This is a genomic window from Egbenema bharatensis FJBBOT/2019 (assembly GCF_048077055.1).
GTDB lineage: Bacteria > Cyanobacteriota > Cyanobacteriia > Elainellales > Elainellaceae > Egbenema > Egbenema bharatensis.
Window position 1 is genome coordinate 6299264 of record NZ_CP182236.1, and the last position, 57671, is coordinate 6356934.

The following is a 57671-nucleotide window of genomic DNA, read 5'->3' on the forward strand; positions in this document are numbered from 1 at the left end:
TTGTTAGTGGTTGGGTCAATCCTCATTCAGAAAATCTTCTCGAAAAGCAGGAATTCAAATGAAAGGCACAGCGATTAAAGATCTCAAACTAATCAAAGTCATCGATGGAGACACGATCAAAATACTGCTAAACAACGAGCAAGAATCGATTCGATTTACCTGTTTAGACACCGAAGAAAGCCAGCAGGGAGGCGATAAACCGATCACTAACGCAGGCATTCTGGCATCGAAATGGGCCAAGCAGTATTTCGGTGCCGACGATCAGGGGATTCCCAACGGGGATGTGCGCGTTGATCTGGAATTTGATACCAATGACCCTGTTCAGGTTTGCCTGAACAAACACCGAGATAATTATGGACGATTGCTCTGCTATGTCTATAAAGCAGGCGAGGCAGAAAATTCCAATCTGCGAATTGTGCAGGAAGGTTGGAGTCCCTACTTTGTGAAATACGGTCGATCGCGCCTGTATCATCGGCAGTTTGCTACCGCAGAGGCAGAAGCTCAAGCCAAAGGATGGGGCATCTGGAATCCTAAAACCAATGCAGGCGGCAATCGGCGGGATTATACGACCCTGATTCCCTGGTGGCATTTGCGGGACAGTGTTGTGCAGGACTATCGCTACTTGGGGATTCAAGCGGGGGTGCTGTCAGTGCGGCTGGATTACAGTCATCTGGTGGAGGCAGCTAAAACGGGCAATGCCGTTACCGTGTTCTGCGATCTGCAAACGGGCATCAATCAGTGGACTGGAAATGGTGCCCTGATTTATGCAGGGTCAATCTTTCAAAAGTTTAACCTGTGGATTCCAGACAAGGGTTCGGCTGCCGCCCAAAGCATCCTGCGTTTGATTGAAACTCGCTATGCTAAATCCGGACGGGGATACGTGTATGTGTCTGGAATCACCAGCCTTTATCCCAATAAACCGGATGGCAAGCCCCAACTGGTGCTGACAGAAGCACAACAACTCTCCGACTTCCCTCCAGGAGATTAGGTGAACCAAGTCAGCACTCAATCACCTCAACTCGCTGCCTATTCTCCAAAGGATTCAACAATACGCTGAACATAGTCCAGTTCAGCAATGGCGTACAGAATATCCCGCCAGCGAGGATGGTGAGTATCACCGATACAGAGATACTGCTCGCAGGAGCAACCAATCCGTCCAGGGGAGGTTTGATAACACTGAAGGTTGGGGTCGATCGCCTGCACCTCTGCCAGAGCAGCTTGAGTGAGCGGAATACAAAACTCGTAACGAACAGAGCGCAGACTGTCAGGCGAGCCGATCAATCCGGCGGGCGAAATATTTGACCAATCAAATTCAATTTTTTCGTTTGGTAAAGATTGAGCCATTGCTGGAATTACGCCATTGCCTAGAGAACCAATTACAACCAAAATCGAAACAAGAGAAAACCAAAAAATTTTAGATTGATTGAAATTAATGTGAAGCATTGACAAGTATGTTTAAAGGAAAAATTCACACTCAAATTGTACATTAATCCTGATCAAGTCTTGTCAGACCCAGATCATTACGAAGGAGGAGAATTGGATGAACTCAAAACGTTTTGTTGTAACCGTGATCGCACCTGATCCAACGTCAATGAGACGACTGGCTGGTTACGGATTAGATTTATTCCGGCATAGCACAAGGGCGATCGAAAAAACTGAGATTGTTCTGAACCGTGCGGTTGGCGCACCGGCAAGCGCAACTGCTCTGGAAGCTTATGCACCAACGGATCAACGGCAGGAAACACGAGAATTGACCATCGATGGATTTCTGACCCTGGATGCGATCGTCCAACTGGTTGAGGAGGGTTACAGCGTCCTCATTCAAGAACCGATGGCTCAACAACCACCCACTTCGATCGAAGGGATGGAATTTCAAGACTGGCTGAAGGGAATTGAGGAGGATTAGTATGGCACCTGCACCCATTGGTTATTTGTCCGTAAAGGGCATTAGTGATGCATTGCAATACCTGAGATCCACCTATCCTGCCATCTGCTATTCAACAGCCGCTCTGAATGCCTCGATCGAAGGTCGTGCAATTAATGCGATTCGGATTGCGGGCGGGCAAAGGAGCGATCGACGGGGAATATTGCTGATTGCAGGCGTTCATGCCCGCGAACTGATCAACCCTGATCTGCTGATTCGTTTTGCCCTCCGGCTTTGCTATGCCTACACCCATAACAAGGATCTCATCTTTAAATTGCCTGAGGGTTCTGGCAAAACCTACTCAGCCAGTTTAGTCAAGGCACTGGTGGAAAATCTGGATTTGTTTATCCTGCCTCTGGTCAACCCCGATGGGCGTGCCTGGGTGCAAGATCCAGCGGGAGATTTCATGTGGCGCAAAAACCGTCGCGTCAATCCGGGTTCTTCCTGTAAAGGGGTCGATATCAACCGAAATTTTGATTTCCTCTGGTCGAGTGGCATCGGTACATCCAGTAATCCCTGTTCAGATATCTATAAAGGCAGTGCCCCCTTCTCAGAACCGGAAACCCAAAATGTTCGCAGGTTATTAGACACCTATCCCAACATTGGATATTTTGTGGATATTCACTCAGCTTCTGAACTGATTCTGTATCCCTGGGGCGATGATGATAACCAGACCACCGATCCCAACATGAACTTCCGCAATCCAGCATACAACGGCAAGCGGGGAAATCCAGGCGTTGATCCGCCCAATAAGCAATATCGAGAATATATTCCGAAGGCAGATCTGGATTGGTTCATTGCTACGGGAAATCGGATGCGCGATGCGATCGCAACGGTACGGGGACGAACTTACACCGTGCAACAAAGTGTAGGATTATATCCTACGACGGCAACCACAGATGATTATGCCTACTCGCGCCATTTTGTAGATGCTACTAAACGCAAGGTGCGGGGGGTGACCCTGGAAACCGAACGGATGACCAGTTCTCTTTCAGAGTGGGGTTATGGGTTCCAGCCGCCCTACGCTGAAGCTTTGAAAGTCATGGAAGAAGTTTCGGCTGCGCTGATGGAGTACTGTATTGCCAGTCTGTGTGCGACAGAAACCATCACCAGTGGGATTGCTCGCGGGGCAGAACTGGCTCAGATGCGAGCTTTTCGAGATCAGCAGTTGGCTCAATCTCCCCTGGGTCAACAATGGCTTGGACTGTTCAACAACTATGCTGGAGAGTTAAATACTCTGATGGTGCAGAATGATGCGCTTCGCGTTCAAATGGCGCAAATGCTACTCCGGCTCAACCAGGTGACTCGTATGGATCAAGAACCCACACTGCGCGTGTTTGAACCTGAACTGATTCACGACTTGAATCAATTACTGCAAACGATCGCCACTCAGGGCAGTCCAGAAATGCAACAGCAGATAGAAGCCCTGCGTCAGGCAATTCTCCCCCTGCAGGGGCAACCTGTACCTCAGGGATTAGAACTGTCTGCTCAGCCTGCGGTGCTGTCTTAGAACCGATCTGAAAACTCCACCAGGGGATTTATAGCGGTCTGCACTTGCATAAGCCACACAAAATCTGTAAGGGCAGTTCGTGAACTGCCCTTACGGTGGCTTACTCATCTGGAAATGGCTGTAAGTTCCAAAAACTCTAGTCAGTTTTCGGATAGGTACTTAAAAGAATCTAAATCAACCTACTACCCGGAGAAACCAATGACTCAAGTGATTAACGACAATCTCCAGATCATCGGAGATACTTACTTAAAAGCCGAGAATTTTGTTTCATTGCACTACGGAAATCGGGGGAAGTTAGGACAAACTCCCAACTTCAATCCAGACAACAATAATAATGGCTTGTGGCTGGAAGCCAGTACGGATGGTTCCGAATCGGGCGGTATTTTTTGTAATGGCAATACGATCGTTTTATGGAGTCCGGGCGACAATGATACCTTACGAGTTTATGACGAAGACAACTTTGGGTCGTCGAATCTTGTGCCTCGGTTTGTGATTAATAATGTGGGAAATGTCGGAATTGGTACTGCCACACCGCAAGCAAAGCTAGATGTCAATGGCGATATCAAAGTAAAAGATTGGACACTGTCTGTTCCAGATTATGTGTTTGAATCTGATTATGAACTCCGCAATCTCAATAATCTACGGAACTACATCGATCGCTACAAACATCTGCCGGAAGTGCCCTCTGCCCAAGCAATTCACGAAGAAGGGGTGAACCTGGGCGAGTTCTGTATGTCGCTGCTGAAGAAGATTGAAGAACTTTCCCTGTACGTGCTGCAACAACATGACATCATCCAGGCGCAAGACAAACGCCTTGCCAAACTGGAACAGTCCACGGATCCATAGTGGGGAGGATGCCATGTTTAGAATCAAGAAAGGCAACCAGGATGTCATCACCATCAGTGATGCGGGGGATGTGTCCTTTGCGGGATATTACCAGGAAGGTGCGCTGCGCCCTTCACAACCTGGAGAACTGCGGTTGACCAAGGGGGGCTCAAAGCTCGTTACCGTTTCTGCTGGCGGGCAGCGATCGACGCAGTTGGAGAAACGGCTGTTTGAAAAGGCTTTATTCCCCCTGCAAGGACTTCAGTTTAAGCATCCATCACTGGGCGTACAGGCAGAACTGCATCCGGACGGTGATTTGTACATCAAGGGCAAGGTTACGAATACTTTAACGAATCCGGCTATCCCAGGGCCGTTTACCGTTTCTCAAGTTGTTTATGCGGCACCGGGTTTGAGCTATTCCGGCAATCCAATTCTGACACAGTACAAGGTTTTCCAATCTCCGACACCAGGATATCAAACTCGCACCATCAATCTCTCCGACTTTGCGAACTTACCCACGGTTCCTGCCTGGCCCTTTAATGTCACTAATGTTCCCATCAACGGGTTACTACGCATTCCCCAGGGGACGGGCCCCTTTCCCCTCTGTCTGATTGTTCATGGCAACCATGTGCCCCTGGAGAACTCGACACCAGGGTACATTTATTTGTTAGATCTATTAGCCTCCCACGGCATCATTGCAGGCAGTATCGATTGCAATTTTCTGAACGGGTTTAACTTTGGTGAGAATGATGGCCGAGCGATCGTCCATTTGGAACATATCAAACAGTTTCGCATCTGGAATCAGCAAACAGGTCATCCCTTATTCGGTAAGGTGGATCTGTCCAACGTGATGATTGCGGGTCATTCACGGGGGGAGAGGGGGTAGGTCATGCCAGCTATTTCAATACATTAAATTCAGTCGTGCCTAACCTGGGCGATCCGGCCGTGCCGCTGGACGGTTCGCGGGGATTGGGTCCGTATCACTTTAATCTTAAGGCTGTTGTGGCGATCGCACCCACCGAAAATCAATACCAACCCGTCGGTGGTCGAGTGGTCGTCAAAGATAACTACATCATCTTGCATGGAAGCCGGGACGGGGATGTGTCCGATTTCCAGGGCTACCAAACCTATGACCGGGCCCATCCCATTGATCTGGGCAATCCCACCCAGGAGGCAAAAGGCTTCAAGTCTCTACTCTGGATCTATGGCGCGAATCACAACTTCTTTAACTCCATTTGGGGGCAAGACGATAATCCTTTTGTCTCCCGAGTTGAACAAGAAAATATCGCCAAAGTTTACTTCTCGGCGATTGCCCAAGGAATATTGTTAAGACGATCGCAATACCTGAACCTGCTCAAGGATTTTCAACTGAGCCAGCAACGGGGATGGATTCCTAATCCTATCCGCCTGGTGAATCAATATCAGGATTATCAGCGCCTCTTCATTGCCCATTACGAAGAAGACAGCGTTTTGACCACTCCTTCACCCCCGGTTGTGGGTAGCATTGATCTGTCCAACATCACGGTTCAGGAATTGAGCTTTAACCAGGGTGCCAATAAAAATCTCTACCAGCAAACCAGGGGCTTAAAAGTAGATTGGGATGCATCTGGAAGGCGATATATGATCAACATCAATCCGGGAGGTTTGGCGATCGGCAAGTTTCACGTGCTAGCACTGCGTACAGGACAGTCCAATGATGCCAAAAATCTGGTTGATCAATTGCAAAACTTCACCCTGATGGTGAGTGATGGCATCCGTTCCCATTCTGTAAAAGCGGACAGCATTGCACCTTTGTTGTATCCAGCGGACATCAATTTTCCTAGCGGAATTCGACGATCGGTGATGCAAACTTTGCGAATACCTCTTCGTCTTTTTGCCGAACAGGGAATAGACGTGCGGAATATCCGTCAGATTATCTTTCTCTTTGACGAGCCGATCGTGGGAACAACCACCTATCGCGGTTCGCTATATTTCGATGAAATTCAACTTAGCCATTGATTCAGGAGGATATCCATGACTCTTGAAATTGTGTTGTCCAATGTTCAGTTGCAGCCTGCCCGTCCTGAGGCGGCGGATCTACGACGAATCGAACATTATGCAGCCGCAAGAGGGACTGATGTGGAGGAGGTTTCATATATTGTGAAACTGTATATCGAAACGCCTCCCGTTCAAAATAGCCTGGGAGTTGAACTGTTTGTTGGAGAACAGCAGATTCGCCAATATTCGCAATTCGCCAACGGCATTTACTTCAAGGTAAATGATCCACAACTGCTAGCAGCTTTACAAGGCGAAGAGGTGCGTTTCCGTAGACCTGGTGCAGATGAGTTTATCAATACGGGAGTTCGGGTACCAGCAGAGGCAGCGATCGAGCGTAGTTTGAGAATGGGGGATACCACTCAACTTCCTACTCAAGAAGAAGTTTTGCGAGAATAAACAGCGTCGTCATGATCCGATGTACGGATATCGTATTACTTCCGCAGTTGGGTGTGAGGAGAACAGATTCTAAGCACATCTCGGTAAGGGGCACAGCAGTGCGCCCCCACAGGCAATCTATCTAACATGCAAACGATTTGAATCAATATAAATACTTACCAGGAGAAAACAACGATGACACACGATTTAAAGTCTTTTGATCCCGATCTTTTACTGCAAGAACTTCGGCCCGGGAAAGCCAAGAGGTAGACGAAAAGGACGCAGAAACGATCTTCAGCGAGGGACGAGTTGCATCTGCCAAGATGGGACTGGATGGACGAATCGAAACCGTTCCAGAACTGGCATCTTTTGATACGAAGGATATTGTTGAGGCTTTGCGGTTCCAACAGAAAGTGATTTATGGGGTGGATAACCGCCAGGAAATCTATCAACTGTCTGACCCAGCCCTTCTGACAGATGCCGACAGCGTGGTTGCTCTGGTGATGAATACAAGCATTACTGACAATGGTAATGGTACGTCTACCCTGAACGGTTCTCAATTTTCCACAAAGTACCAGCTCTGTTCTAGTGAACCCTTTGGTAATCAGCCTGTTGTTGCTTTTTGCACGGGATTTTTGGTTGATCCTAGCATTATTGCGACTGCTGCCCACTGTGTTCAGGACAGCAATCTGTCATCGGTGCGGTTTGTGTTTGGGTTTGAAATGGAAAATGCGACAACAGCTGAAACAAAAATTCCAAACAGCGAAATCTATCGAGGCATTCGTATCCTGGGACGGCAGATTGGCATTGAGGGAACTGATTGGGCTTTAGTACAGCTCGATCGCCCAGTCCTGAACCATCGCTATGTTCGCGTTCGTCGAACCGGAAAAATTGCAGATAATAGCAGAGTGCACGTCATCGGACACCCCTGTGGCATTCCCAAGAAGTGTGCTGGCGATGCCGTTGTTCGTAGCAATTCCCAATCTCGCTACTTTGTTGCTAATTTGGATACCTACGGAGGTAACTCTGGTTCTCCCGTATTCAATAGTGTGACCCATGAGGTTGAAGGAATTCTGGTACGCGGTGAAACTGACTTTGTCCGAAGTGGATCCTGCTATGTGTCCAATGTTTGTCCTGCCAACGGCTGCCAGGGTGAAGATTGTACGCGAACTACAGAGTTTGATGAATTGGTGCCACGCAATCGGCAAGACTGCATTCCGTTCAATCCTGAGCGTGCCCGCATGATTCAAGTGCGCCGACGCTGGAAGATTGAGGTAGACGGAATGTGGTTACTGGATTTTGGCACTTTGAAAAATGAGGCAGAACGCGCGCTAAAAATTATTCAGCACTATGGTATGAATAGTCAGTGTTTTGTCGGTCGTCCTCATCCTTCAATGGAGTTCTACCTGGTCAAGGGGATGGCTCCCCAGGGGACATTCCCCGGTGAAGATGCAATTCCCTTTAACCCCCAAAACCTCCAGGTTCAACGGATACAGGGACGGTGGAAAATTGTTGAGGGTAGCCACTGGCTCATGGACTTTGACCAGTTGGAAGATGAAGCGAGACAAGCTCTGAGTTATATTCTGCGGTATGGGTTCCGCTATATTTGCTTTGTAGGACGACCCGATCCGTCTATGACTTACTTCCGCAAGTGAGTGTTCTATCAGGAGTGCAGAGGTGGAATTCTATGGGTAACGCAACGCTCTCGGCTCAGGAACTGGCAAAGCTCTCTAAAACCTTACCAGAGGTTTTACGCCGTATGGATTCTGTCGAGAAACTGGAAGCCTGGTTTCGATCGCAACCCTACGTTGCCGCTGTCGATTCCCCTGATTATCTGATCAAAACTGCACCACCCCGCAAGGAACTGTTCGTACAGTTCAAAATGAATGATGGCTCAAGAGTCATGAGGGCGATCGTAGTTACTCTGTACCCTGATCAAACCTTTAGTCTGGCAGATATCTACGAACCCTGAGCTTCAGTCAATCTGCTGAGAGCCTCGTTTTCTCGTAGGGTGGGCAGTGTCCGCCAGGCATAATTCAGGCTATTTAACTAATGAGCTTTCGCGTAGGTTGGGTTGAACATAGAAAAACCCAATGGTTAGAAGAAACCTGCTTTGGGTTTCATTCCTCAAACCAACCTACGATTTTTCAAGTGCATTACCTATAGAGAATCCAATGGTTACAAAGATCAAGGTTTTCCTATCTGAGCTAAAAGAAACCATCAACGGAATCAACAGTTTTTTGCTGCGAGGTGGTTTTTCAGATATCGTTGGTCAATCTATAAACTGGTTATCAACGCAGTTTGTAAATCTGATATGGAAAGTGAATATCCGCCGTAATGTATTGCTCTTTATATTGGCAGCACTCATCGTTCGCTATGCCATTGGAAATTTCCAGATTAACCAACTAGTCCAAGGACAAATCAGCACGATTTTCCATTTATTGACAAATGGCACTTTTTGGAATGTTCTTCTCTATTGTATAATCGCCGTTTTTGTTTTTCTAACCATCAAACATCTAATACACCTTAAAGAAATCAGGCTATTCTTTTTTGCTGTGCTTGGCTTCTTAGTTTTGAAGTTTTGGGCTCAAGTTATTCAAAATGTTGCTCAAGTTATCCAAAATGTTAATGAATTAACACGAAATACACATGATATATTGAGTGCTTTTTTCAATTTTCCAGTACGCATTTCCACCACAATCAACTTTGTCAATATTCTTCAACTCATTGCCATCATTTTACTTGGGACACTTTTATATCTCTTCTTCCGCTGGTTATCCAGTTCCGGTGGAATTGGAATTGTACCTTTTGATGATTCAAGTTTAGGTACAAATGAAGAAGCCAAGCTGAACGGTAGGACGATCGCCGATCTTCTTGCAGTTGAGCTGCATCGAATTTATCACATCCATAACTTTATTGAAGACGGAAAATTGAATCTAGTGCAGACCAGTTCTTCACTGTTAAGGGTTTGTAGAGAAGATTTGAATCTTCGTTTATTTAGGGGAGAGCATTTAGCCAAATCATTAATGCAAGTCGGCACAATTCCTATTACGGATAAAGCTGCTCTACAGGTTGGTTCAATATTGATTGCCATTCAGCAATTGTGGCCGTCTGGTTCTTCCCAGGTTATCACGGGCAGTATACACAAATATCAGTCGGGAAATGATTTACGACTGCAAATAGCAGCACGTTATGAGCAATCCAACCATCATACAGACATCCATGCCTATGAAGTCGGCCAGGATTCTGCTAACGTCGAAGTGTCCGAAATGGTGAAAAACCTTGCCTACCGTATCGCATTAGATTTATCATCAAGCCCGATTTTGACAAGTAATTGGGAGGCATTTAAGTGGCTGACTGAAGGCATGTCTCACTACTATCGCTATGAAAGAACCCAATCTTTAGAGGAGTTGAATACTGCTTTTGATTATTGTAAAAGAGCAAAAGCAAAAGATAAAAACTATCGAAAGGTTGGTGACTTATTAGCATTAATTAGCTTTTCCTATTTAAATCGAGATCTCAATGACCGTGCCAAGCAAGCAATTGATGAGGCAATGGCAATTCATCCAGCTAGCCCCTATATTCAAGCGACGTACGGAAATATGTATTATCTTTTAGGACAGTACGACGAGGCGTTTTATCATTACAATTACGCAAAAGAGCTTAATCCAAGCCGTCCAGAAATCTATCTTCGCATTGGCTGCACCTACCTTGTAGCTCCTCCACCCTACAGGAACTACGGTAAGGCTCGCTCCAACCTTTGGTGTACGCTTAACCTTGAATTAGACAATGTTGCGGCTCAAAGTGCATTGGCCTGGCTTGATTTTTTGTGCCACTTGAAGGAATTGGAAGAGGGACAATACGAAAAGTCTGAGATCAGCTTAGAGAAAGCATTTAACAAAATAAACCGCATTCCCCAAGACAAGAAAACATACATTGACTATAGCAATTTAGCTATTTTTTACTTGTACCGGGGATGTGAGAAAAAAGCTTTAGATAACTGGTGGAAAGCCCTACAACTATGCCCTTCCCTTGCGTCTAGTCTTTCAATCTACGATAAACTTCACTACATTTTTTACAAAATATTGTCCTCCCTGGAATTTGAACAAGAAATCGTTGATTTGCAGAGAATTATGATGGACAGTGAATTTTGCTATCGGAGAATCATTGAGGATCTATTACTGGATGCAAAAATCATTTTAAGAAAATGCCTCGGTTTTGAACCTGGTGAAGGATCTGAAAGAGTAATTTTCAGTTTACATGGTACTTTGTTGGATTTCCAAATCTCTGAAAGGAACAATGTATCTGAAACCCACGAGAAATGGACGATCGCCATGAAGGAATTTATTGCTGTGTTGGAGTACTACCTGCCAACAACTGCTGCTTGAACTAAAAGTCTGATTGCCTGACAGAACTTTCCCCTTATCCCTAAATCCCTTCCCCTACAGGAGGAGAAGGGATTTTCTGCCAGAATGCACGGTATCGAATCAATCCGAATCAGCTAGCGATCGCCTACACTCCTTCTGGCTAGACGACAACAATATTGCCCTGGAGCGCAGCCAAGGAAGGCCTGTTCGCCAGGTTAACCAAGACCTGGGCAGCAGGATCAAAGAGTCCACCATTAGGATCAAAGTAGAGGTTGCCACTGCCGGCAAAGTACCTGAAGCCTGCCAACGCTCCAAGATTAGTAAACTCACCAACAAGGCGGTTGACTGGCAGTACCCCATTGGGTAAATCGAAGACTCCGGCAATGCTGGGATTGAAGCCGCTATTCCTGATTTGGATCGTGTCCTGCAAGACCCCCATGACATCAAAGTCGGTGATCACATCTTGTCTATCGCTAAAGTCATCGAAGCGGAAGATATCTCTATCATCCAGGCTACCACTCGTCAGGCGATCGTTACCGCCGCCGCCGACAATCAGGTCATTGCCTGCACCACCATTCAGAGTATCGTTACCACTGTGCCCCATCAGGGTATCATTGCCCGCTTCACCGTAGTAGGTTTCGTTGCCGGTGTACCCGTAGATGTAGTCATTGCCGTTGCCACCATAGAAGGTGTCATTGCCAAGAGAAATGATGTTGACGTAATCGTTGCCATCCCCCAGGTATAGGACATCATTGCCTGCACCGCCATCCATTGTGTCATTGCCACCTAATCCCCTAAGAATGTCATTGCCTCCCTCACCGTTGAGTTGGTTAGCAGTGTTATTGCCAGTAATGACATCGGCAAAAGAGGAACCTACAGCATTTTCAATATTAGCCAGCGTGTCTTCAAGAGCAGGTGGAATGCCACTGAAAACAGCCGCAGTCTGTCCACTAGCCAGGTTAATTGTAAAGCCGCGGAAAGTACCAAAACCACTGGTGCGAGTTTCTCCACTATAGGTAACGGTGTCGATTCCATTCCCACCATCAATCGAATCAAACCCTGGGCCACCGTTTAGAAGGTCATCCCCATCGTGCCCCAGCAGAGTATCATTACCCGCTTCACCGTAGTAGGTTTCATTGCCGGTGTACCCGTAGATGTAGTCATTGCCGTTGCCACCATAGAAGGTGTCATTGCCAAGAGAAATGATGTTGACGTAGTCGTTGCCATCCCCCAGGTACAGGACATCATTGCCTGCACCGCCATCCATCGTGTCATTACCACCATAGCCATAGAGGAAGTTGTTTGCAGCGTTACCAGTGATGACGTTGTTGAGGTCGTTACCATTTCCGTAGATAGCAGATCCCGTAAGAGTCAAATTCTCCACGTTGGCAGGTAACCATTTGTAGTTGGTACTGACGGAGCTATAAACTAAGTCAATTCCTGCACCTGCATTTTCTACCACTCGATCGGCGGTTGTATTGACATAGTAGGTGTCGTTACCCAACCCACCGTACATCGTATCGATTCCTGCACCACCATCCAAGATGTCATTGCCTCTACCTCCGTACAGGCGATCGTTACCACCATAACCGTAGAGCCTGTCATGATCGAATGGGTTCATATCACCAGTGAGCGGATAGCCAAATATCCAGTCACCACTTGCCGTTCCGTAAAGGGTATTCGGTAAAGTTGTTCCACGAATAACAGCCATTTTTTCAACCTCTCTTTGTTAAAATATTCATTGATTTGATTGCTTTTCATCGGCTGAAAAGACATAACAGAGAACTGACCGGGTTTTGTAAAAACCCTGGTGATTTCAACTATTGAGAATGGATAAATACTCTCAAGAGCTAGGTTGTTTCAGGAGGGCGCAACGCTCTGCATTCCCAAAACAAGTTCGATCTTTAAAGGAGTTGAGAACTGCTTTTTCAGAAATTCTTCAAGAATCGTATAATCTGAAATCGAAAATGCTGGTATCGGTTTGATTTCTAGTAAAAATAATAGGATGAGCTGATTCCTAAGCTTCGTCTGTTGGCTTCGATCGCTGGCTGCTTCAAATAATGCTGCTTTCCCCAAATGCCTGAAGTGATGGGATCAAAGATGGGGATAGATATTAAACCAGACAAGAGCTGTAAATCATGCGCTATTTTTCTTAAATCAACTCCTGTTTATATTATCACTCCTCTTCTGAAAACTGAGATCTGGAAAATACAAAAATACAGCTATTTTCACCTCTCTTTACTCAAACTGCTTTCACCTTTTACGCAGTAGTTTTGAGCCAAAAGGATAGCTCAGGTTTTCCGTCCATGTTTTCCTAGAGTACGCCAACGATTTATCCTCAGCAACACCTCCAGCTAATTTCTGCAACATTAGAGATATCCCAGGAGAATTGTTTCAATACTGTTATATTCCTATACGCGAATCATCGTATTGTGCTTCAAGGTTATTTTGAGGAAAATAAAGGTAAGAGTAGAGTAGTTTAAAAAGCTAAGAAGCTTTTGAAAACTGGTGTGAGGTGAAAGATCGTCAAATTGAGTTAGCTTTTTTCAAATCAGTTTTTGAGCAATTCTACTTGACTAATTATTATTTGATGAGCAGCCAGACGAGTGGGAGGTAGCATCATGAAAACCAGTGAAGTTCAACCCATTAATGATCCCAGAGATATTACCTTACGCCAATTTTTTAACAACTTATCGAGAATGAGAATTAGAGCCTTACTCTCGCTCACAGGCATTTTTTTAGTATACTCTTTTGCCCTCTTTCGGTTAGGGTGTGAGTTACAGAATGGGAGAACCGCAATAGCACTCAGCAGACCATTCGATATGTATCTTAACTTCAGTCAAAGTAGTACGGAATCGACAGGAGGCAGCACAGAGGTAGACCTGAAGAAGATTTACTTGGTGCCGGGAGACTATATCACCGAAGAAGATCAATTTTACTTGCAAATCAGACGAATGGATGAACACCGAAATATAGTATCTATGGGTAACATTGTCGCCCAAAAAGGCAAGGTAATCGATCTTCCCAGGGTTTCTGGTTTCTTTGCCACCTCTGCGGCTTATGCACAACCAGGTTTTAACTGGTATGGCCATGATGAGAATTATCAATTTCGTGAAGAATACGTCGATCGGTTCACGATTAGGAGATACTATGACGACGGTTGGGTTTTAGAATACAATGTTGACGAGCAAGGTCATTCTATCCCATCCAGTTTTCGATGGATTGCGATGGGTAACTGAGAGCGTTTCATTTTTGTGCAGTTCTTCTGCCGATCGTTCGCTACACTTCATTACTGTTTGTCCCATTTTCCTGATTTTCGAGAGAGGATAGAGGTAGCGTTAAACTGCCAGGAGCATTCGTTCCTATGAATTCACAACGCCTTCAATCCTATCTTCAGCTAATCCAAAAATTGCTGGCTTGCCCTTCTGGAGAAGAATGGATTTTGCTACGCCAAAATGAATCGCTGGTGACACCTGAACTGGTTCAGGTAATGGAACAGGTCGCAATCCAATTGGCGAATCAGGGCAACGTTAAGGAAGCTAAATTTCTGCACAATTTGGCGGGGCAAATTCATCATTTGTTTGTGGCGCAAACAATACCGCGATCGGAGACTAACGATCAAACTCAGATATACCTGAAACTGATTCAAGCCCTCCTGGAGTGTCCTAAAGGCTCCGAGGATGAGTTATTGGCAGCGAACCAGGAGTTAATTGGCCCTGGCTTAGTCCAAACGATGCAGCAGGTTGCCGCGCAAATGGTTGCAAATGGCAATGAAGAAGCGGCCCACTATTTGCAGCATTGGGCGACCGAACTCAATCAGTTCTGGTTGGAGAAACATGATTTTCAGCCCGTTTCAAAACCCGACACAGTGCTGAAACCGTTTGCTGATGCCCCGACAACCCCTGCGAGTTCTCCCCCAATACAACCAACACAACCTATCCAACCTATCCAACCGGAAGCAACTCCCCCACCAGACAGTCCGCCCTCTCAGGTTGACGAAGAGGATTTTTGGGCAGAACCGTCGGACGCTCCTATTCTGGCGAAACGCCCTCCCCGATCGCCAGTTGCAACACCTTCCGACCTGCCCTCATCACCTGATCAGGATCAGGTTCTCCCACAGCCCAACATCATTAGCAATGGCTCCTTAACCCATCATCTAGAAACGATCGCCGCAGCCTTGACCCAACTCAGTGAAACCCTCTCTCGTCCAGAACCACCCCCGGCCAATCCACTCTGGTATATGGAGGTGTTGGAGCGGGCGCAGGCGGAAAACTGGGTTCTGTCCAGTGCAGAACTGCAACAGTTGATTGGGGTACAACCAGGCTGCCCAAAGGGGAGTGATTCGTTTCAGCGTGGATGCTGGGTATTTGTGAAAGCAGGCAAAGTGGGAACGCAAACGGGCTGGCAGGTGACAAAGGAAGCAATTCAGGAAAATCACAAGAGGGAAGAGGGAAGAGGGAAGAATGAAGAATGAAGAATGAAGAGGGAAGAGGGAAGAGTGGCAAGTCTGCTTTGGCTTCCCGATCAGGATTTGCGATCGACTGAAACTGAGAGCTTGTGGGGTGGGCATCTTGCCCGCCCAGTCAGTCAACCAGTCAGTCAACCAGTCAGAAAAGCAGCCCGATCGCAACAAGTGATTGAATTCACAGTCTTAATCTCTTGAGATGGCTTAGAGTTTTAGTTTTAAAGACTATTTATTTGATTTATTATTTCCTGAAATATGCTTCTATGCCCACTCTAACTATTATTCAAAACACAAGCTTTAAAAAAATTGCCGCTCCTGCTGCAAAGCTGCCGCCCCAAGAAAAATTTGCCGTTGCGGTGGGGCAGTTTTTTACGGTTCGATATGCCTTTAAAGTAGGAAACCATTGTTTCGTTGAACTTCCCCAACCCTTGGGGAGCATCGGGAAAATCGGTTACTTTTATCTCCCCCATGTCAAAGTCCCCCTTCAAGAACTTCGCGGGGTCTGGTTAACCAATACTGACAGCGACATTTTGCATTCTCGTCAGAATCTGAGGCAAGGCTTTCAAACACTCAAAGATCTGGGCTTTAATACCATCTACCCAGTGGTCTGGCAGCGGGGCTATACGTTATATCCCAGTCCGATCGCCCAGGCTTTTTTCGGGGCTGCTATTACCCCAGACCCTCGCTTTGCAACTCGCGATCTCCTGGCAGAGGTCGTGGAAGAAGCGAAACCCTTCAATTTCCGCGTCATTCCCTGGTTTGAGTATGGGCTGTCTACTCCACCCAACTCTCCCTTAGCCACCCAGCGCCCCGACTTAATTTCATCGGATCAGCAGGGCAACCCAATTTTTGCGGATGTGGCCTGGTTAAATCCTTGTCAGCCGGAGGTGCAAGCATTTATGGCTGAGCTGATTGCAGATGTAGCCGAACGGTATGAGATCGATGGGATTCAGTTAGACGACCATTTTGGGTTTCCGGCAGTTCTGGGATACGACGCATTTAGTCAGGCGTTGTACCAGCAGGAGAACCAGGGAAAACCCATGCCCCAGAACCCCAAGGATCTACAACGACAGCAGTGGTTTATTGCCAAAGTAACGGCTCTACTCCAGCGGATTTTCAGCAGTGTTAAAACCCAGCGAGATGCATTAATTTCCCTCTCTCCCAATCCCTTAGGCTTCGCTCGCCAAAATTTTCATGTGGATTGGAGATTGTGGGAGCAGGAGGGACTCGTGGAAGAATTAGTCGTGCAAGTCTATCGAGATGATTTGACGAGCTTTACGGCTGAGGTTAATAAAGCTGAAATTGTCGCTGCCAGTGCCCATATCCCAACGGCGATCGGCGTTTTGTGTGGGTTAAGAATCCGATCGGTTAGCTTTACTCAGATCAACGAGCAGGTGCAGAAGACGCGCGATCGGCAACTGGCGGGGGTGTCCTGCTTTTTTTATGAAACCTTGCTGTGTGATCCGCTCTCTCCTGAAAAAGTACAACGCAATCCCGTTGACCTGCAAAGGTTATTTCCTCCCTTTCAGGATTCTCCCTTTTCAGATATCGACACCCACTGGGCAAAAGCCTGCATTATCGCCGTAGCTGAACGGGGTATCCTGCGGGGGTATCCCGATCGCACCTTCCGACCGGATGCCGGAATGACCCGCGCCGAATTTGCTGCACTGATGGCGGCTGCATTTCCCAATGCGCCAACGGTTCGTCCTCCTATCAACTTTACCGATGTCTCCGTCAATGATTGGTTTTATACCGTTGTTCGGTGGGCGTACGAACGAGGATTACTTTCTGGATATCCCGATGGCACGTTTCGCCCCAATCAAACCGCCTCGCGCCTGGAAGCAATCTTGAGCCTGATGACGACGCGATCGGTGTCAAATCCCTGGTCGCCCAATGAGTTATTACGGTTCTATTTTGAAGATGTGGGACAAATTCCTGCGTGGGCCAGGAAAGCGACCTCCGATGCCATTGTGGCAGAGCTGATTGTGAATTATCCGCAGGTACGGCAACTGCGCCCCACCCAGAAGGTGACACGCGGAGAGGTCTCTGCCCTGGTTTGTCGGACATTGAAGCTTGCCGATCCAGTGCCCCTGCAATATGCCACCTGGTACTGGGGGCTGTATGACATTCGAGGTGCGCTCACTGTGCCGTTTGCCACCTGGCGCGGCAGCGGTCGGTTGATGCGAGATATCCAGGTGCGGTTGTCGGAATTAGGGCTTTATCCAGCGAACGAAATTAATGGGGCGTATAACTGGAGAACGGAGCAGGGATTAACCCGATTTTGCAATGCCCTGGGTTTGCCAAATATGAGGGTGGGAGTGTTTGATGAACCGTTTGCCAATGCTCTGATTAATACAACAGTACGATTTACTTGAACCCATGACTGGCTCAATGAAGAACCTGTTGAGTAACGTGATAGGCTGCAGTTTCAGGATGGGAAGGATGAAGCGATGCCATTGACGTTTCCTCGCTCCATATTCTCAAAGGCTTGCTTTCTGCCGCTTCACAGAACCCCCATCCCTATCCCTGGTGGGCTGAGCAACTGGAACAGCCTCTGTCTCTAGGGTTTGGATTTCCAGAGGTGGGTCGCCCTGGGAACGATTTAACTTCATAAAGCTGTCAAAGGCATACCAGGCGAGAATATACCAGGGAGCCGTATTCAACCGTGGACTGTTAGAAAAGACCTGGCGCAATGCTAGAAAGGTTAACAGTAGGGGAAATAACAATCGTAAGTCCATTGAGCCTTCAGTTGCCAGGTTCACCCGTTGGTTAATTCCAGCAAGTGCAGTGGTTAACCGGGTTGCAATGGTAGATTGTCCCGTAGGAATATCACTCAGAATCACACCAGATTGACATAACGTCGAAAAAGCAGCTTCAAAGGGAGCCATCCCGCCCGAAAAGTAAAGGGTAACACTCCCCGTTTGAGTATTCGTCCGAACCCGCTCAATCCCACTCAAGTAAGTTTGGAGCAGTTGCTTGATGTCGTTCATTACCTCATCCTGGCGTTGTTCAGGCGCAATTCTCAGACGAATTCGCCCTGGGGTTCGGCTGACAACATGCAATCGGATGGGCAACTGGGTTTGTTGTAGAGGGAACATCATAGGAAGTTACAGGAAGTCAAGTACATAAACGCAAATGCTGAGTACCCAATCCGATACTCAGCACGATCGAAATTACAACCAGGATAGTGGTTCTGACGACGCTACACCGGGCGGAGATGGCTTACGCATCGTCTGAATCTCCTTTGGTCAGCATCCTGCGACGACGGGAACCAGAACGGGCAACAGAACGATCGCAGCAATTCCTGGAACGCCCAGATCTTCAACCAAATGTCAAATTCAGGAACAAGTTTCGGCATACTAAGTTGCCTCCTTGTGATCGCTCTATTCACCTTTACCCTACCACTTCAGGAATACCCTGGAGCCAGGTGAACACAATAATTTACGAATCCAGAAATTATGAGAATTGACATATTCTAAAGCTGTCTCAAAGGGAAACAATTTGTCCCCGATAAGCAGTCAACGCGCAGAATGATCTTCAGGGACTCAGGAATGCAAATTTAATAATCTAAAACTCTTATGGGGTGGGCATCTTGCCCGCCCAGGCAAAGCAGCAGAACGGTGAACAGGTGCTTGAATTCCCGATCCTTAAAGGTGAAACGGTTGATAGATTGGCAGGCGAGCAGGGTAGGATGCCAAACTGGAGCAAAGCTGCTGTTTTTGATCGCGTCCTTTTACGTATTGTAGGAGCGAACTTTTTTGACCAAGGCAATTCAAGTTTGGCATATCTTGCCAACAAGTTCGACAAAACCAATGGACTTGGTGAGTTCGGATGTGGCGAACCATCGGATTAGAACAGCAGGGGCAAGTATCCATAACAATGAATGTCCTGAACGAAATAATTTTTAAAACGCAGCTTTGAGAGCAAAACCAAGGTGAATGAATGCGTTGACGATTAATAATTTGTCAATAATTTGTCAATAATTTGTCAGCATTTGTCAATGGTGCTCTAGGAAGCAGGTTTGCGATCGTTGGCTAACGATCGCGGTTGGATCATGCCGATGATCTTCACCGTTCGAGTGGCGTGATGGCATCGACGAGTGCGGCGCAACAGGCTGATCTGGCGCGACCGGAAAGTGTCTACTGGAGTAATATCCTGGATCAACCCTAAGATTTGTAATGGCAAGCCATCGATCGCCTGAACAATTGGCGTTTCCTGAGACCGGAGCCAACACCATGTGCCATCAGCTCGCTGCATCCGATATTCGATCGCAATCACTTCTCCATCACGGAGCGTCGTAAAGTGCTGGTAATGCTCTGAAACGCGATCTAGATCGTCTGGATGAATCAGGCTGGCCAGGCCAATTGGGCCCATTGTCCGGATTGCATCGGCAGTATAGCCCAGCATGGCAGCAATTGGGTAGCTATTGCAGAGGGTGCGTTGCTCAACCAGGTCATACACATAAACACTATTAGAGGGACGGTGAAAGGATTGAGCCTGTAACCGACCCAGAGCTTGAATCATCTGATGAGGATAGGAAACAGAACGATTGACGGAGCAGAAGCTATCTTGAATCACTATTTTTCTCCCTGAGAATCTACTCAAAAAACTACAAAACGGGGGAATTCTGCACTTACCCTACCCATTGAGCAATCCCTGGGGCGTTGAAGCCAGAGCCACAATTCAACACCCAGTGTCTAGTTTGAAGATCAGTTGTGAGGAATGTGTGAGGAATGCGAAAATAAATGAAGTTTGCCATTGAAACAACATATCTTCTGTGGAAACTTAATCAAAATTTAATGAATTGAAACATCAAAAAGTTCTGTCACATCTTGCTGACATTGTTTTGTTAATTACTCAATAGGTATCGAGCGTTAGATATATAATTCTGGTATATGAAAATTCTGGTTGTAGAAGACGATCCCGTCGTCGCGCAGACCTTACAGATTTTACTCTCTAGCTATAACTACGCAGTGGATGTTGCGGCGGATGGGGAAGCAGGCTTACAAATGGCCAGTGCCTACGAGTATGACCTGATGGTGCTGGATGTCATTTTGCCGAAACTGGATGGCATTCATTTATGCCAGCAGTTGCGTTCGGAGGGATTTCGGAATCCCATCTTACTCTTAACAGGACAGGGAGAAGGGCGGCAAAAGGCGATCGCTCTGAATGCTGGAGCGGATGATTACGTTGTCAAACCCTTTGATACAGAAGAATTAGTTGCTCGGGTGCAGGCCCTGTTGCGTCGGGGAGGCACGATCGCTCAGCCCATCCTGACGTGGGGGGATTTATCCATTGATCCCAGTAGTCGTCAGGTCACCTATGGCACCCGTCTTTTGTCGATGACTCCCAAAGAGTATGCCATCCTGGAATTGTTTTTGCGGCATCCTCAAACTGTGTTCAGTGCCAGGGCCATTTTGGATCACGTTTGGAATTCGGTTGAAGCCCCCAGCGAAGAAGCGGTTCGGGTTCACATTAAGGAAATTCGGCACAAACTCAAAGCCGCAGGCGCACCCCAGGACTGGATTAAGACGGTTTATCAAACGGGCTATCGGCTGAATCCGGTATATTCCTCAGTGCTGGCGGATCAGGTCAGACAGCAGCCCACTGCTTTGGGGGTGGCAGAACTAACTTCGGTAAATGAAGAATTGCGAACTGCCCTGGAAGAACTGCAAGTGGCCGAAGAAGAACTGCGATCGCAAAACGAAGAACTGGTTACGGCCCGTCGTGCGATCGAGCAAGAGCGGCAAAAATATCAAGACCTATTTGAGTTTGCGCCCGATGGCTATCTGGTGACGGATCGGCAGGGCAAAATTCGGCAGGCGAACCGAGCTGCGGAAATGTTATTGGCAGTCGCATCCAGGCATCTGGTTGGTAAACCCCTGGCAACGTTTATTGCAGTTGCCGATCGCAAAGCCTTTCGAGCCCGGTTGGCTAACCTGGAAGGGGCAGATTGGGAAGTCACCCTGCAGAATCGATCGGGAGAAGCGTTTCCAGTGCTCATTACGGTCTCCAGGATGGTGGATGGGCAAAATCAGGAGATGGGGCTACGCTGGTTGCTGCGTGATATTCGTCACCGGAAACAAATGGAGCGGGAATTACGCGCGGCTCGGGATGCCCTGGAACTGCGGGTGGCAGAACGCACTACTGAACTGATGGAGGCAAATCTTCAACTTCAGCAGCAAGAACAGCAGTGGCACGCCTTGTTTGCCAATGCCTTAGATGCGATTACGATTGCCGATGATCAGGGACGTTATGTCGATGTAAATCCGGCCGCCTGCGAGCTGTTTGGGCTAACCCGGAATGAACTGTTGCAGATGGGTGTAGCCAATTTCGCAGATCCAGCATCCGATATTCTGCAAGTCTGGCAGCAATTCCTGCGGCAGGGGCAAATGCGCGGGGACTTTCCTCTGCATCGCCCCGATGGTTCTGTGCGGGATACTGAGTTTGCGGCGATCGCCCATTACCTGCCGGGGCGACATCTCTCCATCTTGCGGGATGTAACCGAACGCAAACGGGCGGAAGCGGATCAGCGCGCCTCGGAAGAGAAATATCGCGCCTTATTTGAGGAGATGGAGGCAGGCTACTGCATCGCTGAAATCATCTTCAACTCAAGCGGTGATCCCGTCAATTACCGTATCCTCGAAGCCAATCGTCAGTTTGAACGGTTAACGGGACTGTCCCGTGAATTAGTGCTGAGTGGCCGAACGATTCGGGAGATTGCGCCAGAACTGGAAGAGCACTGGTATCAAAGGTATGGACAGGTGGCACTGACGGGTGAACCCGCCCGGTTCGAGCAACAGGCCGCTGGATGGAATCGCTGGTATGATGTCTATGCCTTTCGGATTAGTGAACCAGAAAACCACCACGTTGCCATTCTGTTTCATGATATTAGCGATCGCAAACGATCGGAACTGGAACTGTACCAAAACCAGGCAACCATTCGTCAACAGTTGGCCGAAATTGAGGCCATTTATCAATCTGCCCCCGTTGGGCTGTCTATTCTGGATTGCAATCTGCGCTTTGTGCGACTGAATCAGTACCTGGCAGAAATGAATGGACTTCCCATTGAAGCGCATCTGGGTCGAACCATACGCGAAGTGTTGCCCCGTCTGGCAGATACCATTGAACCCATCTTGCAGCGAATCCTGGAAACGGGGGAGCCGTTGCTCAACCTGGAGGTGGAGGGGGAAACGTTTGCTCAACCCGGTGTACGCCGTACCTGGTTAGAGAGCTGGTTCCCGCTGCGGCAAACCGATGGTCAGATTACTGGAGTCAGTGTTGCAGTTCAAGAAATTACTGCCCGTAAGCAGTTGGAAGTGTCTTTGCAAGCTTCTGAAGCAAAACTCAACCGCATTTTAGACAGTGCCCTGGCATCGATCGTGAGCTTTCGAGTCTTTGATAATCGAGATTGGGAGTATGACCACTGGTCGGCAGGCTGTGAATTACTGCTGGGTTATACGCCACAAGAGCTGATGGCAGATCAAAGATTATGGCTTTCACGAGTTGTGCCTGAAGATTGGGAAACGATCCTGCTGCCCCTGTTCCACAGCTTTTTTGCTGAACAGGATACAACTGCCGAGTACCGTTTTTACCACAAGAATGGTGCTTTGCGCTGGATCTCCAGCACCTATTCGTCTCAGCGAATTTCAGAAACTTGCTGGCAAATTACCTGCGTGAATCATGATATTACCGATCGCAAGCAAGCAGAATTGGCACTGCACCAGCAAATCCAACGAGAACAGTTGGTTGCAGATATCACTCAAGATATCCGCCGCTCCTTAGATCTCAATGAAGTGTTGCAGCGAACCGTGGAACGAGTTCGGGATTTGTTAAAGACCGATCGAGTGATTATTTTTCGCTTCCAACCCGATTGGGTAGGAGAAGTGATGATGGAATCGGTTGGGGCAGATTGGTCATCCTTGCTTTCTACCGTTATTTCTGATCCCTGCTTCAGCAATCAATACATTGAACCCTATCGGCAGGGGAGAATTGCCGTGATATCCGATATTGACCAGGAAGAACTGACACCTTGCTACCTTGAGTTACTCACATCGTTTCAGGTCAAAGCCAACCTGGTCGTACCCATTTTGCAGGGAGAAAACCTGTGGGGCTTGCTAATCAGCCATCATTGTTCTGCACCCCGACAATGGCAACCAACTGAAGTAGACCTGCTGCGCCGGTTGGCCGACAAGGTGGGAATCGCCATTCAGCAGTCTGAACTGTATGAGCAAACCCGGCGGGATCTGCAAGCGCGGGAACAGATGCAAACAGTGCTGGAGGAAAACGAAGAACGATTCCGTACCCTCAGTACGACGGCACCGATCGGCATTTGCCAAACTAATGCAGAGGGGATTTGCCTCTATACCAATACATACTGGCATCAAATGTCAGGGCTTAGCTTTGAGGACTCGTTGGGAAACGGCTGGTTGCAAGCCATCCATCCAGACGATCGCCAGATGCTGTGTGAGGCATGGGAAGCCTACCTCCAGGAAGAATGCGAGCAACTGCCCGAATTTCGCCTGCTAACGCCCCAGGGAAAAATTCGCTGGGTGGCGGCCAAGGTGACACCGATGCGATCGGCCACGGGAGAAGTGATTGGCTATGTCAGCCTGGACGAAGATATCACCGAGCGCAAGCTGGCAGAACAAAAAATTCGAGAGCAGGCTGCATTAATTGACATTGCAACCGATGCGATTTTTGTCCAGGATTTGAAACAACGGATTCTGTTTTGGAATCAGGGGGCAGAACGATTATATGGTTGGACAACCGCAGAAACGTTTGGGAAAAAAACCAATGCGCTGTTTTGCCATCGGTCTTCTGTACAACTGAAAGCCGCCCAAAAAGAAATCTTGCAGCAAGAGACATGGCAGGGAGAACTGGAGCAGAAGACAAAAACGGGCGAAACGGTGATTGTAGCGAGTCGCTGGACGCTCATGCGAGATCAGGAGGGCCAACCCAATGCCATTCTGGTGGTCAATACAGACATTACTGAGAAAAAACAGTTGGAAGCCCAATTTTATCGGGCCCAGCGATTGGAAAGCGTGGGGACGCTGGCCAGTGGCATTGCCCATGACCTGAATAATGTGTTCACCCCGATTCTGACCCTCTCACAGCTCTTGTCGTTGAAACTTCAGGATGTCGATCCCCGATTGCAAGAAATGCTAGAAATTTTGACCAGCAGTACCCGACGGGGGGCAAACCTGGTCAAACAAATCCTCACCTTTGCGCGGGGAACCGAAGGAGAACCCGTTCCGCTGCAAGTCGGGAATTTGCTTCAGGAAATTCTGGATATCACTCGACAAACCTTTCCGAAGTCCATTACGATTCGGCGAGAAGACTCTGTTCAATCTTTACGACGAGTTTCAGTTGATCCAACCCACTTACATCAAGTGTTAATGAATTTATGCGTCAATGCTCGTGATGCCATGCCTAATGGGGGTGTGCTGACCCTCTCAGCCCAAAATCAATTCGTTGATGAAACCATGACCCGTGTGAATCTAGATGCCAGGGTGGGCAATTATGTGGTCATTACCGTTGCGGACACAGGCATCGGTATTTCACTGGAATATCTCGATCGCATTTTTGATCCCTTTTTTACCACAAAAGAACCCGGTGAAGGAACAGGGCTGGGGCTTTCTACTGTGCTGGGAATTGTGAGAAACTATGGTGGCTTCTTGCAGGTGTCGAGTCAGCTTGGTGAGGGGTCGCAGTTTCAGGTGTACTTACCGGCCATTTCAGAAGCGGTTCAAACCACCACAGGCACTCAGCCGACCCTGCATGGAGATGGGCAGTTGATCCTCGTTGTGGATGATGAAGCCGCCGTCCAGCAAACGAATCAAACCTTGCTGGAAAGTTTTAATTTTAGAACGTTAACCGCCCGCGATGGATTAGAGGCGATCGAGCGATATCGAGAACATTCTCTAGAAGTGAGTCTGGTGTTGATGGATGTGATGATGCCTAATATGGACGGTGTCAGCCTGATTCGGCATCTGCGCCGCATTAATCCCCAGGTCAAGATCGTTGCCATCAGTGGTCTGCCCTCCAATCAACAACCGATCCTGGCGGCAGGAGCGAATCTATTTTTGACTAAACCCTACAGCCCAACGGATCTGTTAGCTGCCATTCATGATTTGATGGAATCGTGAGCGCAAATGGTGAATATCAGTCGATCGAATCGGTTCCCCTTTTTTAAGGGGCTAGTAGACCTCGGCAGCAATACGCCCACCTTTCGTAGTGCAGGCTTCCAGCCTGCGCGGGCAAGATGCCCGCTCTACGGTTGCTCAATTCACGCTCGTTTCTATAGTGCTACGCACTGAGATTAGGAAGGTAAAAGCCCCGCGCTGCGGGGCTTTTACCTCTAAATTTGTCCTAACTACTGTGACTACAGCTATACCAGGGAGGATCTAAACTGGGTTTGCGAGCTACTCAAGCGGGCTCAATACGCTGCCAAACCAGAATTTGCTGATCTTCGCTACCACTGGCAAAGGTTCTTCCATCTGGACTCATCGCCAGGGAATAAACCTGCTTCCGATGATCAGTCAACGTGGTGAGAAGTTTTCCACCATTGACTTGCCACATCCGCACCGTATTATCTTTGCTGCCACTGATGAGCGTTTGCTGATCTGCACTGAACAGCACCGCAGATACCCCACCTCGATGTCCGGTGAGTGTGTTGAGTAATTTAGCACTGCCTAAATGCCATAACCGCACCGTCTGATCCTCACTGCCACTGACGAGGTACTGACCATCCGCACTCAGGGCGATCGATCGCACCCAATCTAGATGGCCGGTCAACACCTGGCGCAATTTTCCCGTTGGCAGATGCCAGAGTTTAATCGTTTTGTCGGCTCCGGCACTCACCAGGGTTTGTCCGTCTGGGCTAAGCGTCAGGCCATAGACCCACTCTTGATGGCCATTCAGGGTTTGTCGCAGTTGCCCCGTCTGCAAATCCCAGATTTTGATCTTGTAGCCGCCACTGACCAGAAATCGATTGTCGGCACTCAGGGCAAGGGCATAAACCCGTTTGTGATGTCCAGTGAAGGTATGCAACACGGTGCCCGTCTGCAAATGCCAAACTTTGATGACGCTCCGTTCGCTCGTTCGGTGACTACTGGCAAGCAGTTGCCCATCGGGGCTGAGGGCCAGGGCCAGAACTCGTCCCGCCCTGGCAATGAACGTCTGTAAGGTTTGACCGCTCTCCAAATGGTGCAGGGCAATGGTGTGATCCGACCGGACACTGGCTAGAGTTTGACCATCGTTGCAAAAGACCAGGGAAGCCGCTTTACCGGAATACCCATTGAGGGTGTGCGTCAGGACGATCGATCGCCATGGCTCCTGGGATCTTAAATTGGGGGGATGAAGCAGTGGCGCAGACAGTATCAGCCGGGGTTGGGATAATTGGTGACTGCTCAGAGCGTTTGCCTTCCAGGACTGCAACCAGCAATCGAGGGAATGGGCCAGTTCCGCTTCTCCCAGGGCAGCCCAGCAGGTTTTGAGTAACTGCAAATAGGTTTCATCCTCCGGCTTGAGATGATCTGGCTTCAGGACAGACAGCAGGGTTTGCCAGGATGCTGCTTGAACGGGGGGGAGTTGCCGTTGATGTAACCAGAGGCTAAGGGAATGGGTGATTTGTTCCCTTGCCCAGGTGCGATCGGGCAATTCACTGAAGCTGTGCGCCAGTTTTAAGCTGCATTGGGCTGCCTGATCCGGCATCTCCCTGGCTAAGGCTTGGAACAGCTCCTGGTAGCCAGAGTGCATGGTGCGTAAGAGGGACTGGCTTAATTCCAGAGAGGCGATCGGCTGAGTCAGTTCAGCCATTAAGGCAGGCAATGCTGGAGCAATACCGGCATGCAGCAAATGATGGGCATCGGCCAACCACCCTGCCAGGACGCAGTAAATGCAGATGAGCGTCTGCCGTAGTTCGGTGAAGTCCTCCGGACTGAAAGTGTAAGGTAAACGAAGGACATTGAGATCAATACCGTGGGCTTGCCACCGGGTTGCTTTCTCCAGCCATTCCAGGTTATGAACATTATCGCCACCGAGGGGAAGAATGGACTCCAGAGATTCACCGATCGCCAGGAGTTGTTGCACGGTGGCTTGCCATTGCAATGCCCGTTGTTTCATGGCAGCATCCACGATCACCCGCCAGGGGAAATCCGCAACGATCGTTTGATAACAATACTGGCTATGAGACAAGCCCCAATAAGCCATGCGAATGTTCAGGAATTCCCCCACGATGTCGGTTTCTAGAACCAGCGTTGGGCGATCGCGCAGTTGATGAAACAGGGCTTTAATCCGGGCTTCCCGTTGCAGGGAATGATTCCGCCAGGCACCAGATAACAGCTCCGTGGGGCGTTCGGGATGATGCAACGGATAATGCTGATTTAGAAAATTTGCCAGTCCTTCAGCCAGATCCGTTTCCAGCGTATGCAGTCCTGACAGGTTTTGATCGGTGGCAGCAAGCGGAAGGTTGATCGGAGCCAGAAAAATTTGCAGGGGCAGGGAGCTGGAATGAATTGAAGTGTCTCGGAGCTGGGAGGGAAATAGCCCCAAAGACCACTGTTCCAGAATCTTCTGATCTTCTAGCCATTGTAAGGCGGGTTCACGCTGATGAACCGCCAGCGGCAACGGAGGGCTAACGGCAGCGATCGCCCGATTTACCTCGGCTTTTTGCCCAGGTTTAATGATTTTGTTCTGGTCTTTGTTCTGGTCTTTGTTCTGGTCTTCTTTTGGGGCTTTTTGCTGCTTTAGGTGAAGCAGACGTTCATTTTGAATGGCGGTCAAGAGTTCGACGATCGCAGGTAATCCTTGCAGTAATAAACCGAGGCCAATATCTAACTTCATACCAGTACGATTTTCTCTCTGTTGTTCTCAGGTTTGATCCGATCGATCGCAATCATCACTCTATCGTTTCTCAGGCTTCTGGCTGGGACTTCCCCTCAGGATACACTGTGGGATCGGCAATGCCCACCCCACAAGCGTTTTATTGATGCTCTCCCTGGCTATTCAACCCAATGAGCTTTTAGTTCCCGTAGGCGATCGGAATAGCTGCGAATCACTTGCAGGGCAAACATGGGAGTTTCCTGGATCACAAACAGAAAATGCTGTTGATCGAGCTGGGCCAGTTTGCAGTCCGTTTTGGCGATTGCTGTCGTGAACCGATAGCCATTGGGGTGAGACAGGGCACCCTCTCCAAACACATCTCCCGCCTTCAACGTTTCAACAACCTTGCCATCGATAGACAGTTCTATCTCACCCTCCAGGATGCCATACATATAGTCTCCGGGTTGTCCTTGCTCAAAGATGATTTGTCCAGCGGAAACCAATCGACTGGGATGTTTTTGAAAAATTTTTACGGTTTCTGCGGGTTGAAGTAGCATCATATATACCTCCTATCAGTCGTAAAGTCGGGTAAATAGTGAAATTGGGCAGGAACGCTGGAGCAATCCGCTCAAATTTTGGCTGGCTCCACGGGCATGGCTTCGGGGAGGGTTGGATGAAGCAACAGCAGATGCAGATATTCGCGAAAACTGGCAGTGAGGTAGCGATGGCGGATCGCTTCCCAATTGATCAGAGCGTTCGATCGATTCGTTTGCATTGCCCGTTCCAGGTGCGGAATTTTCGTGTTTTCGGGCAACTCTTTTTGTAATAGTTCTGCCAACACGTGAGTATCCTGAACCTTTCCCAGATTATCCTGTAAGGCCTTAAGCTCATCCACCCACGTGCGAAACGAGGGACTGTAAAACGAGCTGAAAAATTCTGCTTGATACCGCACGAATTTACACATCTTCCGGAGGTCATGCAACACCAACCAACGGGCGGATGATGAATCATTGACTGAAACCAGCCACCCCTCATGCAACAGCAAGGCAGAAAGCAGGGGATTCAGTAAATCTGGAATGAGCAGCAGCAGGGATAATTGTCCTAACGCCGTGTACTGGGGAGCATGCAGCCAGGTTTCATAGGCAGATTTCATTTTCTGATATTTGGGATCGGTGAGTGTATCCCTGGCATGGGCTAACGCCGGAATCCGCTGTTGTTCAAGCACCAATAGCACTTTTTTAAGGGCTTTGCGCTCGTTCTTGTGCGGCAACTGCTGAATATAATCCGATCGCAAGGCTTCGATTTGCACATCTAGATCCCGCAATGTCCCCAATGTTCTCGTTAACTGAGCAATCCGCTTTTCTCCAGCCGCTTTCGGAAGTTTAATTACATGACGAAAAACCTGTAGAGCCGTGCGTAGTCGCCGGGAAGCAACACGCATTTGGTGTAAATATTCCGGGTCTTTGTCTGCCAAAACTCCCTCTTCCTGTTCCACCATACGCAGATAATGCTGTGCGATCACCGTATACGCAAAATCACCTGCGATCGGCAATGACGAATCTATTCGATCGGGAGAGAATGAGGACTCCATTCGATCCTCAAAAAACGAAAACTGATCTACTGCTTGTACCATGATTTAAGCTACTCATCTAACTCAATAGAGATAAGCACCTTCCTCCACCGGCAGAAGGTGCCTATTGACCAAGCCAGCCTTCACCCAATCCACCTGCCTTAGACCGAAGCTGCATTAAACCGCACAATTAAGCTTCAGCCACTTCACCTTCTTCGACTGCTTCCAGTTTTTTACCCTCTGCTTCAGCCAGTTCAGCCTTAGCTTCAGCCAGAATATCCTCCAGGCTTTCACCGACTTCAGCAATGACTCCTCTGCCCTTTTCATACAGGACAATCCCACCTTTAATGGCAGTTTTGGTCAAGGGTTTCATCACCTTACCCGCAACCGGAACCAGCACCGGCAACAGAACGATCGCGGCAATGCCGGAAACACCCAGTCCTTCAGCAATTTCTTCAAACTCTGGAACTAATTTAATCGACATAATATTACCTCTCTTGATGAATCAGCGTTTACAAACGAGCTACGGACTGGTTTGATTAAACAGAAGTTAAAAATTCAATTCGGAAATTGCGATCGTGTGTTTATCTCCTTGCAGGCAGGATGCCGGCACTACAGATTACCGCATTATTTTCTTAACCTCCGCTTAACCAATTCGTGAAATAATCCATTAATTTACCGGAATCAATCTTTTTAACTGTTCATTCGTGGGTTTCACTCCCCTCAACCAAACTGACCGGCGACGTATTGTCGCGTTAATTCCTGTTGAGGATCACTAAAAATTACAGATGTATCATCATACTCAACTAATTCACCAGTACGGCTACCCTCCTGCATTTCAAGGTTGAAAAATGCTGCTCGATCGGATATTCGAGCTGCCTGTTGCATATTGTGCGTCACAATCACAATGGTGTGTCGCTGCTTCAGCTCTCGCATTAACTCTTCAATCTGCCAGGTTGCAGCCGGATCCAGGGCAGAGCAAGGCTCATCCATTAGAATCACCTCTGGATCGGCAGCTAACGCCCTGGCAATACATAAGCGCTGCTGCTGTCCTCCAGAAAGCTTGTTCGCACTTTCACAAAGGCGATCCTTGACTTCATCCCACAGGTAAGCCCGACGAAGGGCCTGCTCGACTTGCGCATCCAACGCCTCTTGAAATACCTGAAGTCGCGGCGCAAAGGCAATATTTTCGTAAATTGATTTTGGGAAGGGATTAGGATGCTGAAAGACCATGCCAATCCGTGCCCTTAAAGCAACTGGATCAATCCTGAGATGATAGATGTCCATCCCATGAAAGAGAACCTGACCTTTGAAGCGTGTTCTGGGAATGAGTTCATTGAGCCGATTCAGACACCGCAACAAAGTACTCTTACCGCACCCAGAAGGACCAATTAAAGCGGTAATGGTATTTTTGTAGAAGGGAAGATCAACATTACGCAAAGCCAGAAACTTATCATAGTGTAGGGTTTCGACTTGAGCGTGCATAATGACTTCAGACTGGTTGGCAGAATCGGCTGTGACCGTTGGAAAACTTTCTACCATAATTCCCCCGTAAGTACACCAGCCCAATCCAGTTTTCAATTCATGATCGCTTCTCACCTCCTGTATCTTTCTCACCAAAAAACTGTAGGGTGGGTCGGCAATACCTACCAAGGGACTTTGAAATCTGATCAGTAGCTGGGTGGTGAGCAGTGCCCTACTACTTCCCCACTAAAAGTTTAGGATCAACAATATGAGGAAATCGTGAGCATCCCCATTCGCTTTACTTTAATTTACGCATCTCAAGTCCCTGCAACTTGAGGGCAAATGCAATAAATCATCACAAGAATGCACTCAACTCGTCGATTCATTTTAGGATCAAAGTATGGATACCTACTATGGCACTGCCCACAGCAGCACATCTTTCGTTCGGGCAATCCATACAGCAGTCGCCGGAAGAAGCCGGTATCATGTAGTGGGGTTGCATCGCTCCAAAACCCTGAAGCATTATCTTGAACAGCACCTGTCGGCAGAGGCTGGGATTCGGGATGTTTCTGCCAACCTCTGGACCGGAAATATTCTGGTGCATTTTAATCCTGCCATCAGTAGTGACACGATCGCCCATCAGCTAGAACAGCTTGTTTTGCAATATCGCCAAGGCTCTCCTGCTTCGATCGCAGAGTCTCCCCAGTCGCGCACGCTTACTCATGATCATCCTCGCCCTCAGAGGCGATCGACCCTATCCACTTTCCCCTCTTCTTCCGTTCCTCCTTTCATCTGTATGGATCAGGATCTGCAAGTCCAACCGGTTCAATCCTGGCATCTGATTGAGGCAAAGGATGTGCTTCACAGGTTGCAAACCTCTGCCACTTCCGGATTGACCCATTCGTTAGCGCAAGAAAACCTGAGAAAGTACGGTGCGAATTCACTACCAGAATCCGCTTCCCGTTCCAGGCTCAGTCTATTGGTCGAACAATTTAAATCCCTGCCAGTGGCCCTACTCAGTGTTGCCGCGGGACTCTCGATCGCCACGGGAGGAGTCGCAGATGCGGCCGTCATTATGGGAGTCGTCTTCATTAATGCAGCGATCGGCTACACCACCGAAACTCAGTCCGAACGAATTATCCACTCTCTGAAACATCTGGTTCAACCCGTTGCCCTGGTGATTCGGGAAGGCATTCTGACGCAGGTGGATGCTCAAGCGGTGGCGCTGGGAGATATTCTGGTGCTGAAACCCGGCAGTTATGTGGCAGCCGATGCACGACTGATTGAAGCGAATGATTTGAGTGTGGATGAGTCCGCTTTGACGGGCGAGAGCTTGCCAGTGACTAAAACGGTGAATCTTTTGGTAGGTGAAGATTTACCCGTAGGCGATCGCACCAATATGGTGTACATGGGAACCCTGATCACCGGGGGGCAAGGGTTAGCCGTCGTGGTAGCCGTAGGGGCATGGACGGAAATGGGACAGATTCAAACGCTGGTGGGTACGGCCACCCTGCCCACCACCCCCATGGAGCGGCAACTCGATCAGGCGGGCGGCCAGTTGGTCTTTCTCTCCAGCGCAGTGTGTGGAGTGGTATTTGCCCTGGGAATGCTGCGGGGCTATGGCTTCTTGCCCATGCTCAAATCTTCCATCGCCTTAGCTGTGGCTGCTGTGCCCGAAGGTTTACCCGCCGTGGCCACCACGACCCTGGCCCTGGGCATTCAAAAGATGCGTCAGCACAAGGTTTTAATCCGCCGACTGGATGCGGTGGAAACCCTTGGCTCGGTTCAGTCCATCTGTCTGGATAAAACAGGCACCTTAACGATTAACAAGATGTCTGTGGTTGAACTGTATGCGAACGGCGATCGGATTCATGTGACGGCAGGAGAATGGCAAAATGGGGAAGAATCCATTGATCCGCAGACATCGAAAACGCTCTTGCAAGTGCTGCAAGTTTTAGTCCTGTGTAATGAAAGTGAAACAGATTCAGATAGTAGCGGTGATGTCACGCTAAACGGAACGTCTACTGAAAATGCTCTACTTGAATTGGCGATCGCTGCCGGAATGGATGTAACCCAGATTCGACAAACCTATCCCCAACTGGCGATTCATCACCGTTCTGAACACCATAACGTCATGGTGACGATCCATACTGCGCCGGAGGAGATCGCGGCAGATGTTCCTGCTGCCAAGAACACTAAAACCAAGAACACTAAAACCAAGAAAATCAAAACCAAGAACACTAAAACCAAGAAAATCAGAACTTCCTGTTCTAAACAGAAATTCCACTCTAAAAAATGTCAGGCAGCCTCTGGTAGCCAACCGATTGAAAGCCGCAGTGCCACCCCATCCAGACAGTTTGTCGCAGTCAAGGGCAGCCCAGCAGAGGTATTGGCACTATGCAACTGGATCATTCAAGCAGGCGAGGTTACCGCCCTCACCCAGTCCGATCGCAAAGCCATTGAAATCGAAAACGATCGCATGGCCGGGCAGGCTCTGCGGGTGTTGGGGGTGGCGTATCGCTATGCCAATAATCTGGATGCCCAAAATCATATCCAGAATCAGATCCAGAATCAGATCCAAAATCATACCCAGGACAACTTGATCTGGCTGGGTCTGGTGGGAATGGCTGATCCGATTCGCCCCGGCACGACAGAACTGATGCAGGTCTTTCACCGGGCCGGGATTGAAACCATCATGATTACAGGTGATCAAAGCCCAACGGCCTATGCCATTGGTAAAGCGTTGAATCTGAACCAGGGTGAGCCATTACAAATTCTCGACTCAACGGCTCTAACCCATCTGGAGCCAGAAGCCATGCAGGCGTTGTGCCAGCAAGTGCATGTTTTTGCGCGGATCAGCCCCGCCCACAAGTTGCAGATTGTTCAGTCCTTACAACAGACGGGCAAAGTAGTCGCCATGACGGGGGACGGCATTAATGATGCACCGGCCCTGAAAGCGGCAGATGTGGGGGTGGCGATGGGGCATGTGGGGACGGATGTGGCGCGGGAAGTGGCGGATGTGGTACTGGAAGATGATGACCTGCAAACCATGACGATCGCCATCAGCCAGGGACGCACGATTTATCACAATATCCGCAAGTCCGTTCACTTTCTGCTGTCCACCAACCTGAGCGAAATTCTGGTGATGCTGACGGCCACCAGCCTGGGATTGGGTCAACCCCTGAATGCCATGCAACTCCTCTGGCTCAACCTGGTGACGGACATCTTTCCAGGGCTGGCCCTTGCCCTCGATCCACCCGATCCAGAGGTGCTAAACCAACCCCCACGCGATCCGCATGAATCCATCATCCAACCGGCTGATTTCCGGCGCATTCTCTGGGAGTCTACGGCCCTATCCGCCAGTGCCCTGGCAGCCTATGGTTATGCGATCGGCCGGTATGGCCTCAGTCCGCGTGCCAGTACGATCGCCTTCATGAGCCTGACCTGTGCCCAATTGTTCCATTCCTTGAGCTGCCGTTCAACCACCCGACGCTGGGGCGGCCATGCCCTCCCACCTAACCGCTACTTGTCCATTGCGTTGACGGGATCCCTGGGGTTGCAACTCCTGTCGGCGATCGTGCCGGGATTACGCACCTTACTCCACATCACGTCCATTAGCGTTTTGGATAGTGCAATCATTAGTGCCAGTGCCCTGCTGCCGTTGCTCGTGAATGAGGCGACGAAGCGCACTGACAGCCCTAAACTCCTGCAACCATCCGTCAATCCTGAAGTCTGAGGTCTGAAGGCGATAATAAAATTCCAATGCCTTACTGCATTTGGATTTTGCCCTTTTGCCAAGTTTGATCTACCCAAAGTGGATATCGGTGCCCTTGAATTCGGCGCATGCTCCCCTGCTCAAAATGTCGGCACTCTGAGCAATTCTGCCCACACCTTTACGGGTTCTGGTCTAACCAATTCTCTACGTCAATTACCTGTGTAAAGTCCAACAACGCAACACCTAAGGTTTCCAGTTGGTCGATGGAGAGCGATCGCACCTGTGCTTCGGTTTCTGGGTTTAGACTGCCAAAGCGACGTTGTAACTGGCGGATTATCAGGTCAGCCTCTCGTTGCAGCCCTTGTTGCAGCCCTTGTTGCAGCCCTTGTTGCAAAATGTCCTGGTAGGTTACCGATTCCTTCACAATGTCCTCCCGCAAGATTTGCTGAATCACGGCTTTTTCTAATACTAATCCCGCCAGGATAAATGTGGTCGCAGCAACATTATTGCGCTCTGTTCGATCAGGCAGTTGTTCAATCTGATCAGCGACTTCTTGCAAGGTTTTGGGTTTGTCCTCTGTCTGTCCCAAAATTGACAGCGGCAGTAACCCCGGCGCGGTTTGCAATTGTGTCACTGGCACTTCCCAAAGGCGAATCACTTCAAACTTGTGGCGCAGTCCAGAAATGGTAAAGGTGGTTTGTTGGGCGAGTTCTGAACGAGTCGGCTTGAGGTAGATCACCACCTGCCGCATGTGAACCTGAGGATAGCGGCGAAAGACCCTAAGGCGGTAATCGGCCATCCGGAAGGGAATGTCTGGGTCGGGCTGGGTTTGGAATTCCAGATGCAAAATGACCGACTGGGCTGCCAGCAGAATTAAACTATCGGCGCGAATAGGGGCTAAGGACAGTTCCGAAGGACTTAGTTGAGTCAGGGCGATCGCCCTGGACATCGCTGGTGTCGCAAGGGTTTGGATTGTAGACCCCACAACAAAAACAATTACTGTATTCAAACCGGATACTCTACCTGTGACCTATCGGGATGATCGCAACCTGACGGATGAACACCTGACCGATTTCACCCTGACGGCACGGCAATTGTTTGAGCAGTCCGGATTGCTGGGCGAGTAGCGTTAGCTGTGATCGCCTCCCGCTGCACCCGTGTTCCAGCTTGTCCTGCCAGAATTGCTGCTGCATCCTCCAATCGGCCAATTCCCGCGATCCCTCCAGTCTGCTCCACAAAACGACAGGCTGCTTCCACCTTGGGAGCCATTGACCCAGGGGCGAAGGAATAGCCTCGCAACACCGCTGGCGTGACTTGGTGCAGGGGTTGGGCCGCAGGTGTGCCCCAATTCGTGTAAACAGCATCCACATCCGTCAGCAGCAGTAGTGCATCCATCCCCAGCGCAGTTGCCAGCAGAGCCGCCGCCAAGTCCTTATCAATCACCGCCTCCACACCCCGAATTTCTCCCCCCGAAGAAACCACCACCGGAATGCCACCCCCTCCGACGCAAATCACCAGCGCACCCGCCTGTACCAGCAGTTGAATTGCTCCCAGTTCCAAAATTCGTTTGGGTTCAGGGGAAGGCACCACTCGACGGTAAGCATCCCCATCCGGTGCGATCGCCCATCCCCGGCTGGCCGCGAGCTGTTCGGCTTCCGCCTGGTGATACAACGCACCGATCGGCTTCGTGGGATGGGAAAAGGCTGGATCGTGGGCATCCACTTCCACCTGAGTCAGCAGGGTAACGACCTGGCAATCCGGACGATCGGGAGAATCCGTACATCTGGGGCGATCGGTCAGTTGATTGCGGAGTTCCTGTTCCAGCAGATAGCCAATCATCCCCTCCGATTCTGCATTCAGCACATCCAGGGGATAGGGTTGCACCCCCTGATAGGATTCCGCCTGAAGGGCCAGCAGCCCCACCTGGGGCCCATTCCCGTGGGTGATCACCAAATCGTGGCTTTGCGCCAGGGATGCGATCGCCTTAGCGGCCCGCCGCCCATTAGCCTGCTGATTTGCCGAGGTCATGGGTTCGCCTCGACGGAGCAGAGCATTTCCTCCCAGGGCTACCACAATTCGCATGGTCGTTCTCCTGAATGGGTTCCGATTGATTAAAAACGAATTCCAGCATGGGTTAAAAACTGTTGGACTTGAGCCGCCAATCCCGGTTCACTCGCTTCCGCAAATTCATAGTACGCCCGCACGATCGGCTTATTCACATCAATCAACGCCTCTAGGTCGATTGGGGTGGCGGACACTACCACATCCGCCGGAGTGTTGTTAATCGTGTCCTGAAGTGCCTGCAACTGTTCCGCCGAATAGCCCATAGCGGGCAAAACCGAATGCAGATGGGGATACAGGTCATAAACTTCGGCGATCGCGGGTACGGCAAAGGGGCGAGGATCGACAATCTCCAGAGCCTGGGCGCGGGTGGCAGCCACATAGCCTGCTCCGTAGGCCATCCCACCGTGAGTCGTGGTCGGCCCATCTTCAATCACCAGCACCGATCGACCCCGCACTGCTTCGGGACGGGTGAGCCGAATCGGAGAAGCCCCCCGCACGATCGCCGCTGGGGGATTCAATAATCGGGCGGTTTCCGTCACCCGTTGAATATCCGCCGTTGCCGCCGCATCCACCTTGGCCACTACAATCAAATCGGCCATCCGCAGCACCGCTTCTCCTGGATGATGGGTGGTTTCATGCCCCGGACGGAGTGGATCCACCAGGACAATATGGAAATCGGGACGAATAAAGGGAAAATCATTGTTGCCCCCATCCCACAAAATCAAGTCTGATTCCTGCTCCGCCATGCTAACCACTTCGGCATAATCGACTCCGGCGTAGACAATATTGCCTTCTTCCAGATGGGGTTCGTATTCCTCCCGTTCTTCAATGGTGCAGTGAGCCAGGTGCAAATCTGCGCGACTGGCAAAGCGTTGGGCTTTCTGCCGCTCCAGGTCGCCGTAGGGCATGGGATGACGAATTACCCCCACCCGGAATCCCCACTGCCGCAATAGTTTAGACAGCCAGCGAGTGGTCTGAGATTTACCACAGCCCGTTCGGACTGCCGAAACAGCAATTACTGGAACCCTGGCTTGCAGCATGGTGCGATTTGGCCCCAGCAAACTAAAGTCCGCTCCGGTTGCCATCACCAGGGAAGCCAGGTGCATCACATGGGCATGGGGAACATCGCTATAGGCGAACACCACCTGATCCACATCCTGTTCCTGGCAAAGGTGCTCTAACTCTGTCTCATCCACGATCGGGATACCGTGGGGATAGAGAGGTCCAGCCAGAACAGGGGGATAGTGGCGATTGGCAATGCCTGAAATCTGCGTGGCCGTAAAAGCGACGACTTCAACTTGAGGATCATGCCGATACACCACATTAAAGTTGTGAAAGTCCCGCCCAGCGGCTCCCATAATCACAATGCGTGTTCGAGGCGGTGTCGTTTGACTGGATCGATCGTTAATCATAGTTTTATCCTTTACATCACTCATCAATGCAGCTTAGAAAAGTGATGATCATGATTTAGCTTGGTTTAGGTTCTATCCCAAAACTCACTGGAGTTTTGGGCATTCAAAACCCCTGACGGGATATTCGGAGTTTTTAGTGCAGGTCATTCAGCCTATTGCGGTAACGGTCTCGTTTCGGGTTTCGTGGGTCAATATCAACGAGCTACTCTTTTACTTTAGGGTTTAATCATGGGGAAACTGTGAAGTTGACGATAGACTTTCGGCCAGGTCAGGAATTGTTGCGAAACGTGCATAAACGCTTAACAAAAGCCATCTCTTCACAACTTCCTCAACTTGTCTATTTAGGCTAGACAAACACAAGCATGATGGAGGCGGACATGAGAAGCTTCGACTACGTCATTTTGGGAGCTGGACTGGGTGGACTTTCTGCGGCGGCTTGTCTTTCCCGCCAGGGATATGAGGTTGCCGTTTTAGAAAAACACTATTTGCCCGGTGGCTGTTGCCATACTTTTGACTTTGGTGAATATCGCTTTTGTGCAGATGTGCATTACATTTCCCAATGTGGGACAGGGCAAACCATTGATCAGTTTCTCAACTATATTGAACGCAAAGTTCCGTTTAATTCCCTCGATCCAGACTGCATCGATCGCGTGATTACGCCAGAGGTTGACTTCAAAATTCCCTTAGGCTGGGAAACTCTGCGAAACCGCTTGATTGCAACCTTCCCTGAGGAGCGTCTTGCCATCGATCGCTACTGTGATGAGATTCGGCATATCCATGAAGAGGTGCATGATCTCGTCCGAGAGGTGCGCTGGTATGATCAAAAATGGTCAGACTGGTTAAAGCTCCCCAAATATTGGCACCTATTTTCCAGACGCAATTGGACATTGCAAGACCTATACGATCGGGTCGGACTCTCCCCTAAATTACAAAACCTGCTGGCCGGACAGAGTGGTGATTATGCCCTACCCCCTAACGAAATTGCCCTCCTGACCCATACTGCCCTGGTGTGGGACTACTCCGAAGGGGCCTACTATCCCAAACATCATTTCAAGCATTTGGTTGACACCATCGTAACGGCAATTACCGATCGAGGAGGCGTAGTCAAGTTTTCAACGCCTGTTTCCCACATTGAAGTGGTCGATCGCCAGGTGCAATCCATTGTGACGGCTGAGGGAGAGATTTATCAGGCGAAAAAAGCTTACATCAGCGACCTTGACCCCAAACTCACGGTGCAGTTGATGCATAATGCCTCTGCCTTACGTGCTCGTGAATCTCAGCGGTTAACGGATTACGAATATTCTGCCAGTGCCTTTAACCTATACCTTGGTTTAGATCGCCGGTTTGAGCCAGAACGCTACGGAATTGGAGCGTGGAATATCTGGTACTATCCCACAGGCAACCTCAACTGGGAATATCAAAAACAGTTGCAAGGGGATCTCAGTCATCCCTGGATTTTCCTGTCCTGCCCGACGATGAAAACCCAGGAACCAGGAATGGCTCCTCCCGGTCATCATGTTTTGGAAATTGCAACGGTTTGTCCCTACGAACCGTTTGAACAGCTTCACAAAACGGATCTAAAAGCGTACAAGGCCAAGAAGCGAGCCGTGTATCAAGAGGTGATGACCAGCGTGCGCGATTTGATCCCTGATGTAGATGCTTATACTCGCATGAAACTGTACGGCACACCGACCACAAGTGAACATTTCCTGGGACAGCCACAAGGCAATATTTATGGGGCAAAACTGATTCCCAAACAGGTGGGATTGAATCGGCTGGGCTATACCACTGAACTCCCGAATCTCTTCTTTGTGGGTGCGAGCGCAGGCTATCCTAGCGTTCCCGGCGTAATTGGTAACGGCATGGATGTAGTGGAACTCCTCACAGGGCAGGGGATCCGGCAGCAGCAGGAAAGCTCGAAGCAACTGGTAGAAGCCTGATCGAATTGCAGGTATTTATGGAAACGTTATGCCTGCCTGCCTGACGAAGATTCTGCATGGGGCGAGGTCTTCTCGCCCTTACCAGGTTTTATAGCTGTAGTCACAGTAGTTAGGACAAATTTAGAGGTAAAAGCCCCGCGCTGCGGGGCTTTTACCTTCCTAATCTCAGTGCGTAGCACTATATTAGAGGTCAGCGATTTCACCCGATGGCAGCGAAAGTTTCATCTGCAAAATCTTGCTTAACTTGGCCAGGGACTCCGAGGCGGGCAGGGTGAGTGCAGGCACCTTCGTCAGGGTTTCCACCAGTTGCACACCAGCCGTTGTACTCGTTGCAGCACCGCTAATCAAATCAGGCTGTACCCCAAACGCCTGCATCACTCCAATCACCGCATAGGGATCAGAAGCGCACAATACTGTACAGCAAATTTGCGATCGCAGTTCCTCCATCACGATCGAACCGTTGTATGGCTCAAAGGGAGAGGCCCCTGCCTCCGCTACCACCACATCGGGTTCCTCATAGGCGATCTGAGTTAAGAGCTGATGTAACGACTGGCGAAATTCATCGGCAGGAACCACCGAAGAGGGTAATCCCACATCAACAAAATCAAAAATGCGATCGGCTCCTGCATCCCCCATCATTAAAATATCCCGATAGCGACCCGCTCCCGTTAGCTTGGCTCCCACCACCTTTAACCCCATCTGTTTCAGCATGCGAATGATTACCCGCGCAGTTGTACTCTTTCCAGCAGACATGGATGTGCCAATGATCAAAATTGTGGGGCAAGTATAAGCTCTAGCCGGTAAACTGGGCACAAAGTCTTGCATACCTACCTTTCTACCCTGCCGCAGCACATGCCCCTTGTAAATCAGGGATGGAGAGGTGCCCACAAAGAACGATCGGGAGGTACTGCGCCCAAAAAATCCGGCATTCGTCAAGTCCTCCATGCATCCATCTGCCTCGATCGATTGCCAATCGCCCACCACCTCCAGCGTGGCTCGCCGCACACCAAATGCACCCACCACTCGATCGCCCTCCAGCAGTTTAGCAATCCGTCCCGTATTCAATTCCAAATAACAATTCGCACTCACCGGAGGAACCACTTGACCAACGACATAATCCCCAGTGGCCCATTGTTCCCGTGGAATAGGCTGCACAATAAAGGGACGAGTTTCCAGATCGCTAATCCGAGTTAGTGAACCGAAAAAATATTGGTTCGCCATAGTGTTCTCCCTTAAATGCTTCTCATTCAATTTGTGTTGAAACTTTGGTGACGATTTCCATTGCTTTCTAACGACTTATATCGTTCCCAGAGGTGGTTCAATTAACAATCGCGCTAAGAGTGCCGATCGCTCCACCAGCTGATCGAGATAGACACATTCACCCACCGCGTGGGCATTCTCTCCAACTGCGCCTAATCCATCGAGCGTTGGGGCAAACAAGCTGGTGGTGTTGCCATCAGAACTGCCACCTGCCGTACCTTCTTCGATCGCCATCCCCAGTTCCGAGGCAGCTTGCTGGGCCCGTTGCCAGAGTTGGATATTACCCGGCGTTTTTTCCATCGGTGGACGACCAATGCGCCCTTGAATGATCAGTTGGGTGTTGGGCGTAGTGGCTTGCAAGTTCAGAATTGCTGCTTGCAATTGGGGAATGTCTGCTTTATGCAACACTCGCACATCCACAATTGCCGTACTTTCCGGAGCAATCACATTTGACCCGATTCCACCATCGATCGTACCAACATTCACACTGATGCCCCGCTGTGGATCGTTGAGGGCAAACAGCTTCTGAATCACGAAGGATAGCTCTAGAATGGCACTGGCTCCCTTTTCCGGCTCTAATCCCGCATGGGCAGCTCGTCCCACCACGCGCACAGTGAATTGTCCCACTCCTTTCCGCTCCGTTTTCAGCCGTCCCATTGCTCCCAGCGATGGCTCCATGACAAACACACGATCGGCTCTCTGGGCCAGGCGTTCAATGTGCGGTGTAGACTCATGGCTACCAATTTCCTCATCCGAATTGACCAACCACACCGGGAGCAACTCCACCGGCAGTTCCAGAGCTTGCAAAGCTTCCAGGGCAAACAGGGTAATCACCAGACCTGCTTTCATGTCGTAGGTACCGGGCCCATAAAGTTTTCCCTGTTTCACCACTAGAGGCATCGTATCCAGCGTACCCAGGGGCCAAACGGTATCACAATGCCCCAGCAGCAGTTGCAGGGGACGAGGCTGGCTGTTGATGGATGCGAGCCGATCGCCCCGCCGAGGCACTGCGACTAAATGCCCTCCGGTTTTCCGTCCAGGAATTTGGCGCACCTGATAGGGTTGATCTTTTAATGCCGATTGCAGAAGGGTAAATACGGGCTGTTGCGCTGCTGGAACCGTGGAGGGAGACTCTGCCCGCACGAGCTGCTCCAGAAGCTCCGTCATGGCATCCTGGCGACGATGCAAGTAATCCAACAGTCGATGCTTCGTTTGCACCATCTTTCCCTCCCTCAGCGTTTGAATCCCACATGGAACGGGAAAGCCGCCCCCTGGTCAATTTGAGTGTAGTACCCCGGAGAGAGATATGCCAGCAGCGGAGCCTGTCCCAAAACATCCTGATCGTCTCGATCGGACACGCGCTGAGCCTGTTCCTGCACCTGTGCGGCAATAATCTTCCCCACAATCAAGCTATTCTGCCCAAAGCCATCCACAATTTGTTCTAGCTCGCATTCAAGATCCAGGTACGCATCTCGAAGAAATACACCGTCGATCGTTGTAGCAGGAACTGTGGGTAGGGCAGATAATGCCGGCTTAGTCTCCCCGTCGTCACACCGAGGAGTTGCAGACAGGCTGGCTAACACAACCTGATCAGGGTGGGGAAAGCTGACTGTAAATACTTTCTCTCGGCAGATATTTTGATAGGTGTGATGCCGTGGCGTACAAACAAACCCAAAGTAATTGTCCCAACCGATCGGCATGGCCATATGCTTGGGAGCCAAATCATATCCGCCTTCTAACTCCCGCGTGCCGATGACAACCAGGGGAGCCACCAAAAAAAAGTGATCCCAGATGGGCTGCTGCGAATCTAAACGAACCATATTTTTGTTCATCGATCGGGGCATGCTGCGTCCCCCCCAAACCAGAGTGCTTCTAAATCAATTTCATGAGATTGAATCTCTACTTTCATAGTACAGATTAAATCTTGTAAAAACCGATAGAGCAAACAACTCGTAATGCAAACAGCTTGCTATATAAAAAGTACCGAATAGGAAACATTTCATTGATGTAAATGGATCGATCGCCGTCCCATCTAATGCCTGAAATTGTGTTAATATATAGGTGGGATCGGAGCTTCCCAAAATATAGAACAAGCAGCAACACTCTGACCCTATAGCGCGAATAGTAAAGAGTTAGGCTGAACCAGGATCTGAAGAAGAAGCGACTATGTTGATGGGGCGACAAAGCAACGAAACCAAACCCTGGTAGTTGTTTGAGGAGGCAACTTTGGCACAAATACCAAGTAGTCACTGAGAGGAAGTTGGTGTAATGCTAAACTTCCTCTCAGTGTATTTAAAAGATGAACCACCATCGCCAAATCAGGAAACGTGAACAATCAATGTTGGCGCGATCGGATGTGAAGATTGAGCTTTCCGTTGAAGCTGCCACGCACTTCCAGAACCATGTTCAAGGGTATACGCCCCACGATGAGTGGATGAGCTACGATCGGAGTTCTGCTGCGATGAGTTAGGGGGATGAACCAGAACCTCGATCATCTTCTAACCTTGGCCTTTTGCGGAACAATGAAGAGATACTCAGGGCGCAGGATCGCAAATCTTGACCAAAGTAACTGGCTCAAGGGGCAAGCCTTTGAATATCCCACCCTCCGTTACCCTGACGAGCATACAAAAAGCGATCGTGGAGTCGGTTAGAACGCCCCTGCCAGAATTCAAATCGATTGGGTATGACCCGGTAGCCGCCCCAAAAGGACGGTAGGGGAATCTCGCGGTTAAGAAACTGCTGCTTCATCCGTTCAAATTCGACAAGCAGCATTTGGCGGGAGGAAATGACAGAGCTTTGGGGAGAACACCAGGCTCCCAGTTGGCTACCTCGGGGACGAGTGGCAAAATACTGGAGGGATTCAGCCGTCGAGATCTTAGCTGCCGTACCCGTGATTTGTACCTGTCGCTGGAGCGTGAGCCAGGGGAACAGGAGAGCAACGTGGGGATTTTCGTCAATCTGGCGAGCTTTCCGGCTTTCATAATTGGTGAAGAATACCAATCCATCTTGATCGAAATATTTCAACAGCACCGTCCGCACGAATGGTTCTCCTTGGGCAGAAACCGTTGCCAGGGTCATCGCATTGGGTTCTGGCAGTTCCGCATGACAAGCCTGCTGCAACCACAGCTCAAATTGCTTGAACGGATCCTGCTGTAAGTGTTTGCGGCTGAGTTCGGATTGAGTATATTCTTCTCGCAAGTGATGGACATCCATTTTGACCTGACCCAATTTCATCACCAAATTTCATCACCAAACATTGACGTGCTGCGCGCCTTCCTGTTTTGCCCGCACCACCACAATTTCTAAAACCTCCTGCATTATGCCAAATTCATGCCTCTTCTGTCCTCACGGTTTGAATAAAATGAGTCAGTTGGTGAAGTGCAATGTCTACATTTTGTTTGCCTATTCCTGAAAGTTGATCGCCTACTTCAAAGTTCACGCCTGGAACCATCATCCACCAGGCTTGGGGAACCTGATGATACAGGGCTTGGGTTAAGGTTAAGAGCGATCGAGGGTCAGATAAGTGTCCGATCAGGGAACTAGGAGGGGAGTCCGGGAACGATGCGAACTGAATGGGTTCAATGGAAATCTGGGGAATCGTTTGCGAATTCCGGTGCAGACTGGCATCCACAAAAATTACCCCATCAAACTGGACTAACAGGGCGGCCAGTTCAGGTGTCAGTTGGTGAACGGCGATCGTCTGTACCTGGGGAAGATGCCAGCTTTCTAATGTTTCAGCAATCTGCGGTCCGATGCCGTCATCGCTGCGCAGCGGATTGCCATAGCCAATCACCAGAATGGGAGATGAAGTACACGGTTTATCGCTGAACAGTAGAACCATTCACAGTTGTCTGACTCACGACTACGGCGGGTGGGCACTGTCCAACCTGCGAGAAATCTGATTCACATCATTCTCTACTGGTTGACTCAGATGTTTTCTCCAAAGGCATCCCTGGCAGTCACAGCATTTTGTCTGGCAGATTCCCAAATTGTGGTCAGGGCTAAATCCTGTTCAACATAGGACTGTAACCAAATATTGTTTGTGAACGGCACAGAATAGGCTTGCGCCAGGTAACGATCGCCTAACTGAAAGGTTGCCGGAATCCACAGGAGATTGCCTCGTAAATCTAAAATATTGGCTTCCCAGGAAGTGTAACAATTGCCTTCGTAGCAATAACGCCAGACGACCATTGCTTCATTGCTCTGGTTCAGGGCTGTTTGTAGGGACTGGGCCGCGGGATGGTCTACAATATTTGGGGCCATTTGGATCAGGGCGTAAAAGCGATCGTTGTATTGATTCAACTGATCGGCATAGGTGGGGTAGGACAGCATGACATTCAGGGACGTGGTGAAATAGTAAAAATCATTCACCAGGGTTTGAAGTTCTATGACAGCCTGCTGATAGTGCAATTCTCCTAATTGCTGCTGGTAGGCGATCAGGCGTGCTTGAGCGGTTCCAGAAACCGCATGGCCAGGAGGGATAGTTTCTAGCCATTGAATCGCACTCCTGAGCTGGTTTTCGGCTTCCTGGAAAGCGGCATCATCCGCAGCACCTGCCAGAACCTGATTCGCCGATTGATGCAGTTGTTCAGCCATCGCCAGGGCTGTTTCTGCTTCTGCGGCATAGGTGAACCGCTGATGAATTTCTCCTCGCTGCGTTTGATAAAGCTGTAACTCCTGTTGGGCTGCGGTATGGAAATCTGCATCTTCTGGAATGCCTCTTAACAGGGCGATCGCTTGATCCAAATTCGCTTGCAGTCTGCGCCATTCTGTCGCCGAATGCACCGTGCTGCCCGTGACTGCCATTGCTCCCTCGCTCAATTGCCTCGCTGTAAAAAAGTCTGCTGTAGCTTGGACGTTCTGAGCACAGGGCGCGAACCTTTCGAGTTGTGCCTGAGCCGTCTGGTAGCCTAAGCCAGGAACGCGAGGAACACGTTGCAATTGGGCAATTGATTCATCGACCTGGTTAGAGGCAGCGATCGCGCTGGCAGGGGAATTAATGTCCCACTCACACACTGTAGTAAGTTGCGCCTGGGCTTGCTGAATGTTCTCAGCTTGCACCTGTTGCACCCTGATCCAACCGACGGCCCCGCTGGCAGCTACACCTAGTCCCATCAGTACCAGTAAGATGGTTCTTTCATCAGGAATTTTATGACGTTGATTTTTATGATGTCGATGATGATGAGCAATAGTCATAATTGCCCTCCTGCACCCAAATAGTTTGATATTCGATCGCTTCAAGGTGAGCGTCAAGTTGGATCTTTCCAACCTGGTAAGTTCCTGAAGTAAGGATAATCCCTTAAACTTCCCCGCTCAAAGCGTTGATCAGTTAGCTGGGTATCGTCAGTATGTGCTGGCTTCAATTGATCTGCTTCACTTGGTCGAACTCGATAGATGCCTCCATCGATCGTCTTAATTTCGCAATCTTTCTGAAACCGACCCTCTTTTTGTTCTATGACACAAATTGCCTTGGGATTAATTTCTACCCATGCCCCCTCTTTGGTCTGCAATTTGATAGTTTTCATAAGCACCTCCGTCAGCCACTGAATTCAGACTTAACGGTAGCCTCTGATTTAAAGCTAGAACAAAAATGTGAGAAATTTGTGAAGCACAAATGTGAAGCACAAATGTGAAGCACAAATGTGAAGCACAAAGTTAATGCCGCCAGGTTTCGTTGACCACGGCTCCATCCGTATTCATTAATTGAATTTGTAATGGCATTTGTCCGATCGCATGGGTGGAACAACTCAAGCAGGGGTCAAAGGCGCGGATACCTGCCTCCACTCGGTTGAGCATCCCTTCAGGAATATCTGTTCCGTGGATAAAGTGGCGGGCAATTTGAGTAACAGTTCGATTCATGGCCAGATTATTTTGTCCGGTCGCAATGATTAAATTCACCTGTTGCAGCAACCCGTTTTCATCCACCTGATAATGGTGAAACAGCGTTCCCCGGGGAGCCTCACTCACCCCCACCCCCTCTCGCTGATTGATACCAGCCGCGGCCCGGAGATGGGTGGATTGTAAATCTGCATCCTCCATGAGCTGCTCAATTTTTTCGATCGCCGCCAGAATTTCAATTAACCGGGCATAGTGGTAGAAAAAGGATGAGGTGACAGTACCATTGCCTCGATCGCGGAATTCCTGAAGTTCTTGATCGGCAAGCGGTGTGCCAATGCGGGTACAGATATTCAACCGGGCCAGCGGACCCACCCGATAAATGCCGTTATCCAATTGACATTGATTCGGCTGATGGGGATAGCCCAGGGGACGATAATAGGGAAACTTCAGGTAAGACCAGGGTTCAACGGCTTCACCAATATATTCCCGATAGCGAGTCGGATCAAGGCGATCGGCAATAATATTCCCTGCACTATCCACGAATCGCAGGCATCCATCATAATGTTCCCATTCCCCCTCTGCTGTGACTAACCCCATGAACAGAGAAGGAAAATTGCCAAAGGTTTGAGCCTCCCGTTCATATTCCTTCAGCAATGGTTTAAACCGTTCCAACGCTTGACGAATTGTTGTTTTTGCTTCAGGCAGGCGATCAAGGATTTGATCCCGTTCCGTGATCGATAACGCCGATCGCACGCCACCCGGAACCGCCCAGGCGGGATGGATTTTGCGCCCTCCCAGCAACTCAATTACCTCCTGCCCAAACTGCCGCAGCCGAATCCCTCCTCGGCCAGATCCGGTTCTGCGGCCATTAAGCCAAATACATTGCGCTGTTGCGGATCACTTTCCAGACCCAGTAGCAAATCTGGGGCACTGAGATGAAAGAAGCTGAGCGCGTGGGATTGGACGATTTGGGCCAGGTTCATTAACCGACGTAATTTAACCGCAGCGGTTGGAATCGTGACCGCCAGAATTCGATCGCCCGCCTTTGCCGAGGCTAACAAATGACTGATGGGACAAATGCCACAAATCCGGGCTGTAATTCCCGGCATTTCCCAGAGGGGTCGCCCTTCACAAAATTTTTCAAACCCCCGAAATTCTGTAACATGAAACCGGGCATCAGCCACTTCACCCGCATCATCCAGATGAATGGTAATTTTGGCATGGCCTTCAATGCGCGTGACTGGATCGATCACAATTCGTTTAGACATATCATTCACAGCTTTATGCACGACAAAAGTGATCTGGAAATGGGATGTTTGGGCATGGTTTTCTCCTTAACCAAATTTAATTTGTCGGCCTTTGAGGACGGGGGTTTGACCTGCCAGGAGGGATTTTAAAACGGCCCGGATTCGATCGGCAGCAGGAGGGCAACCCGGCAGATAGATATCCACTGGCACCACTTGATGGACAGGCAGGACGCGATCGAGCAAGGGCGGTACGATTCCCGGTTCTGTGGGCAGTTGCGCTTGTAGATCAGCGGCTTCCAGGTAGGCGCGATCCAGGACGGATTTGGCCGTTCCCAGGGGATTCCGTAAAGCGGTGACATTACCCGTTACCGCACAATCACCAAAGGAAATCAGCAGGCGCGATCGGGCGCGAATGGTTTGAATCAAGCTGAGGTGATCGGCATTGGCAATGGCTCCCTCTACAAGCACTACATCCACCCCCTCCGGGTATGCCTTGGCATCCATCAAAGGGCTGTACACCAACTCCACCTGGGCGGCTAAATCGAACAGCCATTCATCCAGATCCAGGAAGGACATATGGCACCCAGAGCAGCCGCCCAACCAAACTGTCGCTAATTTCACACGAGCCATCATTTTAATTTGAGATGTTGGATTTACGATTTTGGATCGAGGAGAGACTCTCGCCGCATCCAGACGAATGGTTTAAAGCATAGCCACCATCGTTGGAGGGGCTAAGGCGTTGGCCGTTACCAGTAAAACGATCGCCATAATGAGCCATAGCAGAATCCAAAAATAGGCTTCAGGCATCCAATGACGTAACATAGCAATCACCTCCATAGGAATATTGTGCGAAAGCGGGGAGAAAACTAAGAGAAAACTAAGAGAAAACCATGAGAGAAACTTAGAACTGCCATTGCTTCTTTTGTCGTGCAGTGGCAATGAACTCAATCCGGGCCCGATCGTGTACCATCTCAGCCACGCTGGAACCTTTATGGAAGATTGCGCCAGTCGGACAGGCTTCGACACACTTGCCGCAGGATGTGCAGGTGGTGGAGTTGCCCCAGGGCTGGTTTAAATCAGTAATCACATGCGACTTTGCCCCACGACCCGCCATATCCCAGGTATGGGCCCCTTCCAGTTCATCGCACACCCGAACGCAGCGCGTACACAGAACACAGCGATTGTGATCCACTCCAAATCGATCGTGGGAAATATCCACCGGGCGATCGGGAAACTGATACTGTAACCGGACATGATCCATCCCCAGGGCGATCGCTAAGTTTTGCAACTCACAGCGACCATTGGCAACGCAAACGGAACAAATATGATTGCCTTCTGCAAATAACATTTCCACAATCATCCGGCGATACCGATGCAGCCGATCGGTGTGGGTCGCCACCTCCATGCCTTCCATCACTTTTGTGACGCAAGCAGGTTGGAGTTTATGACTGCCAGCAATTTCGACCAGACACAGCCGACATGCCCCCACCTCAGATATCCCCTCCAAATAGCAGAGAGTTGGAATAGCAATCCCTGCCTCGCGGGCTGCATCCAAAATGGTGTCTTCCTCGCGGGCACTGACAAGCTGATGATTAATGGTGAGCGTTTTGACTGCCATCAGGTGTTTCTCCAAGCTGAATCAGATTCAGGTATTCCTCTCGAAAGTATCGCAACGTGCTAATGACGGGATTCGGTGCAGACTGTCCCAACCCACACAGGCTGGTGTGCTTCACCATGTCACACAATTCTTCCAGTAATTCCAGATCTGCTGATTTGGCCTGCCCCTGACAAATTCGGGTGAGCAATTGATACATCTGCACCGTTCCTACCCGACAGGGAATGCATTTGCCGCAGGATTCCTCCATGCAAAATTCCATAAAGAACCGAGCCACATCCACCATGTTGGTACTCCGATCCATGACAATCATGCCGCCGGATCCCATCATGGAACCTAGCTCCACCAGCGAATCATAATCGACGGGCGTATCTAGATGATCCGCAGGAATGCACCCCCCCAATGGCCCCCCGTCTGCACCGCTTTGACTGATCCCGTGGGTGATCCACCGCCCATTTCTTCGACAATCTGCCGCAGGGTCGTCCCCATGGGCACTTCCAGCAGTCCGGTATAGCGAATGTGTCCGGTTAGCGAAAAGACTTTGGTGCCCTTACTGTTTTCCGTACCGATGCTGGCAAACCAGTCAGCCCCATTCCGCAGAATCGCAGGCACGTTGGCCAAGGTTTCAACGTTGTTAATGAGCGTTGGCGCACCCCATAGTCCTGCCTCTGCGGGATAGGGCGGGCGAGGACGGGGCAACCCACGCTGCCCCTGAATTGAGGCCATCAGAGCTGTTTCTTCACCACAGACATAAGCTCCTGCCCCCACCCGCAGATCCACTCGAAAGTCAAACGGAGAACCAAAAATTTGCCCTCCCAGCAACCCCAACCGTCGGGCTTGTTCGATCGCCGTTTGCAAGCGAGCAATAGCCAGGGGATATTCTGCCCGCACGTAGATGTATCCCTGATTCGCTCCCACCGCATAGGCTGCGATCGCCATTCCCTCCAACACACGATGGGGATCACTCTCCATCACACTCCGATCCATGAATGCACCCAGGTCGCCCTCATCGGCATTGCAGATCACAAACTTCTGCGATCGCCCACTGCCTGGACTGGGAAAAGCCGCCTTCGCCACCGTAGCCCACTTTAACCCGGTGGGATAGCCCGCCCCGCCCCTACCCCGCAAGCCGCTACGAGTGATGGCATCCACAATATCAGCGGGAGTCATTTCATGCAGTGCAGTGTAAAGAGCCTGATACCCGCCCACCGCAATGTAAGCCTCGATCCGTTCCGGATCAATCCGGCCGCTATTTTCCCGGACAATGCAGAGCTGCCGAGTAAAGAAGGGATGATTCAGGTTGGCAGGACGAGCCGATACCCCCTGATGCTCCGACAACGGGCTTTGTTGAACCACTTCAGCAATGATCGCTGGCGCATCACCCGGAGCCACCCCCTGATACAACCCACCGTCCGGCCAAACCCGAACCATCGGCCCTTGTCCACAGCAACCCAAACAGCCCACCCGCTGCACCTGAACCCGATCGCCCACCTTTGCCTGATCCACGGCTGCCTCCAGCCCTTGATGCACCGCCAGCGAATTCACCGCCAGACACCCAGCCGCCTGACAACAACCAATCTGAATCGGCTTTTGCTCCCGCCGATACCGATCGCCAATTTCCACCAATTCCACCCAGTCCATAACCCACTCCCTCCTCCCCTTCCCCACTCACTCCTACTCCCCACTCCTCACTCCTCCCTACTCCCCACTCCCCACTCCTCACTCCCTACTCACTCACTCCTCCCTACTCCCCACTCCCCACTCCTCACTCCCCACTCACTCACTCCTCCCTACTCCCCACTCCCCACTCCTCACTCCTCACTCCTCACTCCCTACGCCCTACTTCCCCCAACCACTCTTCCACCTTTCTCCTCACACCCTCTACCGTTTGATACCCCTCCACCACATCATCCAAAACGATCGCTGGGGCAATACCACAAGCTCCCAGACAGCGAGCCGTTTGCAAAGTCAGTTGTCCGTCAGCCGTTGTTTGCTCTGGATGAATGTTTACCTGTTGTTCCACCGTTTCTAATAATGCTGCTGCTCCTTTGACGTAACAGGCTGTGCCCATGCAAACAACACAAGTATGTACACCTTGAGGATGCAGCGTGAAGAAATGATAGAACGTTGCAACTCCATAAACATGACTCAGGGGAAGTTTTAATTGATGGGCAATGTAAAGTAATACGTCATCCTTCAGGTAGCCAAATAGAGCCTGGGCAGTATGCAAAATTTCAATCAGCGCATCCTGTTGATACTGATGGCGTTTCAGGGTAGCTTCCAGCAGCCGAAAACGCTGGTCACCCCTGGAATACGGAGGCGCGTTTCGGAGATGGTTCGGGCGATGATTGACGATCGGGTGCATATCGTTTCACCTCTGCCGTAATCGCAGATCGGCTGACTGATTTTTTAAATAGAAACTTCCAACGCTCCTGGAAACTAAAAATTCTTCCAGAGAGGTCTGATTTTGATCAGCTAATTTTGATCAGGTTGTATCGGCTCTAGCTTCAATGTACTGAACAAAGTTGAGGAAATTGTGAGCCAGGCAGATCCATCGCTAAAGGCATATAATCTTGCTAAAAGCATATAATCATAGACAAAGTCATCGGACAAAGTCATCTGCACTCATCGCTTCATCGTTGGTTTTGAACATTGCAGTTTAACGGCACTGTTTTGCCGGAGGTCGGAATGAAATTTCAATCCATTCCTATTCAAATGCCCGAAGGGAGTAATGTGATTTTGGGACAGTCCCACTTCATTAAAACCGTAGAAGATCTTTACGAAATTATGAAAGGCATTTCACCCCAGCCAAATTTGGGATTGCGTTTTGTGAAGCTTCAGGGCCCTGTTTAATTCGGGTAACAGGAAATGATCAAAATCTACAAACCGTTGCAACTCACAATGCAAAAACGATCGCAGCAGGACACAGTTTTATCATCGTGATGCAGGAGGCTTATCCGATTAATGTGCTGAATGCCGTCAAGCAATGCCCAGAAGTGTGCCATATCTATTGCGCCACAGCAAATCCGGTGGAGGTTCTCATTGCTGAAACGGAACAAGGACGAGGCATTTTAGGGGTAGTTGACGGCTTTTCACCCAAGGGGGTTGAAACGGAAGAGGATGTTAAGGCTCGTCACCAATTCCTGCGGCAAATTGGCTACAAGCTCTAGATCGATCGCACAAGTTATCGCACAAGTTGCGGTTTAGGAGACACCAGCCAAAACGGCCCCGTTTCTGTACAACTGTCGTCATTGTTTGTGTCATAAAACACCATGCTTTCGGAATCAGCCAGGACAAGGGATTCTCCCAAAAGCGTGAAGGCGATAAATGGCTCAAGATATTCCACAGTGGGTGAATAAATGCAGCTTGGCAAAACTTTCTCGACAAAGTATTGGTAGCCCACTTCTTCGATCGTGTTGTAGTAACGGATCACCAAGTCGCTAAATGCTTTGTTTGGGAAAGCCTCCTGAATTCGCTGTTGAATGGTTGCGGGCAAGGACTGAGTCGAACTGACTAATGTACCGGTTTCCATGATCATTCTCCTATTGCTTACAAATAACTAAGAATCTGCCCGAAAACCCGTCCGAGTATTGGGATTCCAAAACCTCCAGTGAGTTTTCGGATAGGCATTAAGCATGCACTTCACCCTGGGGTAAAATAGCTCCTGTCAGTGCGACCTCGCTGATATCCGTTGCTTCCATATTGGCTCCCTTTAAATTGGCCTCACACAGATTGGCATCACACAAATCCGCCCCCCTTAAATTGGCATCCTGGAGATTGACTCTCCACAGCTTCGCACCACACATTTTGGCCCCTGACAGATTTGCCCCCCTCAAATTGGTTTCAGCACAGCAGGTCAGATGCAGCAGGGTATCGCTCAGGTCAGCATTTACCAGAGATGCGCCACTCAAATCTGCTTCAGTCAAGTTGGCAAATTGTAGTATGGCTCGATCGAGATTGGCCCCACTCAAGAACGCCGCAAACAAATTAGCTTGAGAAAAATTGGCTCCAGATAAATCTGCTTCACTGAAATTCGTAGTATTCAGAACTGCATTGGTAAAGTTTGCCCCTGGAAGGTGCGATCGGGAAAAATCTACTCCGCTTAAATAGGTTCCCCTCAGATCCATTCCAGTTAAACAGATGCCACTAAAGTCTCTTTCCCCTAAGGCATAGCGTCTGAGCAATTCATGGGTATCCATATCGGCCACCTCCCTTAATTTGTCTGAACTGACTCGGCAAGCAAGATGCCCACCCCCCCAAAAGTTCTGATTCATTGAATGCGCACTCCTAAGTCATGGGGACTTGGATGTAAATAGCTCTTAAACCACTGGCTGGCAAGCTCTGCCACCTGTTCTAATGCCCCCGCTTCTTCAAATAAATGGGTTGCACCAGGAACAATTTCTAACCGTCGTTCAACCGCCTGATCCAGCAAGTCTAGTGCTTCTTCATTCATGGCGATGACCGGAAAATCATTGCCGCCCACAATCAGCAAAGTAGCCGCCTGGACACGGGCTAGGGCTGAACCCACCAGATCAGGTCGCCCTCCCCGAGAGACGATCGCCTTCACCTGCTCCGGACGTTTGGTTGCAGCAATCAGAGCTGCGGCACTGCCAGTACTTGCCCCAAAGTAACCAACGCTGAGGGATTGGGTGAAGCGATGCTGGCATAGCCAATCCGTTGCGCCCACCAGTCGTTTTGCTAATAAACTAATGTCAAACCGCAATAGCCGCGTGCGCTGATCAAATGCTTCTTCCTGAACAGTTAACAAATCCAACAGCAATGTAGCAAATCCTGCCTGCTGAAGCACACTGGCAACATAGCGATTGCGTAGGCTGTGTCGGCTGCTGCCACTGCCGTGGGCAAACAAAACAACCCCCTGGGCATTCATGGGAATTGCTAGGTTGCCCTCTAGTTTCACCGAATCTGCGGAAACTAAAACGGCACTTTCTGGGATGGGATCAGTAGATAATTTCATATCCTTTCTATGTGTCCTTTCTAGGCCAGAGCAGCAGGGCTGTAACTGCTTGAGGTTGAGTCAGCCAGTAGTTTGCGTACTGTTTCATCTGTGGTTTGCGAGAAGTCTTCGTACCACAAACCGATCGCATAGAACGGTTCGGGAGTGAGTAGGCACACCACTTCATCCGCTTCAGACTTCAAGGCATCGCACGTTTCGCTTGGGGCCACCGGAACGCCAACAATGAGATAGGCCGGTTTTTGCGCATCAAGAACAGAGATCGCGGCCCGCATGGTTGCCCCTGTAGCAATGCCATCATCCACCAAAATGACAATTCGATCGCGGATATCTGGTGGCGGCCGATCGCCCCGATAGGCTCGATCGCGCCGTTGCAATTCTCGTAGCTCTCGATTCGCCACTTCATCAATCACCTTGCCTGCAATGCCAAGCCAGCCCACTACGTCATAGTTCAATACCCTGACCCCGCCAGATGCGATCGCCCCCATCGCCAATTCCTTGTGTCCTGGAACGCCCAGCTTTCGTACCAGACAAATATCCAAAGGAAGATTCAGTGCTTTAGCTACTTCGTAGGCAACCGGAACCCCACCGCGCGGAAGCCCCAACACCAGAACATCCGGGCGATCGGCATAGGGCTTGAATCGGGCGGCCAACTGTTTTCCTGCTTCGGTGCGGTTTTGAAATCGAGCGTAGTGAGTGCGCATTGGAATCACCTCCAATTTTTCCCTTTCTCTGGTGAGAGGCGTTATGGCATTACCTCCGCCTATGCCTGCCCCGTCAGATGTTTCCAGGCAGAATCCAGTGCTAACCTGGCCCGCTGGCTGGAGCGGCTAATATTTTGCTGCAAATTCTCCCATTGCCCATGTAAATAATGTGTTGCTTCCTGTAGGGCATGGCGATCGTAGTGACCCGCTGTTGCCATCTCATCACTGACTTCCTTAATCTTGACCCGTACCACTTCGGGGTGATCGTTTGGGGCAAGGAGATGATCAATCCGATCGCGCATCATCTGCACCAGATGTTGCACCTGTTGAGATTTTTCGCTCAAGAAGTCTCGTAATCCTTCAGATTCAGGTTTGAGTCGTTCTTGTGCCCCGTCCTGGATGATGAGGGATTCAGCCGTCATTCCGGCAACATCTTTAGAAGACAATACTGCCGATTCACCCACGGACTCGGCGATTTCTCCTGCCAGAATGTAAGCCACAATTTCACCCGTGTGCCAATCAAACAGAAAATCCTTGACCCATCCCAGGGGTTCTCCCATCACCGATCGCACTGTGAGTTGATCAAGATGATAGATATTCTCAGGTTCATCTACCATCAGCCGTCCGTAGCTGGAGAGGGCTTGATAGCTGATCCCAGAAACCTGCTCCAGGGGGAGATAACCAAATATGCCAGACAAGTAGGCAACCTTTCCTGACTCATCCAGCCAAACCTCCTCCAGTTGCCCCAGATGCGCGATCGTTGGACTATCTATCGCCAGTAAACCCTGAATTTGACTGCGTCGTACCACGTTGAGCATCTTAAACCTCCTGTCGCATGGGGTAGAGTTGAGGGCAAATGAATCCTACACCCACCGAATCGATCGTCCAGAACCTGTTCAGCCTGTTGTCGCACCACAAATCTCGCCCGAGGTCATGGGTGCTGTAGGATCAGGGGAGAAATTTCATCCCCCCTAGTTGATTGCGACCTTCACCGCTTTGTGTTGTTCGGCTTCCACCTTTGGTAACGTTAGAGTTAACATTCCGTTCTTACCTTCAGCCTTTACCTTGAATGAATGGTCTAGGGTGCGTCCTCCCATAGCTGAAGCACTTCCCGCCGAATGACAACTTGAGTTGAGGCTGATCTCAATCGATGCGGTGGCTTCGGGCTGGGGGACCATTTCGATCGTTTGTTTTTCTTAGGCGGAATATCGGGTTGCTGCATCATGCAACTATCCGCTACAACATCAGTCATTGGACTCACCTCCCATCCTGAATTCTAGGCAAAAGATATGAGGATTTTGTGAGGATCATCAGGAAGTTTATCCCCCATTGCCAAACGTAGGGACATTGGCAAAACGCCCTTACAGCGGAATTCAATGTCCCTACAGCGGGATTTAAGGCTAGCGGGTCATCGATCGCTTATAGATTCGCATGATTTCGCCGGGTTCTCTGGCGGTGGCTTCCTGAATCTGCACGTAGGGTAAGGGGCGTGACCAATCTTCGACGCGGCAAAAACTACAGTGGTACAGACGCGCGATCGTG

48 protein-coding genes and 3 pseudogenes (1 of these 51 cut by a window edge) are annotated in these 57671 nt (G+C 49.7%); 20 read left to right on the top strand and 31 right to left on the bottom strand.

Features of this window, described 5'->3' with window-relative positions; translation table 11 throughout:
• Positions 1-58: 58 nt before the first annotated feature.
• Positions 59-988: a thermonuclease family protein gene (locus ACM1PF_RS29385; RefSeq protein WP_416669823.1), complete on the top strand. Its 930-nt coding sequence runs from the start codon at positions 59-61 to the stop codon at positions 986-988.
• 38 nt (positions 989-1026) lie between these two features.
• Here the strand turns inward: ACM1PF_RS29385 and ACM1PF_RS29390 are convergent, their stop codons facing one another.
• Entirely contained in the window at positions 1027-1344 is a 318-nt protein-coding gene (locus ACM1PF_RS29390; RefSeq protein ID WP_416669824.1) for a hypothetical protein, read from the bottom strand.
• Positions 1345-1540: 196 nt separating this feature from the next.
• On the opposite strand from ACM1PF_RS29390, the gene ACM1PF_RS29395 reads away from it, so the two are divergent.
• From ACM1PF_RS29395 to ACM1PF_RS29435, 9 genes are all read left to right on the top strand, one after another.
• On the top strand, positions 1541-1906 hold the full coding sequence (locus tag ACM1PF_RS29395; RefSeq protein ID WP_416669826.1) for a hypothetical protein: 366 nt from the start codon (positions 1541-1543) through the stop codon (positions 1904-1906).
• Between the two features lies 1 nt (position 1907).
• Entirely contained in the window at positions 1908-3434 is a 1527-nt protein-coding gene (locus ACM1PF_RS29400; RefSeq protein ID WP_416669828.1) for a M14 family metallopeptidase, read from the top strand.
• Positions 3435-3632: 198 nt separating this feature from the next.
• The gene (locus ACM1PF_RS29405) at positions 3633-4280 is read left to right on the top strand and encodes a hypothetical protein (protein WP_416669829.1); all 648 of its coding nucleotides are present in this window, start codon (positions 3633-3635) and stop codon (positions 4278-4280) included.
• A gap of 13 nt (positions 4281-4293) precedes the next feature.
• Positions 4294-5145: a hypothetical protein gene (locus ACM1PF_RS29410; RefSeq protein ID WP_416669830.1), complete on the top strand. Its 852-nt coding sequence runs from the start codon at positions 4294-4296 to the stop codon at positions 5143-5145.
• Positions 5146-5180: 35 nt separating this feature from the next.
• Positions 5181-6257 carry a hypothetical protein gene (locus ACM1PF_RS29415; protein ID WP_416669832.1) on the top strand — a complete coding sequence of 359 codons (1077 nt, stop codon included), beginning with the start codon at positions 5181-5183 and terminating at the stop codon, positions 6255-6257.
• A gap of 15 nt (positions 6258-6272) precedes the next feature.
• Complete coding sequence (locus tag ACM1PF_RS29420; RefSeq protein ID WP_416669834.1) at positions 6273-6692, top strand: hypothetical protein; 420 nt, start codon at positions 6273-6275, stop codon at positions 6690-6692.
• A 302-nt stretch (positions 6693-6994) separates the two neighbouring features.
• Positions 6995-8326, top strand: a complete 1332-nt coding sequence (locus tag ACM1PF_RS29425) for a trypsin-like serine peptidase (RefSeq protein WP_416669836.1) — start codon at positions 6995-6997, stop codon at positions 8324-8326.
• Positions 8327-8358: 32 nt separating this feature from the next.
• Positions 8359-8643 (top strand): hypothetical protein, encoded by a 285-nt coding sequence (locus tag ACM1PF_RS29430; protein ID WP_416669838.1) that lies wholly within the window; start codon positions 8359-8361, stop codon positions 8641-8643.
• 121 nt (positions 8644-8764) lie between these two features.
• Positions 8765-11059 (top strand): tetratricopeptide repeat protein, encoded by a 2295-nt coding sequence (locus ACM1PF_RS29435; protein WP_416669840.1) that lies wholly within the window; start codon positions 8765-8767, stop codon positions 11057-11059.
• 139 nt (positions 11060-11198) lie between these two features.
• Here ACM1PF_RS29435 and ACM1PF_RS29440 read toward each other — a convergent pair whose 3' ends face one another.
• Positions 11199-12749 carry a calcium-binding protein gene (locus ACM1PF_RS29440; RefSeq protein WP_416669842.1) on the bottom strand — a complete coding sequence of 517 codons (1551 nt, stop codon included), beginning with the start codon at positions 12747-12749 and terminating at the stop codon, positions 11199-11201.
• Positions 12750-13659: 910 nt separating this feature from the next.
• Here ACM1PF_RS29440 and ACM1PF_RS29445 point away from each other — a divergent pair.
• The 4 genes from ACM1PF_RS29445 to ACM1PF_RS29460 all read left to right on the top strand — a co-directional run bounded on the left by ACM1PF_RS29445 (position 13660) and on the right by ACM1PF_RS29460 (position 17878).
• Positions 13660-14277 carry a hypothetical protein gene (locus ACM1PF_RS29445; protein WP_416669845.1) on the top strand — a complete coding sequence of 206 codons (618 nt, stop codon included), beginning with the start codon at positions 13660-13662 and terminating at the stop codon, positions 14275-14277.
• Between the two features lie 125 nt (positions 14278-14402).
• The gene (locus ACM1PF_RS29450) at positions 14403-15512 is read left to right on the top strand and encodes a hypothetical protein (protein WP_416669846.1); all 1110 of its coding nucleotides are present in this window, start codon (positions 14403-14405) and stop codon (positions 15510-15512) included.
• Positions 15513-15536: 24 nt separating this feature from the next.
• Entirely contained in the window at positions 15537-15701 is a 165-nt protein-coding gene (locus ACM1PF_RS29455) for a hypothetical protein (RefSeq protein ID WP_416669847.1), read from the top strand.
• 65 nt (positions 15702-15766) lie between these two features.
• A complete protein-coding gene (locus ACM1PF_RS29460; protein ID WP_416669849.1) occupies positions 15767-17878 on the top strand; it encodes a family 10 glycosylhydrolase in 2112 nt (703 codons plus the stop codon).
• A 105-nt stretch (positions 17879-17983) separates the two neighbouring features.
• Here ACM1PF_RS29460 and ACM1PF_RS29465 read toward each other — a convergent pair whose 3' ends face one another.
• Positions 17984-18604 (bottom strand): HMA2 domain-containing protein, encoded by a 621-nt coding sequence (locus ACM1PF_RS29465; RefSeq protein WP_416669851.1) that lies wholly within the window; start codon positions 18602-18604, stop codon positions 17984-17986.
• Between the two features lie 491 nt (positions 18605-19095).
• On the opposite strand from ACM1PF_RS29465, the gene ACM1PF_RS29470 reads away from it, so the two are divergent.
• A complete protein-coding gene (locus ACM1PF_RS29470; protein ID WP_416669853.1) occupies positions 19096-19356 on the top strand; it encodes a hypothetical protein in 261 nt (86 codons plus the stop codon).
• A 155-nt stretch (positions 19357-19511) separates the two neighbouring features.
• Here the strand turns inward: ACM1PF_RS29470 and ACM1PF_RS29475 are convergent, their stop codons facing one another.
• A complete protein-coding gene (locus ACM1PF_RS29475) occupies positions 19512-20081 on the bottom strand; it encodes a PAS domain-containing protein (RefSeq protein WP_416669855.1) in 570 nt (189 codons plus the stop codon).
• A 317-nt stretch (positions 20082-20398) separates the two neighbouring features.
• Between ACM1PF_RS29475 and ACM1PF_RS29480 the strand changes: the two genes are divergently transcribed.
• Entirely contained in the window at positions 20399-25651 is a 5253-nt protein-coding gene (locus ACM1PF_RS29480) for a PAS domain S-box protein (RefSeq protein ID WP_416669857.1), read from the top strand.
• Positions 25652-25931: 280 nt separating this feature from the next.
• On the opposite strand, the gene ACM1PF_RS29485 is transcribed toward ACM1PF_RS29480, so the two are convergent.
• The 5 genes from ACM1PF_RS29485 to pstB form a co-directional block, all read right to left on the bottom strand.
• A complete protein-coding gene (locus ACM1PF_RS29485) occupies positions 25932-28349 on the bottom strand; it encodes a WD40 repeat domain-containing protein (RefSeq protein ID WP_416669859.1) in 2418 nt (805 codons plus the stop codon).
• 158 nt (positions 28350-28507) lie between these two features.
• Positions 28508-28885 carry a cyclic nucleotide-binding domain-containing protein gene (locus ACM1PF_RS29490; protein WP_416676851.1) on the bottom strand — a complete coding sequence of 126 codons (378 nt, stop codon included), beginning with the start codon at positions 28883-28885 and terminating at the stop codon, positions 28508-28510.
• 71 nt (positions 28886-28956) lie between these two features.
• Entirely contained in the window at positions 28957-29919 is a 963-nt protein-coding gene (locus tag ACM1PF_RS29495) for a CHAD domain-containing protein (protein WP_416669860.1), read from the bottom strand.
• 169 nt (positions 29920-30088) lie between these two features.
• Positions 30089-30382 (bottom strand): DUF5132 domain-containing protein, encoded by a 294-nt coding sequence (locus ACM1PF_RS29500; RefSeq protein ID WP_416669862.1) that lies wholly within the window; start codon positions 30380-30382, stop codon positions 30089-30091.
• A gap of 239 nt (positions 30383-30621) precedes the next feature.
• Positions 30622-31440 carry a phosphate ABC transporter ATP-binding protein PstB gene (pstB, locus tag ACM1PF_RS29505; RefSeq protein WP_416669863.1) on the bottom strand — a complete coding sequence of 273 codons (819 nt, stop codon included), beginning with the start codon at positions 31438-31440 and terminating at the stop codon, positions 30622-30624.
• 322 nt (positions 31441-31762) lie between these two features.
• On the opposite strand from pstB, the gene ACM1PF_RS29510 reads away from it, so the two are divergent.
• Positions 31763-35098: a cation-translocating P-type ATPase gene (locus ACM1PF_RS29510; RefSeq protein ID WP_416669865.1), complete on the top strand. Its 3336-nt coding sequence runs from the start codon at positions 31763-31765 to the stop codon at positions 35096-35098.
• A 157-nt stretch (positions 35099-35255) separates the two neighbouring features.
• On the opposite strand, the gene ACM1PF_RS29515 is transcribed toward ACM1PF_RS29510, so the two are convergent.
• The 3 genes from ACM1PF_RS29515 to ACM1PF_RS29525 form a co-directional block, all read right to left on the bottom strand.
• Positions 35256-36086, bottom strand: a complete 831-nt coding sequence (locus ACM1PF_RS29515) for an Rpn family recombination-promoting nuclease/putative transposase (protein WP_416669867.1) — start codon at positions 36084-36086, stop codon at positions 35256-35258.
• A 65-nt stretch (positions 36087-36151) separates the two neighbouring features.
• Positions 36152-37159 (bottom strand): carbamate kinase, encoded by a 1008-nt coding sequence (arcC, locus tag ACM1PF_RS29520; RefSeq protein WP_416669869.1) that lies wholly within the window; start codon positions 37157-37159, stop codon positions 36152-36154.
• Between the two features lie 29 nt (positions 37160-37188).
• Positions 37189-38553 (bottom strand): cyclic 2,3-diphosphoglycerate synthase, encoded by a 1365-nt coding sequence (locus ACM1PF_RS29525; protein ID WP_416669870.1) that lies wholly within the window; start codon positions 38551-38553, stop codon positions 37189-37191.
• 377 nt (positions 38554-38930) lie between these two features.
• Between ACM1PF_RS29525 and ACM1PF_RS29530 the strand changes: the two genes are divergently transcribed.
• Complete coding sequence (locus tag ACM1PF_RS29530) at positions 38931-40493, top strand: phytoene desaturase family protein (RefSeq protein ID WP_416669872.1); 1563 nt, start codon at positions 38931-38933, stop codon at positions 40491-40493.
• Between the two features lie 183 nt (positions 40494-40676).
• Here the strand turns inward: ACM1PF_RS29530 and ACM1PF_RS29535 are convergent, their stop codons facing one another.
• The 3 genes from ACM1PF_RS29535 to ACM1PF_RS29545 form a co-directional block, all read right to left on the bottom strand.
• The gene (locus ACM1PF_RS29535) at positions 40677-41714 is read right to left on the bottom strand and encodes a hypothetical protein (RefSeq protein WP_416669873.1); all 1038 of its coding nucleotides are present in this window, start codon (positions 41712-41714) and stop codon (positions 40677-40679) included.
• Positions 41715-41789: 75 nt separating this feature from the next.
• The gene (locus tag ACM1PF_RS29540; protein ID WP_416669875.1) at positions 41790-42974 is read right to left on the bottom strand and encodes a M20 family metallopeptidase; all 1185 of its coding nucleotides are present in this window, start codon (positions 42972-42974) and stop codon (positions 41790-41792) included.
• Positions 42975-42985: 11 nt separating this feature from the next.
• On the bottom strand, positions 42986-43573 hold the full coding sequence (locus tag ACM1PF_RS29545) for a flavin reductase family protein (RefSeq protein ID WP_416669877.1): 588 nt from the start codon (positions 43571-43573) through the stop codon (positions 42986-42988).
• Positions 43574-44052: 479 nt separating this feature from the next.
• Here ACM1PF_RS29545 and ACM1PF_RS29550 point away from each other — a divergent pair, with 479 nt between their 5' ends.
• Complete coding sequence (locus ACM1PF_RS29550; protein WP_416669879.1) at positions 44053-44223, top strand: hypothetical protein; 171 nt, start codon at positions 44053-44055, stop codon at positions 44221-44223.
• A gap of 104 nt (positions 44224-44327) precedes the next feature.
• On the opposite strand, the gene pdxH is transcribed toward ACM1PF_RS29550, so the two are convergent.
• The 9 genes and pseudogenes from pdxH to hoxE all read right to left on the bottom strand — a co-directional run bounded on the left by pdxH (position 44328) and on the right by hoxE (position 52818).
• Positions 44328-44966 (bottom strand): pyridoxamine 5'-phosphate oxidase, encoded by a 639-nt coding sequence (gene pdxH, locus ACM1PF_RS29555; RefSeq protein WP_416676853.1) that lies wholly within the window; start codon positions 44964-44966, stop codon positions 44328-44330.
• Between the two features lie 115 nt (positions 44967-45081).
• Complete coding sequence (locus ACM1PF_RS29560) at positions 45082-45594, bottom strand: hydrogenase maturation protease (RefSeq protein ID WP_416669881.1); 513 nt, start codon at positions 45592-45594, stop codon at positions 45082-45084.
• Between the two features lie 86 nt (positions 45595-45680).
• Positions 45681-46949 (bottom strand): hypothetical protein, encoded by a 1269-nt coding sequence (locus ACM1PF_RS29565; protein ID WP_416669882.1) that lies wholly within the window; start codon positions 46947-46949, stop codon positions 45681-45683.
• A 53-nt stretch (positions 46950-47002) separates the two neighbouring features.
• Positions 47003-47278, bottom strand: a complete 276-nt coding sequence (locus tag ACM1PF_RS29570) for a hypothetical protein (protein ID WP_416669884.1) — start codon at positions 47276-47278, stop codon at positions 47003-47005.
• A gap of 130 nt (positions 47279-47408) precedes the next feature.
• Positions 47409-48859 (bottom strand): annotated as a pseudogene (locus tag ACM1PF_RS29575) (Ni/Fe hydrogenase subunit alpha).
• A gap of 66 nt (positions 48860-48925) precedes the next feature.
• Positions 48926-49468 (bottom strand): oxidoreductase, encoded by a 543-nt coding sequence (locus ACM1PF_RS29580; RefSeq protein ID WP_416676855.1) that lies wholly within the window; start codon positions 49466-49468, stop codon positions 48926-48928.
• A 271-nt stretch (positions 49469-49739) separates the two neighbouring features.
• Positions 49740-50456 carry a bidirectional hydrogenase complex protein HoxU gene (gene hoxU / locus ACM1PF_RS29585; protein ID WP_416669886.1) on the bottom strand — a complete coding sequence of 239 codons (717 nt, stop codon included), beginning with the start codon at positions 50454-50456 and terminating at the stop codon, positions 49740-49742.
• Positions 50431-52094 (bottom strand): annotated as a pseudogene (locus tag ACM1PF_RS29590) (NADH-ubiquinone oxidoreductase-F iron-sulfur binding region domain-containing protein). The gene hoxU and the pseudogene ACM1PF_RS29590 overlap by 26 nt, the downstream one beginning before the upstream one ends.
• Before the next feature lie 184 nt (positions 52095-52278).
• Positions 52279-52818, bottom strand: a complete 540-nt coding sequence (gene hoxE / locus ACM1PF_RS29595; protein WP_416669888.1) for a bidirectional hydrogenase complex protein HoxE — start codon at positions 52816-52818, stop codon at positions 52279-52281.
• A gap of 323 nt (positions 52819-53141) precedes the next feature.
• Between hoxE and ACM1PF_RS29600 the strand changes: the two are divergent.
• A pseudogene (locus ACM1PF_RS29600) lies at positions 53142-53623 on the top strand (adenosine-specific kinase).
• Positions 53624-53637: 14 nt separating this feature from the next.
• Here ACM1PF_RS29600 and ACM1PF_RS29605 read toward each other — a convergent pair.
• From ACM1PF_RS29605 to ACM1PF_RS29635, 7 genes are all read right to left on the bottom strand, one after another.
• Positions 53638-53985, bottom strand: a complete 348-nt coding sequence (locus ACM1PF_RS29605; protein WP_416669889.1) for a hypothetical protein — start codon at positions 53983-53985, stop codon at positions 53638-53640.
• 97 nt (positions 53986-54082) lie between these two features.
• A complete protein-coding gene (locus tag ACM1PF_RS29610) occupies positions 54083-54727 on the bottom strand; it encodes a pentapeptide repeat-containing protein (protein WP_416669891.1) in 645 nt (214 codons plus the stop codon).
• The gene (locus ACM1PF_RS29615; protein WP_416669893.1) at positions 54724-55428 is read right to left on the bottom strand and encodes a dienelactone hydrolase family protein; all 705 of its coding nucleotides are present in this window, start codon (positions 55426-55428) and stop codon (positions 54724-54726) included. Before ACM1PF_RS29615 ends, ACM1PF_RS29610 begins: the two co-directional genes overlap by 4 nt.
• Positions 55429-55448: 20 nt before the next feature.
• Positions 55449-56129: a phosphoribosyltransferase gene (locus ACM1PF_RS29620; RefSeq protein ID WP_416669894.1), complete on the bottom strand. Its 681-nt coding sequence runs from the start codon at positions 56127-56129 to the stop codon at positions 55449-55451.
• A gap of 59 nt (positions 56130-56188) precedes the next feature.
• The gene (locus ACM1PF_RS29625) at positions 56189-56947 is read right to left on the bottom strand and encodes a photosystem reaction center subunit H (protein WP_416669896.1); all 759 of its coding nucleotides are present in this window, start codon (positions 56945-56947) and stop codon (positions 56189-56191) included.
• Between the two features lie 260 nt (positions 56948-57207).
• A complete protein-coding gene (locus tag ACM1PF_RS29630) occupies positions 57208-57381 on the bottom strand; it encodes a hypothetical protein (protein ID WP_416669898.1) in 174 nt (57 codons plus the stop codon).
• A 148-nt stretch (positions 57382-57529) separates the two neighbouring features.
• Positions 57530-57671, bottom strand: the 3' portion of a protein-coding gene (locus tag ACM1PF_RS29635) for a hypothetical protein (RefSeq protein ID WP_416669899.1). The gene runs 107 nt beyond the window's last position; the window shows 142 of its 249 coding nt (coding positions 108-249); the start codon falls outside the window, past its right edge; it ends in the stop codon at positions 57530-57532.

Bases quoted from the DNA above. Each gene is read 5' to 3' on its own strand.
- ACM1PF_RS29490 (WP_416676851.1), bottom strand. From the start codon at position 28,885: ATGCTACTTCAACCCGCAGAAACCGTAAAAATTTTTCAAAAACATCCC.
- ACM1PF_RS29570 (WP_416669884.1), bottom strand. From the start codon at position 47,278: ATGAAAACTATCAAATTGCAGACCAAAGAGGGGGCATGGGTAGAAATT.
- ACM1PF_RS29465 (WP_416669851.1), bottom strand. From the start codon at position 18,604: ATGATGTTCCCTCTACAACAAACCCAGTTGCCCATCCGATTGCATGTT.
- pstB (WP_416669863.1), bottom strand. From the start codon at position 31,440: ATGGTAGAAAGTTTTCCAACGGTCACAGCCGATTCTGCCAACCAGTCT.
- ACM1PF_RS29510 (WP_416669865.1), top strand. From the start codon at position 31,763: ATGGATACCTACTATGGCACTGCCCACAGCAGCACATCTTTCGTTCGG.
- pdxH (WP_416676853.1), bottom strand. From the start codon at position 44,966: ATGGATGTCCATCACTTGCGAGAAGAATATACTCAATCCGAACTCAGC.
- ACM1PF_RS29525 (WP_416669870.1), bottom strand. From the start codon at position 38,553: ATGATTAACGATCGATCCAGTCAAACGACACCGCCTCGAACACGCATT.
- ACM1PF_RS29500 (WP_416669862.1), bottom strand. From the start codon at position 30,382: ATGTCGATTAAATTAGTTCCAGAGTTTGAAGAAATTGCTGAAGGACTG.
- ACM1PF_RS29495 (WP_416669860.1), bottom strand. From the start codon at position 29,919: ATGGAGTCCTCATTCTCTCCCGATCGAATAGATTCGTCATTGCCGATC.
- ACM1PF_RS29405 (WP_416669829.1), top strand. From the start codon at position 3,633: ATGACTCAAGTGATTAACGACAATCTCCAGATCATCGGAGATACTTAC.
- ACM1PF_RS29430 (WP_416669838.1), top strand. From the start codon at position 8,359: ATGGGTAACGCAACGCTCTCGGCTCAGGAACTGGCAAAGCTCTCTAAA.
- ACM1PF_RS29535 (WP_416669873.1), bottom strand. From the start codon at position 41,714: ATGGCGAACCAATATTTTTTCGGTTCACTAACTCGGATTAGCGATCTG.
- ACM1PF_RS29445 (WP_416669845.1), top strand. From the start codon at position 13,660: ATGAAAACCAGTGAAGTTCAACCCATTAATGATCCCAGAGATATTACC.
- ACM1PF_RS29610 (WP_416669891.1), bottom strand. From the start codon at position 54,727: ATGAATCAGAACTTTTGGGGGGGTGGGCATCTTGCTTGCCGAGTCAGT.
- ACM1PF_RS29540 (WP_416669875.1), bottom strand. From the start codon at position 42,974: ATGGTGCAAACGAAGCATCGACTGTTGGATTACTTGCATCGTCGCCAG.
- ACM1PF_RS29390 (WP_416669824.1), bottom strand. From the start codon at position 1,344: ATGGCTCAATCTTTACCAAACGAAAAAATTGAATTTGATTGGTCAAAT.
- ACM1PF_RS29565 (WP_416669882.1), bottom strand. From the start codon at position 46,949: ATGACTATTGCTCATCATCATCGACATCATAAAAATCAACGTCATAAA.
- ACM1PF_RS29615 (WP_416669893.1), bottom strand. From the start codon at position 55,428: ATGAAATTATCTACTGATCCCATCCCAGAAAGTGCCGTTTTAGTTTCC.
- ACM1PF_RS29450 (WP_416669846.1), top strand. From the start codon at position 14,403: ATGAATTCACAACGCCTTCAATCCTATCTTCAGCTAATCCAAAAATTG.
- ACM1PF_RS29550 (WP_416669879.1), top strand. From the start codon at position 44,053: ATGAACCACCATCGCCAAATCAGGAAACGTGAACAATCAATGTTGGCG.
- ACM1PF_RS29400 (WP_416669828.1), top strand. From the start codon at position 1,908: ATGGCACCTGCACCCATTGGTTATTTGTCCGTAAAGGGCATTAGTGAT.
- ACM1PF_RS29440 (WP_416669842.1), bottom strand. From the start codon at position 12,749: ATGGCTGTTATTCGTGGAACAACTTTACCGAATACCCTTTACGGAACG.
- ACM1PF_RS29385 (WP_416669823.1), top strand. From the start codon at position 59: ATGAAAGGCACAGCGATTAAAGATCTCAAACTAATCAAAGTCATCGAT.
- ACM1PF_RS29420 (WP_416669834.1), top strand. From the start codon at position 6,273: ATGACTCTTGAAATTGTGTTGTCCAATGTTCAGTTGCAGCCTGCCCGT.
- ACM1PF_RS29580 (WP_416676855.1), bottom strand. From the start codon at position 49,468: ATGGCTCGTGTGAAATTAGCGACAGTTTGGTTGGGCGGCTGCTCTGGG.
- ACM1PF_RS29425 (WP_416669836.1), top strand. From the start codon at position 6,995: ATGGGACTGGATGGACGAATCGAAACCGTTCCAGAACTGGCATCTTTT.
- hoxU (WP_416669886.1), bottom strand. From the start codon at position 50,456: ATGGCAGTCAAAACGCTCACCATTAATCATCAGCTTGTCAGTGCCCGC.
- ACM1PF_RS29460 (WP_416669849.1), top strand. From the start codon at position 15,767: ATGCCCACTCTAACTATTATTCAAAACACAAGCTTTAAAAAAATTGCC.
- ACM1PF_RS29480 (WP_416669857.1), top strand. From the start codon at position 20,399: ATGAAAATTCTGGTTGTAGAAGACGATCCCGTCGTCGCGCAGACCTTA.
- ACM1PF_RS29625 (WP_416669896.1), bottom strand. From the start codon at position 56,947: ATGCTCAACGTGGTACGACGCAGTCAAATTCAGGGTTTACTGGCGATA.
- arcC (WP_416669869.1), bottom strand. From the start codon at position 37,159: ATGCGAATTGTGGTAGCCCTGGGAGGAAATGCTCTGCTCCGTCGAGGC.
- ACM1PF_RS29605 (WP_416669889.1), bottom strand. From the start codon at position 53,985: ATGGAAACCGGTACATTAGTCAGTTCGACTCAGTCCTTGCCCGCAACC.
- ACM1PF_RS29630 (WP_416669898.1), bottom strand. From the start codon at position 57,381: ATGACTGATGTTGTAGCGGATAGTTGCATGATGCAGCAACCCGATATT.
- ACM1PF_RS29395 (WP_416669826.1), top strand. From the start codon at position 1,541: ATGAACTCAAAACGTTTTGTTGTAACCGTGATCGCACCTGATCCAACG.
- ACM1PF_RS29485 (WP_416669859.1), bottom strand. From the start codon at position 28,349: ATGAAGTTAGATATTGGCCTCGGTTTATTACTGCAAGGATTACCTGCG.
- hoxE (WP_416669888.1), bottom strand. From the start codon at position 52,818: ATGCACCCGATCGTCAATCATCGCCCGAACCATCTCCGAAACGCGCCT.
- ACM1PF_RS29435 (WP_416669840.1), top strand. From the start codon at position 8,765: ATGGTTAGAAGAAACCTGCTTTGGGTTTCATTCCTCAAACCAACCTAC.
- ACM1PF_RS29560 (WP_416669881.1), bottom strand. From the start codon at position 45,594: ATGGTTCTACTGTTCAGCGATAAACCGTGTACTTCATCTCCCATTCTG.
- ACM1PF_RS29545 (WP_416669877.1), bottom strand. From the start codon at position 43,573: ATGGTTCGTTTAGATTCGCAGCAGCCCATCTGGGATCACTTTTTTTTG.
- ACM1PF_RS29530 (WP_416669872.1), top strand. From the start codon at position 38,931: ATGAGAAGCTTCGACTACGTCATTTTGGGAGCTGGACTGGGTGGACTT.
- ACM1PF_RS29620 (WP_416669894.1), bottom strand. From the start codon at position 56,129: ATGCGCACTCACTACGCTCGATTTCAAAACCGCACCGAAGCAGGAAAA.
- ACM1PF_RS29410 (WP_416669830.1), top strand. From the start codon at position 4,294: ATGTTTAGAATCAAGAAAGGCAACCAGGATGTCATCACCATCAGTGAT.